Genomic DNA, 57,671 nt, shown 5'->3' on the forward strand with positions numbered 1-57,671 from the left:
TAAAATTGATGAAGCAATAAGAAAGTTAAACTTACCAAATTATAAGGCAGCACTAAGGATTATCCCACGTGAACTGGGAATTGCTTCTAATACTTTTCATAATTACAGGAAGCTAAAAGTTACGGATAAGGCAGATATTCCTTACGAAATGGTAAGAAAACTTGAGATTATGTTTCATATGAAAATAGGGGAGCTGGCCAACTCAAAAATTTGTTGTCAGGACTTAAGCGTGTTGATAATGGAATATAATAGCTCTGAGTCTGTTAGCGCCTAGCGAATAGTACTGGATACATGCTATTTACAGACGCTTTACCGGTCTAATTATTTATCTGAAAAATGAGTAGATTTGCTTTTGAATATGTGGAAATAATAAAGAATGTGGAAAAAAACAAAAATCGCTTTTATTTCTAAAATAAAATTCCTAATATTGCAGTCCGATTTTAAACAACAAAAAATCGGCTTAATAGCTTAAAATCATGGATTTAGTAAAATTTGTTGAAGAGCAGGTAATCGCAAAAAATGAGTTTCCTGCATTCAAATCAGGAGATACAGTGAGTGTTCACTATAAAATTCGCGAAGGTAATAAAGAACGTATTCAAATTTACCAAGGTGTAGTATTACAGCGTAATAGCGTTGGTGCTAATGAAACGTTTACCGTTCGTAAAATGTCTAATGGTGTTGGTGTTGAACGTATCTTCCCGATAAATTCTCCAAACATCGCTAAAGTTGAAGTTAACAGTCACGGTAAAGTTCGCAGATCGAAATTATTCTATCTACGTGAGTTAACTGGTAAAGCAGCTCGTATCAAATCTAAAAGAGTTTAATTTCTTTAGAAAAAGCATATTAACCTTCCCGATTGTATCGGGGAGGTTTTTTTGTTTGCCCCGAAACCACTCTGTTCCGAGTAAATTATTACGATTTATCATTATTTTAGTGATGTATCGTAAATGCACAGTTGCTTTTATCTAAGTTTGCTGTAACTAACTTATCGGATTTAACTAAATGCCTCATTATACCCGCTAAAGGTATAACGATGTTGTCAGTTTAATTCTGGAACTAACTGGAACATTGATGAAAGAACTATTAAAAAAATTTGAGGATAAACGACCTGAGATTGTTTTTGAGTGGAAAGACAAGGAATCTGAAGCCGAAGGCTGGGTAGTTATTAATTCACTACGCGGCGGTGCTGCGGGTGGAGGTACCCGAATGCGTAAGGGGCTAGACAAGAGAGAGGTTGAGTCTTTAGCAAAAACAATGGAGGTGAAATTTACCGTTTCGGGCCCACCTATAGGCGGAGCTAAGTCCGGAATTAATTTCGATCCTGCAGATCCAAGAAAAGCGCAGGTTCTTGAAAGGTGGTATAAGGCTGTAATGCCTTTGCTAAAAAGCTATTATGGCACCGGAGGCGATTTAAATATTGATGAAATTCATGAGGTTATCCCTATAACTGAAGATTATGGCTTATGGCATCCGCAGGAAGGGGTGATCAATGGGCATTATCAGGCTAGAGAGAATGAGCGCATTCATCAAATTGGTCAGTTACGCTATGGCGTTTCAAAGGTTCTTGAGGACTTGAACTACACTCCGGATATTAAAAGAAAATATAAGGTAGCTGATATGATTACAGGTTACGGTGTAGCAGAATCAATTGGCCATTTTTATAAGATCTGGGGAGGTGAGCTGGCAGGGAAAAAAGCAATTATTCAGGGTTGGGGTAATGTTGCTGCTTCGGCAGGATATTATCTGGCTCAAAATGGCGTAAAAATTGTTGGAATAATTGATCGTGTTGGTGGACTGATTAACACTAATGGCTTTACTGCCGAGGAAGTTATTGGTCTGTTTAACAACAGAACAGGCAATACGCTGATAGCTCCTTCGTTGTTGTCTTTTGAAGATGCCAATAAGGAGATATGGGACATCGGGGCAGAAATATTTGTTCCCGCTGCAGCCTCGCGTTTGGTAAAGCAAGAGGAGGTAGATCAGTTGATAATTGGTGGGCTTGAAGTGATTGCCTGTGGTGCAAACGTACCTTTTGCGGATAAGGAAATTTTCTTTGGCAGCATTATGGAACATGCGGATAATCACGTTGCTGTGATTCCTGATTTTATTTCTAATTGCGGTATGGCCAGAGTATTCGCATATTTAATGCAAAGAAATGTTGAAATGAGTGATGATGCTATTTTTTCCGATGCATCTGAAGTAATATATAAAGCAATGAAGGCTGTTTATAAGCACGATACAGCTAAAACCGGCTTGTCTAGAACGGCCTTTGAAATCGCACTAAAACAATTGGTATAAACTATGGATATTAATATTTTCGATCAGGTATTTTGGGGGAACACAGTAAAGCAATACTGTCTTTTTGGAGGGTTCATTTTATTGGGCCTGATTTTTAAAAGACTGGTATCTCGTCTGTTTAGTCTTTTGATTTTTACAGCATTTAAAAAATTTGCTGAAAATATTAAAGACGACACATTTGTATCGCTGCTTTTAAAGCCTATCGAATCTTTCATTACGTTTTGTACATTTTACCTTGCCGTAAATCAATTAAAATATCCTTTAGATGTTATCGTATGGCACAAGGCGAAATCTAAGCTTGAGGTGACTATAGGGGACTGTATCGATAAGATATTTTTGTTCTTCATCATTCTATCTATATTCTGGATTATTTTAAGGATAATCGACTTTATAGCGCATGTTTTAAAGTATAAGGCATCGTTAACCAATAACAAGGCTGATGATCAGTTAATTCCATTTTTAAAAGAGCTAACAAAAACTTTAATCTGCTTTTTAGGCTTCTTTGTGCTGTTGGGTTTTGTTTTTGAAATCAACGTGCTAACATTAATTACGGGATTAGGCATTGGAGGTATAGCTATAGCCCTGGCAGCTAAAGAGAGTTTAGAGAATTTAATAGGCTCTTTTACGATATTTCTGGATAAGCCCTTCACTGTAGGGGATGTGGTTAAGGTTGATGGAGTTGAGGGAACGATAGAAAAGGTTGGCTTTAGGAGCACCTGGCTGATAAGTCCGGATAAGACAACAATTGTTATCCCGAACAGGGCAATGATTGATGGAGTACTGGAAAATGTTACTTTAAGGAATTACCGACGGGTAAACTTTCAGATAGGACTAACCTATGAAACGAAGAGTGAAGACGTAAAAAACATTGTAAATGCCATTAATGAATATTTAAATGGAAATGCCAATACAAAAGACGGGTATGCGACCTTTGATAATTTCGGCGATTTTGCATTACATGTACAGGTTGTGTATTTGGTGATAAATATGGAGCACAGCCAGTACGTTAAGGTAAAAGAAGAAATTAACTTTAAGCTGATTGAAATAGTAGAGCGGTATAAATCTGAGTTCGCTTACCCAACACAACGGTCGGTATCGGATGCTCCTGCTATTGAAAATAAGGGATAAAAGAGGGTTCTGGTCGTCATCTCGACGATAGGAGAGATGACGGGGTTCCCGGCTAACTATGAGGATACCAAATTCTTTAAGAAAGTTCAGCCAAAACGGTAATACCGCCTTTTACGACCTGATCGAGCTCAAGATTAACTTTGGTGCCAATTGGTAAAAATATATCTACTCTTGAACCAAATTTAATAAAGCCGAATTGTTCAGACTGCTCAACATTATCCCCCTCTTTAACATACCAAACAATGCGTCGGGCAAGTGCGCCTGCAATTTGTCTGAATAATACCGGAGTGCCATTTTTGTGTTCTACGACAACGGTTGTACGTTCGTTTTCTGTTGATGATTTCGGGTTCCATGCAGCAAGGTATTTGCCCGGATGGTATTTGAAGAATTTAACTACCCCAGAAATAGGGTTTCTGTTGATATGTACATTTACAGGCGACATAAATATGGATACCTGTAATCTTTTGTCTTTAAAATACTCGCCTTCCTGAGTTTCTTCGATCACTACAACTTTACCGTCGGCAGGGCAAATTACCAGATTATCACCCGTTGTAAAGTTACGGCTGGGGTTTCTGAAGAACTGTAGTACGGTAATAAACAGTGCAAAAGAAAAAATATAAATGAACCACCTTAACCAGGTAATGTCTGCAAATTTATAGTCAACAACTGCATTAATTATAAAGATGAAGAGTAGTGAAACAGCTATAGTGGTATATCCTTCTTTGTGTATGGTCATTCTTGTAGAAATATGTTTGGTGCAAAATTGGGAAAAAAATATCGGATTACGGTAAAAGAGGAGCAACAGTTTTGGCTCTGTAGATATCAGTAAGGTTTCTTCCGAGACCATTATAGTCTAGTCCGTAGCCCACAACAAATTCATTACTGAGTTCGAAGCCTACATATTCCAGTTCTTCAATTGGGCTTTTTAGGGCAGCTGGTTTTAATAAAAGGGAACAAACTTTAACAGATGCAGGGTTTTGTTTATATACTTCAGCAAGTATATAACTGAGGGTAAGTCCGGTATCAACAATGTCTTCAATCAGAATAACATCTCTATCCTTTAGGTCGTTAGGCAAACCAAAGGTCTCCCTGATGTTACCACTGCTTTCTGTGCCCTCATAAGACGAGACTTTGATAAACCCGACTTCGCAGGATATGGTAATCTCTTTTAAAAGATCGGCCATAAACAAAAAACTTCCGTTCAAAACGCCAATAAATATAGGGCAACGATTCTCGTAATCTACATTTATTTGGATGCCGATTAAGCGGGTTCGCTTAGCGATATTGTCATTTTGAATTAAGATTTCGAATTCTTTATCTTCTATTTGAATTTTGTTCATAGTTACGAGATTAACCAATAAGAGGGCGGCTGTTAGTTTTCTTTTTTCTGCTTTTCGAGCTCCTCTTCCAGGGCTTTTTCTTTTCTTCGCTGCTCTCTTTTTTCTTCTCTTAGTTGTTTCCGGGTTTTCTTCACTGTATCAACAGTTATATTCGGTTTTGAAATAGAATCTTTCTTTGCTTCTCCGCCAAATAACCGGTCAAACAGATTTTTAGAGGCATCATGTGTTTCTATTGCAGGTAGAGGGTCATCATTGTCAAAAGCATTTGTATCAATGGTGGTGGTGTCTGGCAATAAATATTGTCGTAGTCCTTCTCTTAGATGTACGTTATAGAAGCCATAACCGCTGGTATCAGGAGGAGTTAACCCTCTTTTGGCCATAATGTTCCCGATGTATTTAAAGTACGGATACATATAGTCTTTGAGGCCACCATCACCTCTGAACTTATATAAGGCTATTTTAGGTCGGGGAACTATATTTGCAAGGAATATGCCTTCTCCAATATTTAGGTCTGACGGTCTTTTTCCAAAATAATGTCTTGTAGCTTCACCGATACCGTAAACATTCTGCCCCATTTCAATAATGTTAAAATAGACTTCTAGCATTCTGTTTTTAGTAATAAGGTGGTTGTTTTCTATAAGCCAAACAATTAATATTTCCTCTGCTTTGCGGGCAAGGGTTTTTTGTCGACTTAAAAAAATGTTCTTAACCAATTGCATCGAAATGGTACTGCCACCACGAACAAACCTTTTCTCTTTAAAGTTTACTGCAAAAGATTTGCGAATCGATTCCTGAACGAACCCTTTATGTGTAAAGAAAGAAGGGTCTTCGGAGGTTAATATTGCATTTTTAAAGTTGCTCGAGACCTCTGAAAGCGGGGTGTAATTAGGATTGGAAGGGCCTATCATGATATCCCGCATCGGCTTTCCGCGCTCGTATGGTGTGTATATAAAGTCTTTATTAATTTTCTGCAGATTAGTTTTACCTAATTTTAAGATCTTAAAGTTTGCAGGTGTTAATCCCGAGTAAAACTTAACACTATCAGGCAAAGAGCTGTCAAGATAAAAGTCAAGATCGTACTTAAGCTTCCCGCTCACTTTTAATCCTTCCAGCGATTCGAATAGTCCATGCGGAAAAGAGTTGAAAAGCTCCTGGGCATCTTGCTCCGGAGCACGAACTTTTACCTCATAGATCTTGTTAGGAGATAGTGTATATTTTAAGTATGGGTGTATCGTCGCATTTTTTAAAAGAATTGTTGAAGAGCTATCCAGTGCAAGGTAGTTTTCTCCGATAAGCATATCGGCATTAATCTTTGCATCGGGGACAACGATATCATTGGACGCAATTTTTGGATGATTGATAAGTAAGTTCTTTACCGACCATGAGCCTTCTATTTTGAAAGCATCGCCACTATAGTCTGCATTTTTCATCTCTGTTCTGACGGTGTCAAAGCTAAACTTAGCGTGCAGTTTATCATTAAGATATTGAAGCTGAACAGGACCTTTGTCTGCAAACAGCATCACATCGAGCTGTTTTTTCCCCGGCTTTAATTTCCCGTTTATATGCCAGGTTGCGTCTTTATCATTTACAAGTATTGTAGAGGTTAGGTCGCCATCGTCTATTGTTGCGGTGGTGGTTAAGAACTTTAAATGGGCGGTGTCGTTATCATTAACGGCTAACATCAGGTTTTTAACCTCCATGTTGTCCGGTATTTTATAAAGAAACTGATTAAGTAGGTTGTGGGCTAAATCACCAAGATCTACCTTAGATTTTTTCTCTGTACTATCTTTCTTTTTACGTTTTAGAATGAAGTCGAGATTGCTAAGTGAATCTTTAAATACAATATTTATTTTGCCGGTATTTAGGGTAACTTCAGATAATTTTACATTGCCAACAATTAAGGGAAACAGTTTTACACCTACAGTTAGATCATTGATGGTGGTTAAGGTATCTCTATCTTTAGGTACAATTGTAATATTGGTCATGTGAACGGTACTAAGACCACTAAAGCCAGCCGTTCCAATTTTAATATTCAGATTAAAGTCTTTGTCGGCCTTGGCAATTGCTTTGGCCATCATTGTCTTTAGTAAAGCTTCTCTTTTGTTGTAAGCAATGGCACCAACCGTAATGCAAACCACTAGAAAACAGCCTAAAACCCACGCTCCTATCTTTATGTATTTTTTAGGGATATTAATTTTTGGAAGATGCATGCTGTAGAATAAAATTTTTATTGCTAAACGTTAAATACAAATGTTTATTTCGTGTTAAAATTACACTAAAAACGCTAAAGTCAATTAAAATTATTCACCCATTTGCAATAATGTAACGAAGAGCCATGAATGCTTGGGGAGTTTTAGTTAAATTTGTAACAATGATTATTAGCCAAGAACAAGTCCTTGCTGCCTTGAGAAATGTTGAAGACCCTGACCTTAAGAAAGATCTGGTGACTTTGAACATGATCAAAGACTTAAAAATAGAAGATAAGAACGTAAGTTTTACCTTAGAACTGACCACTCCTGCATGTCCTATGAAGGATATGCTTAAGAATGCCTGCCTTAACTCGATTAAACATTTTGTTAGCCAGGAGGCAGAGGTGACTATCAATATTACTTCGAGGGTAACCAAGCCAATGGATAGCACCCAGTTAAAAGACATTAGAAATATCATTCTGGTTTCATCTGGAAAAGGTGGTGTAGGGAAATCGACTGTTGCAAGTAACCTGGCCGTGTCTTTAGCTGCTGATGGAGCAAAGGTTGGCCTGATAGATGCGGATATTTACGGGCCATCTGTGCCTACAATGTTCGATCTGGTTGGTGCAAAGCCAAGTGCGAGGGAAACGCAAGACGGTAAAACGCTGATCTTGCCAATTGAAAAGTATGGTATAAAATTACTGTCGCTAGGTTTTTTTGCAGATCCTGATCAGCCAGTGCCATGGCGCGGACCGATGGCTTCGAATGCAGTAAAGCAGTTGTTTAATGATGCCGATTGGGGTGAGCTTGATTACCTGATCGTAGATCTTCCTCCGGGTACCGGAGATATCCACATCACCATTACGCAAAGCTTTCCAATTACCGGGGCTGTAATCGTTACCACTCCTCAGCAGGTGGCTTTAGCTGATACCAGAAAAGGGTTAGCTATGTTTAAAATGCCGGGCATCAATATTCCTGTTTTAGGAGTTGTCGAAAATATGGCTTATTTTACACCTGAAGAATTGCCAGAGAATAAGTATTATATTTTTGGTAAAGATGGAGGTAAAGAATTGGCAAAATCTTTTGATGTGCCGTTTTTAGGTGAAATTCCAATTGTACAAAGTATTGCAGAAGCAGGAGATAATGGAGCGCCTATAGCCTTAAATACAGAGAGTGTGCTTTCTGGAGCATTCGCAGAAATAGCAGGAAAAGTAGCGCAGCAGGTAGCTATAAATAATGCACAAACTGCTAATTGCTAAAAATTTACTATTTTTATACTTTAATAAAATATAACCAATGAATTTAACAGAACAAGTAGAGCAGGCACTAGAGACCATTCGTCCGTATTTAATAGCGGATGGTGGAGACGTTGCGATTGAAGAGATTACGCCGGAGAATGTAGTTAAATTAAAATTATTAGGTAACTGCGGATCCTGCAAAATGAGCTTTATGACAATGAAAGCGGGCATTGAACAAGCAATTATGAAGGCAGTACCACAAATTACTTCAGTAGTAGCTATAAATTTAGCTGAGCCAGTATAAACGATTTAACACTATTTAACTAGCCGTTTTACCAAATACAGCTAATTTTGTAACATGAAGTATTCGTTCACCTTAATATTGCTTCTTTTCGTTTCCTCGGTATTTGCACAGCAAATAACTACGGATAAGAAATTGATCCAATTTTCCGGAATTATTACCGATGTGGATAGTAATACTGTTGTGCCTTACGTTACGGTTACAAATTTATCAAACAAGGAGCAGCGTTATGCGGCCAATTATAAGGGCTTCTTTTCTTTTATCGCCCATCCCGGAGATACGATTTTGTATACTGCAGTAGGTTATAAAGATTTGCTTTTAGCTGTTCCCTCTGTAATTAATGATACTAAGTACACGGCTATGATTAAGCTGAAAGCTGAGATCATCAACCTTCCTACCGTTCGGGTTTATCCCTGGGCAACTGTGGAGGAATTTACGAGAGACTTTATGTCTATGAAGATAGCAGACGATGATTATGCTATCGCTGCTAAAAACCTTTCACAAGAAAGCCTGTCTGGTTTAATGCAAACCCTTCCAAGAGATGGTGGAGAAATTCAGAGCACGAATTTCAGGACAAATCATGAAAGGTCGCTAAACAAGAACATGGTTCAAACGAATCCTTTGCTTAATCCATTTGCATGGGGTAAACTAATGCAGTCTATCTTTAAGGGAGATAAGAGTAGAAGCGCCGATAATTAGCGCTTTTTACCTTTGTGTTGATTAGGGAAACGCATCTTATAATCGGCCTTTATATTGCCTTTAGAAATTGCATCTAACTTACTTTGAAGCATTCTTTTACGCAATAATCCTAATTTATCTGTAAATAAAGTGCCTTCTATATGGTCGTATTCGTGTTGAATAACACGAGCAGGCATACCTGTAAATTCTTCGGTATGAAGCTCCCAGTTCTCATCATAATATTCAATAAGAACATTTGGTTTACGGGTCACATCTTCTCTGATGTCAGGAATACTTAAGCATCCTTCATTAAAAGCCCATGGTTCTCCGGTTTCTTCCAGAATTTCAGCATTGATAAATACCTTTTTAAAACGGTTTTTATCTTTTTCATCGGCGCCAGTATCCACAATAAACAGGCGTATTGGTAACCCAATCTGAGGGGCTGCCAAGCCAACACCGCTTGCATTATACATGGTGTCGAACATATTGGTGATTAGCTGTGCCAAATCCGGGTATGTCTCATCAATTGGAGCGCATACTTTTTTCAAAACCGGATCTCCGTATGCTACAATGGGTAACTTCATTCTGCAAAAATACAAATATTACCCTAAAGGATAAAAAGTTAGCGCACTAAGATTACTTTCATCTAATATTTCATTGGTAATATTACCAATATCTGTTGTTGATACTGCCTGTATCTTGCTGAAAACGGTTTCGAGATCATCTATTTTATCGTAGTCGATAAGGCTTTTGGCCATAGAAATAATGAGTCCGATTCGGTTTTCTTCGCCCAGGGCAATCTGTCCGATGAATTTATTCTTAGCTTTTTGGAGTTGTACTTCGCTGAAGTGATTATCGCGAAGCTTTTTCAGTTCTTTAAAAATAAGCGCACTTGCCTTATTTACTTTTTCCTTATCAGTGCCAAAATAAAGGGTAAAAATACCTGTATCACTTAATGGACTATAGCCAGATTCAATGGTATAGGCAATTCCATACTTTTCTCTGATTTGAAGGTTCAGGATAGAGCTCATTCCATTGCCCCCAAGAAGGTTGTTTAATAATAACAGACCTGTTTTATAAGGGTGATGTAAAGAGTAAGCCTGAGAGCCTAGCATTGCATGGGCTTGCTGGATTGGCTTATTGAATGTTTTAGTAACAACAGGAGCCTTTAATGGGGTTTCTCTGGTTGATGTATGCAGGTTAGCCGGGATTTCCGAATAGTGTTTTGCGCCAACTTTTACAACCTTATTTAAAGAATAATTGCCCAATACCGCAATTACCATCTTATCTGTATGATAGTTTTCTTTTATAAACTGATGAATGTCTTTCTGAGTGATTTTGCTTACGCTTTCTGTTGTCCCCAGTATATTGCGTCCAAGTGCGTGTCCCGAAAATACCAAATCCTCAAAATCGTCATAAATAGCTTCTTCAGGCTGATCGAGGTAGGAGGCTATTTCATCCAGTATCACACTTTTCTCTTTATCCATTTCATCTTCAGGAAATGTAGAATGAAAAACGATATCGTTAAAAAGCTCCAGGGTTCTGTCCAGATAGGGGTTTAGAAATGAAGCATGGATGCATGTATACTCTTTTGTGGTATAGGCATTTAAGTCTGCGCCAACACTTTCAAGTCTATTTAATATTTGATTTGTACTGCGCTTTTCGGTACGCTTAAAAATCAGGTGCTCAATAAAATGGGCCAGTCCTGCATTTTCATCGTTCTCATCTCTGGAGCCACTATTAATAATAATACAGGCATGAGATATTGCTGATGCAGATGGTACATGAAGTATGCGGATGCCATTAGGCAAGGTGTGAACGTTGTATTCCATTAATTGTGCAAAGATACAGAGAAATATATCATGCGATTATAATTTTTCTGTGTCCGGATAGTTCAGGTTTAGGACCTCAATAATAGCCTGTTTGTTTGGCCTTGCTGATAACAGGAGCATAAAGAAAACCACTCCGGCAATCAGAAACACAATGTTGCCACTTACCAGAAACCCAACAATATTTAACAGTGCCGGAAGTTCGAATAGAGCTGTGCGCATTAAAAAAGCCACTTGATATTTATTGATCTTGTCATCTGCAGAAAGTCCATGAAGATTAGATAATTGCTTTTTGAACAGGAACTGCCCTAATGCAATTGAAACAAGACCAATCAAAGGGAATAGCGGGAAGAATATATCATTCTGATTCAAATCAGCATCCAGGTAAAGACGATCTTTAACGGTTAGATACGAGGTGGCTGCCATTAAAACGATGGCCAGGCAGAATGCAAGATGTATGGTTTGCATTGCTTTTAATTTGGAAGAGTTCATTCTTAAAGCATTAAGTTAGCTCAAGATAACGATTTCTTTAGAAATTACCACTGGCGCCACCACCTCCAAAGTCTCCACCACCAAATCTGGTATTTTCGCCCTGAGGCTGGGTGCCAGAGAAAGTTTCAGATACAATGAGTGATTCTACTTTTAGCTTGTCCATAAAATTCCCGTCTTCTAAATCTTCATAGGTAAAGCCGTGTTTAGGTGTTTTAAGGTATTTCATTACCATATAACAAATCCCCAACAGGATGATCCCGACAATGCTAAGCGCACCTTCAATTGGCATGAGATGGTAGTAGTTTCTGAAAGTAAATGCTGCTGCCGCTACTAGGATCAGGCCTGTTCGTAATATGATTACGTCTTTGTTTTTTATTCCAAGCCCTAAATAAATAAAAGGGATAAGGATAGTCCATGCCCAGAAGAAAAATCCAAAGGGAACAGGAGCCGGTTCTGCGCTATTGTATATGCCTTCGCTAGCAGGGCTAAGCGATTGTACCACGTAATAATTTCCTGCCAGATATAAAACAAGCAAACTTACAATTTGAACTACATATAAACAGCTGGTGTAATAGAGGCTAGCTTTTTTTCCGATACTCCGTTTGGATAAAAAATAAATTCCTGAACAGACGATCATCATTAAAAAGGGCATGGTTGCCATTCCCCATGAAAAAAGGTCTTTCCAAACGAAAAAGATAGTGGCAATAAGCGCTAAAAGGCCTATTGCTGTCATTAACATATCTGTAAAGCGGACAGCATAGAATAGTGCTAATAAACATAAAAAGAATGAAATTCGTGAATAAGGGAAATTATTGCTTACATCTGCTTGTAGTATAATAAATGCAGTTAAAACCAGTCCTCCTGAAATCCACATTAAGGCATCATCAACTCCTGATTTAAAATGATTGCTTTTTCTTACCATTAGCTCGAGAGCGATGTAAGTAAGAATCCCCACAAAAAAAGAAAAGCCCCATTTGTCAATAACATTCGTGTCGCTTACCATAAGCATCAGTAATCCAATGGAAAAGGAAACAATGATGCAGGTTAGAATAAACAGACCTATTCTGATAAAAATATTAGGAGAATAAAATCCTACAGGATGTTTATCCTCTATTTCCTTTTGCTCGTTAATACTTATTGCTTCTGCTTTACGGGCCTTTTGTGCTTCTTCTCTAATTAATAAATTAGCCAGCCAAATGTTGTTATAAATAATCATACGGCTTTAATTTTCTTGTTGAGGTTAATTAATAGAAATATAATACCAATTGCAGAGGCAATAAAATACATAAACGAAAGGGTGATTGATGCATCATCTTTCATCGCGAAAAGCCCCCTTACTACGAGGGTGCTAATGGCTATATAAGTATAGATAACAACCAGTAACAAGAAGTAGAAAGACTGATGTTTCATGGCATCTTTATAAATGTAGAAGGCCAGTGCAAACAGGGCAACCATGAATAGAAATGAAAAGGCCGAATCATAATAAAAGAAGTAGCCTGCTAATAGCGATATAAAGGAAAGGTGTACACCGAAATGTTGGTAAGTAAACCTGAAGTGCTTTTTAAAGTTAAAATAGACGCTCAGGTAAGCAGCAAGAAGTAGTAATAATCCTAGAAACAGATAAGTATATATAACGGTCTGACTATTAAAATCAGCGTTTAACAGCAATTGCTTTGGGGTTACAGATACGCCCATCCAAATGGCTAGATTGGTAATTCCCATGGCTAAAATACCCAGATGATCAAACTCATAGGCAATATAAAACAATGCAACCATCGGGATGAAAGTTGCCATTCCGTAGTTGGTGCCAAATACGGTATATTGGAATTGCAAATAACCAACAAATGATAAAAAGCTAAGGCAGCCCAGAAGGAGGATATAATCAAAAAATGAGTTCGGAGATTTTATCAATTCTTTGCTAAAGGGCTTCTTATTTTTTAAGCAATAAAAAAAACATCCGCCACTGATGGCAGCAATGATCAATAAAATGACCTGATGGCCAATTGTATCTATGTTTTTATAGATGAGAATACCCAGGCCGGAACTTAACAGCATAACACCTAGGTAAAGTAAAGTTTTTACCTCCCAATGCAAGGAAAACAATGTAGTTCGGGAGGCGTTTTTGACCTTTTCGAATGATTCTTCGGAAATACTTCCTTCTTCAAAAAGCTTTTTAAAAAGTTCAATGTTCATTGGTTGAGATGTTGATCATAGGATACTCAAGTATACAAAAAAGATGTCGTGTAAATGTTACTTACTGTCAATTTGACAACAAAAAGTAATTTGGAACATCCATTGATAGTGAGCCTATGTACTTAAAAATGAGTTAACATATGAGCATAGAAGAAAAAGGAACGATATCCATTCACACGGAGAACATTTTCCCAATCATCAAGAAATTCCTGTATTCCGATAACGAGATCTTTTTAAGAGAACTTGTTTCAAATGCCGTTGATGCGGTACAAAAAATTAAACGCTTAGCAGCCCTTGGTCAGTATAGCGGAGAGCTGGGTAACCCTTTAGTAGAGGTTGCTGTTGACAAAGAAAAGAAGACCATTACCATTACCGATAATGGTTTGGGGATGACTGCCGAAGAGATCAAAAAATACATCAATCAGGTCGCGTTTTCGGGAGCAAGTGAGTTTGTAGAGAAATTTAAAGACGCCAAAGATGCTAATGAGATCATTGGTAAGTTTGGTTTAGGCTTTTATTCGGCCTTTATGGTATCTGATTTGGTAGAGATCCAAACACTTTCTTATCAGGAAGGCGCAGAGCCGGCAAGATGGGTTTGCGATGGCAGTACCGAGTTTGAAATTACTGCAGGCAGCAAAACAACACGCGGCACTGAAATTATCCTCCACATAAATGCAGAGTCTGAGGAGTTTTTAGACAATCACAAAATAGAAGAGATTCTTGATAAGTATGGTAAATTTTTACCTGTACCCATTAAGTTTGGAACAAAAACAGTTCAGGAGCCAGATGGTGAAGATGAAGAAGGAAAACCAAAAACTATAGGAGTTGAGGTTGATAATATTATCAATACAACTAATCCGATCTGGACTAAGGCACCTGCAGATTTGTCAGACCAAGACTATCTTGCATTTTACAAGCAATTATATCCATTCTCTGAAGATCCATTGTTCTGGATCCATTTGAATGTAGATTATCCTTTTAACTTAACCGGAGTATTGTACTTCCCTAAAGTGAAAAATGATTTTGATATGCAGCGCAATAAGATCAAGTTGTTTTCGCGCCAGGTATTTATTACCGATGAGGTAAAAGATATTGTGCCGGAGTTCTTGATGTTATTACATGGTGTTATTGACTCACCTGATATTCCTTTGAACGTTTCAAGAAGCTTTTTACAGGCAGATAGTAATGTTAAAAAAATCAACAGCTATATCACTAAAAAAGTTGCTGATAAACTTCAGGAGCTGTTTAACAAAGACCGTAAAGGATATGAAGAAAAGTGGGGAGATATTGGTCTGTTCGTAAAATACGGAATGGTAAGTGAAGAGAAATTTAATGACAAAGCAAAAGATTTTGCATTACTTACAAACACCAAGAACGAAAACTTTACGCTTGATGAATACCGTGAAAAAGTTAAAGATTTCCAAACTGATAAAAACGGACAGGTAGTTTATATCTACTCAAACGACCCTTCAAAACAAGATAGCTTTATTCAATCGGCCAACAAAAAGGATTACGATGTGTTGTTGATGAATTCTGCTATTGATAATCACTTTGTTAGTCACCTGGAGCAAAAGCTTGAAAAAACTGCTTTAAAGCGTGTAGATTCGAGCGTAGCTGATAAATTAATTGAAAAAGGCGATGCTATTGAGTCTGTGCTTACTGAGGAACAAAGTAAAACGGTGTCGAGCATTTTTGAAAAAGCAATAACGAAACCAGGCATGCACGTAGAGGTGGTGGGCTTAAATCCGGATGAATTACCTGTTACGGTAACTATGGATGAGTTTATGCGTCGTATGAAGGACATGGCACAAATGGGTGGCGGAATGGGCTTCTATGGCAATATGCCCGACAGTTATAAGGTTGCTATTAACGGAAACCATAAATTGATTGGAAAGATTCTTAAAACAGATAACGAGGAAGAACAGAGCCTGCTTGCTAAACAAGCGGTGGATTTAGCTTTGCTTGCTCAGGGAATGTTAACAGGAGCAGAATTAACAGCTTTTGTAAGCAGAAGCGTTGAGCTGATCTAGGCTTTTAAATCTATAATGTATTTATATCCCGCCATGAATTTTTCATAGCGGGATATTTATTTTTAAGGCTGGTGTAGCGTTTTGACGGTCAGAGTCGTTTTAGTGAAAAAAAGTGTTAATGGCCATTAACCATTTATTTTATTAATCGTAAAAAACAACCCTTAAAAAGATAGTACATTATGGAAATTTCAAACAAATTTAAAGCGATATCGAAAACACTTATTGCTGCGGTTACCATCTCAGCAGTATTGGTGTCTTGTTCAAAGGATAAGATAGACTATACACCACAACCGATATCTGCTATGGATGTTATCCATGCTTCTCCAACTACTGAAAAATTAGATTTTTATATTGGAGATACCAAGGTAAACAACGATGATTTTGCTTACACCAACAGAATTGACTATAAGCAAATTTATTCAGGAGAGAGAGACGTAAAAATCACCAAAAAAGGATCTTCTACCAGCGTTTTAACAGAAAAATTAAAATTAGCCGATCAAAAGGCATATTCACTTTTCATTATCGATTCATTTGATAAAGTAAAGTTCTTGTTGGTTAAAGATTCTGTTACCATGCCAGGTGCCGGTAAAGCGAAACTTCGTTTCATAAACCTTAGCCCTGACGCTCCTGCATTAAGTTTATCGATAGTTGGAAAAGATGTGCCAGTAGCTACTAATAAACAATTTAAAGAATATAGTAACTTTGAAAGTGTTGATGCTGGTGATAAAGTATCATTCAAAGTTAAAGACGCTGCCGGTGCTGATGTTGCAACGTTGGCTGATCAAAAAATTGAGAACGGAAAAGTTTATACCATTTGGGTAAAAGGACTTAAGGCAGCTACAACAGAAGAAATGAAGGTTGGAGCAGCTATTTTTACTCACTAACAATAAGATTTAATAAGCCGGCCTGCAATTTAAGTCGGCTTAAATTAAATTTATTTGGTTTGCTGTACGCTATATGATATGATTATAAGAAGAATTCTTAATTGTGCTGAAGAAGAATGCTCGGGCTTGAGGATATTATAGCGGGGTGTTTGAAGAATGACAACAAGAGTAAAGAGATGATCTATAAATCATTCTATGGCTATTTAATGGGCGTTGTTTTGCGTTATGTTAACGATAGAAATGACTCGGAAGAGCTTGTAAATGACAGTTTTATAAAGATTTTTAAAGGAATAACGCAATTTAGTTTTCCAAAAGATAACACCGAATTACAAAAGGCCTTTAAGGGCTGGATAGCAAGAATTTCATCAAGAACAGCAATAGATTTTTTAAGAACAAAAAGGACATACTTGTATGTTGATGATATTAGTGAGGATCAGCAACCGCTTACACAAGTCAATGCTGTGTCGCAATTAAATGTGCAAGACATTTTAAAGCTGCTTAATCAATTGCCGGAAACACACCGGCTTATTTTTAATATGTATGAAATTGAAGGTTTTTCGCACGATGAGATATCGAAAATGTTGAACATTCCAGAGAGCTCAAGCAGGGTATACCTTACACGAGCCAAGAATAAGTTGAGGGACCTGTATTCTAAAACATTAATTAATTCATATGCAACCAATTGAACATATGAAAGGATCTGAAGATGAGTTAATAGCTCATATAAAGGAAAGTCTGACAGGGCATGAGGAGGAGTATGTTCCGGGCTCATGGGAAAACTTCAATCAAATTGAAGGGAAAAGGAATGCAAAAGTATTATGGTTGTGGCGCTTAAGCAGCGCGGCGGCAGTAATACTTATTGCCGGTGCAGCAATTATACTTTTCACCAACAAAACAACAGATGTATTGCCTGTACAAAACGTACAACATAAGCAAAAGGAAACACCTGCCCCTTCTGTAAAAATTGAAGAGAACATTGTACAAGAAGCAGATTTGCCGATAGTGGAGAAGGAACATGAGCAATTAGCTGCGGTAAGAGAAAGCAATAATATATCTGTTTATACCGCTGCTCAAGAACCTTTAAATACCCTTTCGGCCTCCTCTACAGAAGCAATTGCTGAAAAATCCAATCCCGTTGTTGTGCCTTCGGTTCGCGTTCCAGATACTAAGCAAGAGATTGTTAAAACAGAAACGAAACCAATAGCAACGGAAAATAAAACCACTCTTTTCCAGGAGTTTCTAAACAATGAAACCAAAAAGAATCAGGGAGAAGTGCTGGCAAAATCATCGGCTCCCCGAAAAGAAGACAAATGGGAAATGGGACTTGTTGTTTCGCCATCATTTGGAAATACAAAAAAACTCAACATGGGTTATGGGGTAAGTATGGGATATGCTTTATCAGACAAAATCTCCTTAAACTCCGGCGTATCATATAGCGAAATGGCCGCATCAAGAAGCCTGCCTGCTCCTGTAAGTACCGCTATTGCTGGCGAAAGTAAAAATTTAGAATCAATAGAGGCTAAGGTAACCGGTATAGATATTCCGCTTGAACTGAAGTACCGTTTAAGTAAAAACCTGTATGCCAATGTTGGAGTATCTGCATTTGCCGTAATTAATCAGAAACAGAGCAACAGTTACATTCAGGAAAAATTGGTAGAGCGTGCTGTAAGTTCTGGTGGTGATGGATTGGCGGAGCTTAAGACATTTGCCGTAAATGAAAGGGTAGTAGAACCAGCACAGGATTCTGAAATTAAAGATGGAAGGTATATCGGATTCTATAATTTTTCATTTGGCTATAAACAAAAGATATCTAAAAATAAAGCCGTATCAATAGAACCTTTTATGAAAGTTCCAATGAAAGAGGTTTCTAAAGAGAATTTGCGATTAATAGGCACAGGCGTAAGACTTAAGCTGGATTTTTAGCGTTTATTTTTAAACGCGTAACTTTGCCTGGCTATGAAAGAGATGATGACGAAGAAAAATATTGTTAATGCGGTCTTTATAGCATTGTTTCTGGTGATTTTATTTGTTCCTTCGGCCAAGGCATTTCTAATGCAGGGCTTAATGGAAATCGGGTTGTTCAAACCTAAAACAGCACCAATAGCAAAGGGAACACCTCCGGCAGATTTGTCGGGAATTAAGTTCGAAGACAAGACCGGGAAGGTTACAGACCTCGGCTCATTAAAGGGCAAAGTAATTTTTATTAATTTCTGGGCTACCTGGTGCCCTCCGTGCCTGGCAGAAATGCCATCTATCAACAAGCTTTATGAACAATACAAGAATGATAAGGATGTTGTATTTATAATGGTAGATGCTGACAGCGACTTAGCTAAAGCTCAACAGTATATGGACAAGAGAAGTTATCAAATGCCGGTTTATTCTGTAGCAAGCAATATTCCGGAAAATCTTTTTAAAGGAGCATTGCCTACAACAATTGTTTTTGATAAGCAAGGTAGGCTATCTTATAATGAGTCTGGGGCAGCCAACTATTCAAGTTCAAAATTCATTGAATTCATTGAACAATTAAAGGGCCTTAAGATTTAACATTTTTTAACTCGATTATTGACATTTGGATTGTAAAACTATAAACAAATCAATAAAAATATTAAGTAATTTTGCTTTTAGTTAAACCTTTATATTATGAAAAGGACTTTGATGATTATTGCAGGCTTAATAGCCGGAGTTACATATAGCTATGGACAACAAGCCAGCCTGGTTCAGGATCAAAACCCCAGATACGAAGTGGCAAGAGCTAAATACATGAACATGTCCGACTCTTTAACCAGAGATCAGGGAACTACTGTTCAAAATACCTATAAAGCATACGATTGGTACGAAGCAAGAGAAGAACGTCGTAAACTTCGTCGTGAGCGCAATTACGAGAGCAGCTTATACAGCTATCCCTATTATGGGAACTCTTATTACTACCCATCGTTAAATTTCGGATGGGGCCGCCGTTATAACAGCCATTGGGGCTATTACGGAACGGGCTGGGGATGGTAACTAAAAATACAACATTTACATACAATCATATTTAATAAAATGCAGTTAAAAAAAATATTAACCCTTGCTGCCATTGCAGTTTCTGGTATAATGATCTCTTCATGCTCCAGACAAGTAACAAGAATTAACACTACAGATACTGTTGATGTTAGCGGAAACTGGAACAATACAGATTCGAGAATGGTTGCTCAGGAAATGACCCAAAGTGTTTTGGGAGCCAAATGGCTGTCTACACATCTTGAAGCTAAAGCAGGTAAAAAACCTGTAGTGGTTGTTGGTCTTGTTCAAAACAAAAGTCATGAACATATAGACGCAGAAACATTTGTGAAAGATGTTGAACAGGCATTTGTTCAAAGTGAGCGTGTTCGTTTAGTGCAAGGGGGTAAGAAAAGAGAAGAGCTGCGTGCAGAGAAAGCCGACCAACAAGATAATGCTTCTGTTTCTACCATGAAGAAATTCGGATTGGAAAATGGCGCCGACTATATTTTGCAAGGGTCAATCAATTCTATTGTGGATTCACATAAACGCAAAAAAGTAGTTTATTATCAGGTAAACCTGGAGCTTACAGACATACAGACCAATGAGGTTGTATGGATAGGCGACAAGAAAATTGCTAAATACGTTAAGAACTAGCAGGATGCTGATCCGGCTAAAATAACAGTATGACAAATAATAGTAAGAATAAGCTTAAGGCATCAGTTCTTTTAGGATTGATGCTTTTTCTTTTTAGCTGTGCCTCTTATAATGAGAAAATCGCAGGTTATTATAAACAAATCGCGACTGGAAATTACAATGAGGCAGTTAAGGAGCTTGATAAGAACCGCTTACTTCAGAAACCGCGGAATAAGCTGCTGTTTTTAATGGAGAAAGGGAAATCGAGCCACTTGATTGGTGATTATGAAAATAGCAACCGTTACTTTAATGAGGCCGACCAGCTATTGGAAAATGGAATTGGCGGTGCTATGGATGCGGTGGTGGGTACTCTTGTAAATCCCATGACACAGGCTTATAAAGGAGAAGACTTTGAAAAGTTTATGATCCATTATTATAAAGCGCTTAATTACCTGTATCTGCATAAAACCGAAGACGCCATAGTTGAGGCCCGAAGAATTACTTTGCAATCGCAGGAACAAGGCGACAAGTTTAATGATAAAGAGAGCAGGTATTCTAAGGACGCATTTTCATTAATGCTTCAAGGCCTTATTTATGAAAGCGATGGAGACGTTAACAATGCTTTTATAGCCTACCGAAATGCTGCGGAGGTTTATTTGAAAAGCCCCGACAAAACGTATTACGGCACAACCCTGCCTAAAGAGCTTCAGTTGGATGTACTTAGAATGGCGGATGCAAATGGTTTTAAGGCTGAATTAATCCGGTTTGAGGAACTGTTTAACTTAAAATATCAACCAGAGCCATCATCAGAAGGAGGAACGCTTATTCTCTTTTGGGAAAATGGATTGGCACCTGTTAAGCAACAGGAAGAGTTTATTTTTTCCCTTATCAGAGGATCTAATGGAGATTTGGTATTTACCAATGTAGCAGGCACCTTGTTTATTCCCTATAATACGGCCTATGGAAGTGGTGACATTAATTTAAACTCAGTTAATAGCCTTAGGGCTACATATCCTAAATACGTTGCTCAGCAGCCTTATTTTACAAGCGCGACTATTACTGACGGGCAGTCGACCATAAACTTTGAAAAGGCAGAAGATATTAATCAGCTTGCGGTTAAAACACTTGATCAACGTTTTGCAAAGGAGATGGGGAAAGTGCTTACCCGTTTGGCGGTAAAGAAAAGTGCAGAATATGTACTTAAAGCCAGTGCTAAGGGAAATGGAAAGGACGGCAAAGACAATTCTTTACTTGAGGGGTTGGGTTTTGGAATGCAGTTGTATAGTTTGCTTTCGGAGAAAGCAGATACCCGAAACTGGCAAACCTTGCCTAGTGAGATCAGATATGCAAGAATCCCTTTAAAAAAAGGAGATAATACCATTACGCTTGATTTAAAAGGGGCTAATGGCAATAATGAAACAAAAACAATTAACATAACCGGAACCGGAAAAATGCAGTTTTATAACTACTCAACCCTGCGTTAATAGTACATCCGGAAATAAAAAGAACAAAACTATGCAACAGCCCTTCGACATTAGCATTGGAGATGTAGATTATGCCGTATTTCCAGAAGGAAATGATACTTATGTGATCTTTAAAGACGGCAAAGAATACGTGCACATACAAAAAGACACCGACTTACAGTGGTTAAAGCTTGATCCGGAAACAGCTATTCCTGTTTTTGAAATAGATGAAGAAATCAACAACATCGGCAGAGAGATTATGGCTTACGTTCCTGAAGAGGAAGACGAAGAAGATCTGGAAGATGATCTTGATTAACCAGCCCAACGGTCGCGGTCAAGGCTTCGGTAATGTATTGCTTCTGCCAGGTGCTCTAATTCAACATCCTGGCATCCTGCCAGATCTGCAATAGTTCTGGACACTTTTAGGATACGATCATAAGCCCGGGCGGATAGCCCCAGCTTTTCCATTGCCTGCTTTATCAATACTTGTCCGGCATTATTTATCTTGCAATTGCTGCTTCCCTTGAATTATCCGAGGGCAGCAAGCCTTTAAATCCGATCTTTTACCTCGGCTTTTTAAACCAGCCGATTGAATAGCGCTTAGCGCTTTCAGCCCATCTTAAACTTTCTTTAATGGCATTGTCGGGCAAATCAACAATATGATGCCTGTTCCTGGCTTCGATACTTACTTCTATGGTAGTGGTTAAAGCATTAACCCCGAAAATAGCGCTTCCAAACGTCTTGGTGAGCATAATTTTGCATACAATATTGTACTGCTAAACGATACTGATTTAGACATTAAGTGGCTGAAATTTGTGAAATTTATTGAAATTACATTTTGCCCTGAGGCATCTTTGGCATATTCCTCATCATTTTTGCAGCTGCGGCCGGGTTAGAGAATTGCTTCATCACCTTACGCATATCTTCAAATTGTTTGATCAGTTTGGTTACCTCTTCGATTTTTGTTCCCGAACCTTTGGCAATACGTAAGCGTCTGCTTTGCTGAATGCTATCAGGGTTTTCGCGTTCGAATTTGGTCATCGACTGAATTACTGCCTCAACGCTTTTGAATGCATCATCTTCAATATCCACGTTCTTCATCATTTTGCCAACACCAGGTATCATGCCCATAAGGTCTTTCATGTTACCCATTTTTTTGATCTGCTGGATCTGATTGTAGAAGTCGTTAAAATCAAACTTGTTTTTACGGATTTTCTTTTGAAGTTCGGCAGCTTCTTTTTCGTCGAACTGCTGTTGTGCACGTTCAACAAGGGAAACTACGTCGCCCATGCCCAGGATCCTTGAGGCCATCCTTTCAGGATAGAATACATCAAGAGCTTCCATTTTCTCGCCTGTACCAATAAATTTGATCGGCTTGTTTACTACAGATTTAATTGATAGTGCAGCACCACCGCGGGTATCACCGTCTAATTTGGTTAATACAACTCCGGTAAAGTCTAATCTATCGTTAAATGCTTTTGCCGTGTTAACCGCATCCTGCCCGGTCATGGCATCAACAACAAACAGGATTTCGTGCGGTTTAGTACTGGCTTTTACGGCGGCGATCTCATCCATCATCTGCTCATCTATTGCTAAACGACCGGCCGTATCTATAATGATTACATTATTATTTTGTTTTTTACCTTCAGCAATACCTTCTAAGGCTATGCCAACGGGATCTTTAGAAGCAATGTTCGAATAAACAGGCACTCCAATCTGCTCACCTAAAATCTGCAACTGATCTACTGCAGCAGGGCGATATACGTCGCCAGCTACCAATAGTGGTTTCTTGCCTTTACTTTTAAGGAAGTTGGCTAATTTACCGGTAAATGTAGTTTTACCAGCACCGTTTAACCCGGCAATAAGTATAATAGTAGGATTGTTCTTTAAATCTAATTCCGTTACCTCGCCACCCATTAAAGCGGTAAGTTCATCGTTCATTACCTTAGTAAGTAACTGGCCTGGCGAAACGGCTGTAAGAACATTTAAGCCTAATGCTTTCTCTTTTACCTCATCGGTAAAGCTTTTAGCTGTTTTATAATTTACGTCGGCGTCTAATAAGGCTTTACGGATTTCTTTCATGGTCTCGGCCACGTTGATCTCTGTAATACTTCCTTGTCCTTTTAAAACCTTAAACGCACGGTCTAACTTATCCTGTAAATTTTCAAACATTTTCTTTAATGCTTAGTGTTCAATTTTTTGTGAATTGCAAAGTTATTAATTTTGCATGATACAGATAACAATATCGGTAATCTTTATGTAGAATATTAACGAGGGAAGGTAAATGCCACACCTAGCGCTAGCGCCTGACTCGCCTGAATCTCCGGATCGGAGTCTTTATCAAATAATCCTACGCCCGTAAGTGTCACATTCATTAATCTGTTTATCTGAGATCTTAACTCTACATCTAAACGATGATCAACGTGTACCAAGGGCCTGTCGTACGGAATAAACATTTGGTATCTGGCTTTCAGATTTACATTCTTAAATATTTGCTTGTCAAAATTACTTACGATCTGAAAAGCGAGCTCGTTCTTGAAGTTTTTGCCGCGTTCCACACCATAATTACCTCCATTATACTGTTGATTGACAGTTGTGTCCAGTTTAAATGTCTGTTTTGCAGTACCTGTACCAATCCTTGTTGAAAAATACCCAACAGGCTTATATTCGAAACCGATTGATTCGGTTAAATATCCTGGGGACATGAATTTAGAAACAAGAGAGGCTTGCTCTTCGTTGTTACCGTCTCTATAATAGGCATAACCTCTATCAAACTGCGACTCAAACGTAACCGACCCAAAGAAATACCAGCTTTTAGATAATCTTAAATCTGCTTTATTATCCCAGAAAATCCTATCCCTTGTTTTCTTTTGCAGCTGGTCTTTGTTTTTGACTTTACCATACTCAAGCATTACCTCACTTATATAACCGTAGCCTTCTTTTCTATATTCAGCACGATAGTTAACAAGCCCGCCAACGGCAAGAGAGTTTACTCCCCCGGCTTTCCAGTTGTTTGAAAAGCTACCCTGATTGACGTTAATCCCAACAGAGGTTCTTATCTTCCAATAGTTGATTTTTTCGGCAATCACTACCGGTGGAATTTTTACAGGTGTATAGTTCAGTATTCCTGTCCTTGATGGTAAAGGACTACGCTTTAGTTTTATCTCCAGGCCTTTGGTTTCAATAGGCACAGTATCAATCTCCTGAGCGATCAGGCTTGACGAGGTGATAAACAGTAACAAGAGGCAGATATTAAAACTCTTCATTACTACAAAGAAAAACAAAAATGTGACTTATTAAAAGTTTATTAATAAACTAATTGCAAAACTTACTCTTATCTATGGTTTTTTACTGACGAAACGAATCCACGCAAATGCTTTTCTATGAGATAAATACGATAGATCAGCATCAAAACAGTATGCTTCTTTTTCAAAAGGGATATTGAAATAAGCTAAATAATGATTTTTATATCTGATCAGATTGATCAGGTACATTAGTAAATACAAAAAATAAAAAGGAAGAATAAGCAACTCAAGCTGTTGTCTAAAATGTATCCGCTCATGATTAATTAATACCTTATCAACCTTTAGCGTCTTGTTTTTTAGAATGATGAAAGGGAAAATAGCCATTGCATTGGCCGGTAGTTTGGATAATATGAGAAAGAAGGGCCTCAAAACTCTTCTACTTTTATTTTAGGGAGTGGTTGTAATCTAAAAGCAGCCGGATTCCGCTTATAGCTGGCATAGCTGTTCCTTAAATATACAACAAAAGCATAATCTGAAGCGGTTAAAACGAATTGATAAGTAGGTCGGTATTGTTGCATAAAATCTTCCATTTCATAGTCGCCTAATTGCAGTACCTTCTTAACATAATCTGGCGTAAACCTATAATCTATAATCGCCTCATGGTAATCCCGCTCAAGTATTTTTTGAAGATGGCGGGCATTTTTACCATCTCTGCTGAGCAGATTGTAAATTGCATCAATACCCAAACCTGCGCCTCCCAATCCAAGATTAAGCAAATCTTTTGCTTTACCCTTGTCCAGCGCATACTTATACTCTTTTAATGTATTGGCGTGCGATTCTTTAGGAGTATATTTTCGGCCGGTAATAGATACCTCACGTAAGTTAATTCCTAGCGATTTCAATTGAAAGTACACTGCTTTCTGACCATTATGAATAAGCGTATCGACTGCATAACCTTGCAATACTGCATACAGCGTGTCGCCTACGGCAGCATTTATAGAAAACTCGCCCTTTGGGGTATTGTAAATCCCTTCGTCTTTGCTGGCGTTGTAGATGTATACTTTAGCCAGGCGAAGTTTGGAATCTTTGTCGACCACAAAGCCTTTTACCGTATTGGTTTGGGCAGTTGCAGTAAGCGCAATGCAATAAAGGAGTAATAACAGGCTAAAAAATCTCATTGAAGATACAAAACTACAAGATAACTATCTGCGCTTAATAAACATTAACATTATTTAACTAACACAAGCTTTTGCCCAATCTTAATGCCCGTGTCTGCAAGGTTGTTCAGTGCTTTTATATCATCCACTGAGATGTTAAAGCGTTTTGATATGTTGTAAAGGGTGTCTCCCTGTTTTACCGTGTAAGGATTCTCCAGGGTTGTTGAGCCAACAGGATCAGGAGTGTTAATTACTACAGCAGGGGTACCTATTTTTAATGTATCAGGAGTTTTAATTACTTGTTTTGAAGGAGGTGTAGCCACAGGGGTGAATTTTTTCTTTTCCTGAGGGATGTTCGCGTTGATTTCTGAGAAAACACGGTCTTCGCGTTTTAGTTTTTCATTCTCAGATTCTGGCAGATCATAAAAATATAACTGATACTTTTCGATAGTATTTATCAGCAGATCCGGATACTTAGGGTTTGTAGCATAGCCAGCTTGTTTTAAACCTACAGCCCAGTTTTTATAATCGTTTTTATCAAGCTCAAAAAGAGCACTGTAACGCTTTCTTCTTAAGAATTCAGAATGATCCCTGTAAGATTCTCTGGCATCTTTATAAACCCGAAAACAGTCATTAGCCTTATCGTCGTCTTTATAATATCCCTTTCCTTTCCATTCAGAAGTACATTTGATGCCAAAGTGGTTGTTCGCATATTTTGCTAAACTGCTATTCCCACTTCCCGATTCAATAATGCCCTGGGCAAGTGTAATACTTGCCGGAATGCCATATTTATTCATCTCTTCAATTGCTACGCCTTTAAATTCATCGATATACATTACTGTAGTACGCGATTTATATTCCGGGTTTGCTTTGTCTGCAGCTTTTTCGATTGCTTTATTGTTGCGACTGTACTTTTTTGTTTTACAGGCAGAAAAAAATAGCACTGCGGAGGCCAGGATGATTATTCTTTTGTTCATTATAGTCTAAGTTTTTGTCCGGGTTTAAGTGCAGCGCCTTTTAACCCATTTTTTTTCATTAGTGAGGCTGCGGTTGTTCCCCTCAATTTTGCTATTTTATTCAGGCTATCGCCTCTTTTAACCGTATATGTTGATCTTGAGGTTTTTGCTGATCTGGATCTGGTGGCAACGACAGGTGCAGGTTGTTCAACATAATCGTCGGGCCGTTCATCGTATTGAGAAAGGTCATTTTTTTTAATGATCCCAATGATCTGTGATGCCCATGTTCTGCTTCTGGCATAGCCACCACGCTGTATACCTCTGGCCCAGTTTCTGTAATCAAACTGGTCATATTTCTCGAAAAGTGAAGTAAAGGACGATCGGCTTTTTAAGAATTCCAGAAAGCTATCATAAGACTTCTGAACAGAAGGATAACCCTTATAGGATGAACGGATTTCGGTATTGCTGTTCGCGCCTTTGATCCCGAAATGATTGTTAAGGTATCGGGCAATTTTACTTGTACCAGATGCTGATTCGTGTATGGCAACAGCAAGAATAACACTGGCAGGTATTTTATGTTCCCGCATCAGTGTTTGAGCATATTCAGCATGCTCTGCAATATATTCTGCTGTGGTTTGGGCGCCTACACTAAATGTTATGGAGATAGCACTAAGCCAAACTAACAGTAATGATTTAAACATACCTTATTTTTTTCTGATGATAAATAACCCATCTCTAACAGGCAAAATGAGTTTTTCTACACGGTCATCTGCCGCAATTTTGTCATTAAATGTAGTGATATTTTTAGTGTCTTTATCCTGATTGGTGTTCAGTACTTTTCCACTCCATAGCACATTATCCACTATAATAAGCCCACCAGGCCTGATTCTGTTGAAAACAAGATCATAGTAAGTGCCATTGTTTTTCTTATCAGCATCAATAAACACAAGGTCGAAGGTTTCTTCCAATGAATTCACAGTTTGGGTTGCATCGCCAAGAATGTATTTTATTTTGTTGTTATAGTCAGATTGAGCAAAGTTATGGCGTACCATGTCTTCGAGCTCCTCATTTATATCCAGTGTATAAATAATCCCTGTCTCTGTTAATCCTTCAGCAAGGCAAAGGGTGGCATAGCCGGTAAAGGTGCCGATTTCTAAAATTCGGTTAGGGCTTACCATTTTACTTAAAAAGCTAAGCACCCGTCCCTGATAATGGCCTGAAAGCATGCGGGGCATCAGCACTTTTAAATTGGTCTCTCTGTCTATTTTTTGCAGCAACTCGCTTTCTGGCTCACAGTAATTAAGCAAAAGCTGTTGCATGTCATCGCTGATTAGGCTCATATAATTTTAATAAATGCAATCTATAAACGGTGCTGTTCCATAAAATATTGCAAAATAATAGTAGCCGAGATGGTATCTACGCGCTCTTTATTTTGCCGGTCTTGTTTTTTTAATCCGCTTTGCATAATTGTTTGATGGGCTAGTTTAGAAGTAAACCGTTCATCAATCCAATGTTGGGGGATATCAGGAAAGGTTCTTTTTAAGGTTCTGGCAAAGCCTTTTACATGCTGAGCAGACTCAGAAGGAGAACCATCCATTTGCTTTGGATCGCCAAAAACAAAGGCTTCTACCTGTTCTGTTAAAAGATATTTTTTCAGATATTCTATAGCGTCTTTGGGGTGTATGGTATCGAGCCCTGTTGCAATAATTTGCAGGGGGTCTGTAACGGCTAGTCCGATACGCTTGGTTCCATAATCAAATGCTAAAATTCTGGGCATGTGGGCAAAGATAATAAAATCCGGGAGGTACCTGAGCTTGGGCTAATGTAGGACAGATTGGGGCTAGATTCGGGATTGCTTCGGGAAACGGGTACTTTTACCCGAAGCAAACTCAAATCTGTCTCGAACTAGCGTCGAACCAGCAACATTGTATGCAGGTATTTTGTCAACTTTAATAGCTGTTATAGCCAAGTCTTAAAATTTTGCTATTTTGCACCAAATGCAGTTTAAGAATATCATAGGTCAGGAAGCTATAAAACAGCAGTTGATACAAACATTTGCTGAGAATAGGATAAGTCATGCGCAGTTGTTTCTTTCGTCAGAAGGAAGTGGTGCTTTGCCTTTGGCAATTGCCTATGCTCAATACATTAACTGTCTTGATAAACAGGCTAATGATAGCTGCGGCGAATGTTCTTCGTGCAGAAAATATGAAAGATATATTCACCCTGACTTACATTTTTCTTACCCGTTTTTTGCTTCTAAAGATGTAAGAACAGCAGTAGATGTTTTAGATGAATGGCGCAGTATGGTGCTTGCCGATCCTTATTTTGACATGGATATTTGGCGATCCAAATTAAGTGCGGAGAATAAACAGGCAAATATTAACATTGCCGAGTGTCATGATATCATCAAAAAATTAAGTTATAAAGCTTTTGAAGCTGAGACGAAAGTACTGATCATGTGGCTGCCCGAATATCTGGATAAAGAAGGAAACTCCTTATTAAAGATTATTGAAGAACCACCGCAAAATACCCTGTTTATTTTAGTTGCAAACAACCAGGAACAGATTCTTTCTACCCTGTTGTCGCGGACGCAGATTGTTAAAATTCCTAAACTGCCACATGCAACTGTTGAAAGTTATTTGATGGATGAATTTGGCTTGTCGGAAAATCAGGCTACAGAATATAGCTTTCTCGCAGATGGGAATTTGATTGAAGCCAAGCAATTGGTGGCCAATACGCAAAATGAAAATGCCGATAAATTTGCCGAATGGTTAAGGATGGGTTACGGCAACAGGGTTTTGGACTTAACCAATTTTGTAGATCAGATTGCGGGCTGGGGAAGAGAAAATCAAAAGAATTTTTTAAAGTACGGGATTAGCTTTTTAAGAGAATGCAGCCTGTTGTTAAGTGGTGCAGAAGAGCTGGTTAAGCTGCCCGGTTCAGCTATGGACACGGCTAAAAGGTTATCGACCCACGTACTTAATCTTAGTATGGCAGATGCCATTATTTCGGAATTGGAAAAGGCGCACTATCATATCGAGAGAAATGCAAATCCTAAAATTCTGTTTTTAGATGTATCTTTACAACTAGTAAAAATAATTAAGTTTAAAACGCTCCCGAAAGGGACTCAATATATATATAGTTAATTATGGGATGTGGAAGTTGTTCTACAGGTGGCGGATGTGCCCCCTCGGGTTGCAAAAGTAATGGCTCTTGCCTTACTGGAGGATGCGGAAAAATGGAAGTTTACGACTGGCTGTCTAATCTTGACATGCCTTCAAATTATATACCTTTTCAAGTAATAGAAGTTAAATTTAAGGGAGCCAGGAAAGAATTTTTCCTGAATAGCGAGAACATCTACCTAGAAATAGGTGAGTTAATTGCTGTTGAGGGCCCTACTGGTGGTTATGATATCGGCCATGTTTCCTTAACGGGAGAATTGGTACGCATGCAAATGAAACGCCGTAAAGCAACTATTGATCAGGTAACCAGAAAAGTTTACAGAAAAGCTACTGAAGCAGACGTTGAAAAATGGAAGATCGCTAAGGCTTTGGAATGGGAAACGATGCATAAAGCACGTACCCTTGCTTTAGATTTACGTCTATCTATGAAAATCAGCGATGTTGATTATCAGGGAGATAAAACTAAGGCTACGTTTTTTTATACCGCGGAGGGTCGTGTTGACTTTAGGGAGCTGATTAAAAAGATGGCCGAAACATTTAGAATCCGGATTGAAATGCGCCAGATTGGAATGCGTCAGGAAGCCGGAAGGTTAGGAGGAATTGGGTCTTGTGGTCGCGAACTTTGCTGTTCTACATGGCTAACCAATTTCAAAACGGTATCAACAGCTGCGGCCAGATATCAGAACCTTTCTTTAAATACTCTAAAGCTTGCAGGGCAATGTGGCAAGTTAAAATGCTGTTTAAATTATGAACTGGATACGTATTTAGATGCTTTAAAAGACATTCCTGATCGTATTGAAAGCCTGCAAACTGAAATTGGCGTTGCCCGTCACCAAAAAACTGACATCTTTAAAAAGATTATGTGGTTCAGTTATCCTAATACAGAGGACTGGATTCCACTAAAAGTTGACCGTGTAAAAGAAATCATGGCAATGAATAAACGTGGGCAAAAACCAATTAACCTTAAAGAAGAGGCCGTTGAATTAACTCCGGTTGCTGTTGTAGAGAAAATACCTGATTACGAAAATGTTGTTGGACAGGATAGTTTAACCCGTTTAGACGATAAGCCTAGAAATAAAGGCAACAAGAACAATAGAAATAATCCTAACAAGGCCAACGAAAATAGAAATAGCGGAAACAGACCTGAAAAGGGACCAAGACCTCCTCAAAATGCTAAACCTGCACAGGGGCCTAAGCCAGCTATACAAGGTGCCAGACCAGAGAAAGGGCCTAAGCCTGCACAGGGAGCAAAGCCGGTTCAGCATCCGAAACAAGGTCAACAGCCTAAACCAGTTAATAAGCCAATAGTTCAAGCTGCCGAAGGTACTATCAATGAACAACCTGGTGCGGCCACTGGTCAGCCATCGGCAAACAGGAATAGAAATAGAAACAATAACCGGAGGAAAAAACAAAAGGAAAAGCCTAAGGATGAATAATTTTAAAGTTTTACTGCTGTCCTCAGTTTTAATCGTTTTCTTTTTTAGCGGATGCGATACCAATACGCTCGTGGACAGCAACATGTCTATGCCTGCACGTAACTGGAGTTATCCAAATAAGGTTAAAACATTAGTTGAAATTACGGATAGCAGTAAGCCTTATAATATCTATTTTAAATTGCGCCTTACAGCCGATTACAGGTATTCAAATATTTTTGTTCTATTTCACATGAGTGGAGCAGGACAAAATAAGCATACCAGACGGTATGAATATAGGTTAGCGCAGCCCGATGGGCAGTGGAATGGTTCTGGTTCAGGTAATCTATTTACTTATACTTTGCCCTTGCTTACTAATTACAAGTTCCCTGCAGCAGGTAAATACCATATGGAAATTGAGCAGAATATGCGCGATAACCCACTTGCTGAGATCAGTGATGCAGGAATAAAGGTTGAACTAAAGTAAAGGAAGCAGTTGTTCTAGTGCCATGCCGCGTGATCCTTTTAGTAAAACAAGACTATTCTTTATGGGATTGTTTTTTAGAAATTCCTGAGCTTCAGCAGGTGTACTTAAGAAATTTCCTTTGTATTTTTCTTTTAATGCGTAAAAGTATTTTCCGATAAAAACAAGTGTTTCTACATTGAGCTGTTCGGCCTGTTTGGCAATAAGATCATGCTGCCCTGCAGATTCTGGACCAAGCTCAAACATATCTCCGATAATTACCGTTTTTTTGTCGGCAGTTAAAAGAGAAACGTTATTTAGGGCAGCGGTCATACTGCTCGGGTTTGCGTTATAAAAATCACAGATCACAGTATTGTTCTCCGTTTTTGTGATTTGTGAGCGATTGTTGTTAGGGTAGTATCCGGAAAGACCTTTGTTTATTGCTGAAGGAGTAACATCGAAAAATGCCCCAATGCATATGGCCGCCAATATGTTTTCGAAATTGTAAGAGCCTGTTAGATTAACAGATGTTTGGTAGCTGGCCCCTTTGTCTGACCATGAAATTTCAATTAATGGATCTGTTTTGATCAGCTTTCCCGATATTGTATCTGTTGATTCTGTGCCGTAATAGATAACCTTATCAAGATCAGCAGCAGTACTCATTTCCAACAGATAGTGGTTATTTCTATTTATAAACGCAAAACCATGATTGTTCTTTAAATATGCATAAAGTTCTGCTTTTCCTTTTTTAACACCTTCAAATCCTCCAAAGCCATCTAAGTGTGCCATGCCTACATTGGTAATTAAACCGTGAGTAGGCTGCGCTATAGTGCACAGAAACTCTATTTCTTTTTGGTGGTTGGCGCCCATTTCTATTACTGCAATCTCGGTGTCAGTTGTTAGTGATAAAATAGAAAGAGGTACACCAATGTGATTGTTTAAGTTTCCTTTGGTGGCAAAGGCATTATATTTTTCTGAAAGAACGGCCTTTATTAGTTCTTTGGTGGTTGTTTTGCCATTACTACCAGTTAAACCTATAACCGGTATATTTAACTGTGAGCGGTGATGTTTGGCAAGATCTTGCAATGTAGTCAGTACATCGGGCACTAAAATGCATTGCTTGCTGGTTTTGTATGAAAGGTTATCTATTATGGCATAGGCAGCACCGTTTGTAAGTGCTTTCTCTGCAAAAGTATTTGCATCAAAATTATCACCCTTTAGGGCAAAAAACAAGCAATCGGGAGTTATATTCCTTGTGTCGGTACATATAACAGGGCGCTTTAGATAATGCTGATAAAGGGATTCGATGGCAGTCATAGATAAAATGAATAATTAATATGGTAAAATTAGTATTTTGGAGTCTTAATTCATCAATATGAGATACTTCTTCCTTTCTTTTTTGTTTTTGCTTGTTGGTTTGAGTGTTGCAGATGCTCAAACAAAGTCTCCGGATGAGTTTTTAGGGTATGCCCTTGGAAGTAAATTTACATCGCACGATAAGGTTGTCGATTATTTTAAGTACATAAGTGGTAAAGAAAAGAACATAAAGATTGTAAGCTATGGCAAAACTTACGAAGGAAGAGAGTTGTTAGTTGCAGTGATATCCTCTAAAGAAAACATAGATGATTTAGAGCAAATCAGGAAATATAATGTAAGTCTGAGTAAGGCAGAATCATTCACAGCACAGAAAGGTAAACAGCCGGCTATATTGTGGTTAAGCTATAATGTACATGGGAACGAGGCCAGCTCTACTGAAACAGCTATGAAAACCATATTTGACCTTGCTGAAGCAAAAACAAGCGACATTAAAGACTGGCTAAAGAATACCGTCATAATTATAGATCCATGCCTTAATCCGGATGGTAGGGAAAGGTATGTGAATTATTTTAACTCGGTTAGCGGACATAAGCCCAATTCTAACCCAATGGCAAGAGAGCATTCTGAGCCTTGGCCCGGTGGTAGGTCGAACCATTATTATTTTGATTTAAACAGAGACTGGGCCTGGCAAACACAAATTGAAACACAGCAACGCCTAAAGTTATATCATGAGTGGATGCCCGAGGTTCATGTGGACTTTCATGAACAAAGTTATAATGAACCCTATTATTTTGCACCTGCGGCCGAACCGATTCATCAGGATGTTACCCCCTGGCAGCGTGAGTTTCAGGTCACTGTTGGGAAAAACAATGCTAAGTATTTTGATGAGAACGGATGGCAGTATTTCACTAAGGAACGCTTTGATCTGCTTTATCCATCGTACGGAGATACGTATCCATTGTACAATGGTGCAGTAGGAATGACTTATGAACAAGGGGGAATTGGGGCCGGACTGTCTGTAGTAACTACTGATGGAGATACGCTTACGCTTAAGGAAAGGATTAGTCACCATTATACTACGGGTATGGCTACTATTGAAACGGTTTCAAAAAATGCCGATAAGCTGGTAAAGGAGTTCAAACTCTATTTTGAAAAAGCGGTTACTAACCCTCCGGGTATTTATAAAACATATATAGTGAAAGCCCAAAACCTGAGTAAAGTTAAAAAGCTTGCTGAGCTCCTAAAAAAGAATGGCATTGCGTATGGGTTTGGATTGGATAAGAACATGCGGGGGTATAATTATGAAACAAAGAAAGTAGAAGGCTTTAAGGTAGATAGGAATGACCTGATTGTAAATCTGCAGCAGCCCAAAGCTGTTTTGGCTAATGTGTTATTTGAACCTCAAACAGCTGTTAATGATTCTAATACCTATGACATTACTGCATGGGCTTTGCCATACGTTTACGGTTTAAAAGCATACGCAAGTAAAGAATCTGTAAAAGGAACTTATCCGGCTTTAGAAGAACCCAAAGAGCAGTCTGAAATAGCAGATAAGCCTTATGCCTGGATTTTTAAGTGGAATTCGATCGAAGATGCGCAGGTGCTTATTGCATTACAGCGGGCAAACATTAAGGTAAGATCGGCTGAACAAGCGTTTACTATTGGTACGAAGGTGTTTCCTGCCGGATCGTTGTTGGTGTACCGAACAGAGAATGAACGGCAGGTAAAGGGGCTTTCGTCTAAGATCGCCAGGATACAAAAAGACCTGAATGCTGTGGCTTATACTTCTGCAAGTGGCTATGTAGATAAGGGAAAGGATTTCGGATCAAATGTTTATCCTATTCTAAATGTACCTAAAGTAGCTATTGTAACAGGTACAGGGATCTCTACTCAAGGTGTTGGTGAGGCATGGCATTTCTTTGAGCAAGAATTGAACTACCCCGTTACCATGATAACGGCTAATAACATAGATAAGTTGGATATTAATAAGATAAATACCTTGATTATGCCAGATGGTAATTACGGGGAAGATATTAACGAGAAATTGGAGAGTTGGATTGAAAACGGTGGGAAAGTAGTTCTGTTTGAAGATGCAATTTCAAGTACGCTGGGGAAAAGACCTTTTAATATTAGGTTGAGAGAGAGTGTAAAAAATGACATAAAGGTTAATGGGGCAAGAAAGTATGGAGAACGCAATCTTGATGATTTGTCGGAAACGATTCCCGGAGCTATTTTTAAAGTTAATCTGGATCAAAGCCACCCAATTTCCGCTGGCTTGGGAGATTATTATTATGCTTTGAAAACGGATGATAAAATCTATGAGCTTTTGAATAAAGATTGGAGTGTAGGTGTCTTAAAATCAAATAGTTATATGTCTGGTGTGGTGGGGAAAGGCGTATTAAAAAAGCTGGATAACGGGATGTTGTTCGGTATTCAATCGGTCTCAAAAGGGACGGTTGTTTATCTTGCGAGTGATATACTTTTCAGGTCGTTCTGGGAAAATGGAAAACAGATGTTTACCAATGCCGTATTTCTGGTTAACTAGATATTATTGAAAATGAGCCTGTTTATGTTGAAATTATAAATCTCCTTAGTTAAATTTTATACTATATAGTGTTAAAATATGTTAAATATTTTGGCAAGATGAGATGTCACTTTGTTTTTTGAACATTTTCCGTGCTTATTGGTTAATATTCAGAATAAAATTTCGTAAAAGCTGTGTTTTTCAATATTCATGATCTGTTTTCTGTGTCATATTTGTGTCATTTAAATTTGGCTATTCTTAAATTATTTATGCTCGCATATCAAATGCGTATATTTAAGCATTATTAACTAACCTAAATTCTAACTTTTTATGAAAAAACTTTTACAAAGTTTGTTCATTTTGGCATTCATAGCAGGCTCTGCTGTGGCACAAAATCGAACAATTACTGGTACGGTTACAGACAAGGAAGACGGCAAGCCGCTTCCGGGAGTAACTGTTGTAGTTAAAGGCACAAAAAATGGTACTCAAACTGGAGGCGATGGTAAATACGCATTGTCTGTACCCTCAGCTTCCGCGGAACTTGTTTTCTCTTACTTGGGCTACGTTTCTCAAACAGTAGCTGCTTCTGGAAACACTGTTGATGTTGTTTTACAATCCGATTCTAAATCCTTAACAGAGGTTGTTGTAACAGCCTTGGGTATTAGCAAAACAAAGAAAACAATCGGTTATTCAGAAACTACAGTTAAATCTGAAGATATTAATAAATCGGCCCCGGTAAGTATGTTGGGTGGTTTGCAGGGTAAAGTTGCAGGGGTAACGATATCAAATACTTCAGGTTCACCAGGTGGTTCAACTAAAATTATCCTAAGAGGTTACACCTCAATAAGCGGGGGTAACCAACCTCTATATGTTATTGATGGGGTTCCTTTGGACAATTCAAGCATTGGATCAGACGAGAGCTATGACTTTGGTAATAATGCCAACGATATTAACCCGAACTCTGTAGAAAGCATGAGTATCCTTAAAGGATCTGCCGCTACAGCGTTATACGGATCAAGAGGATCAAACGGTGTAATTTTGATTACTACTAAAAAAGGTACAGCAGGTAAAATGGTTGTTGATTTTTCGCACGCTACAACCATTACGCAAGTGGCATCGGTATTTAAGCCCCAATCTACTTTTGGTCAGGGATGGGATGGTACATTCATCGAATCTGAAAATGGTAACTGGGGTCCTAAGTATGATGGGCAAATGAGAACCTGGGGTGCAATAGTTGATAACTCTCAACTATTAAAACCGTATTCATTCATTAAAAATAATGTTAGAGATGCGTTAACAAACGGAACAGAGTTTAATAGTAATATTTCCTTAAGTGGGGGAAGTGATAAAACTACCTATTATTTTTCTTATGGAAATGTAATGAGTGACGGTTATCTTCCTTCTGATAATGATTCGTATAAAAGGAATAACTTTAGTGTTAAGGCAGCAACTGTAATTGGCAATTTTAACATAGAAGGATCTGTGAACTATGTTTCTAAAACACAAAAATTTGTTGCACAAGGACAAGGTATATCAGGAATTGGTTCTTCGTTTTATGAAGATATTCTGCAAATTCCGCAGGATATTCCAATTAAAGATCTAAGAGATTATAAAAACAAGTTCTTTAATGTAGACAACTACTTTACTCCTTATGCAGAAAATCCATACTATTCTATATATGAGAATGGTAGTCGTTACAAAAATGACCGTATTTATGGGAATGTTAATTTTGGCTTTACTGTAAATGACTGGCTGAAGTTACAATTCCAACAAGGAGCTGATGTTGATAATGCCGGGGATAGACAATGGCACAACAAAAATGCACCAACTTTGGGTAGTTACAATGATGGTGGAAACGTTGAAGGTGCTAAAAGAGCTGCAGATGTTGGTAGAGTGATAGAAGAGTCTATTAAAACTTTTGAATATGACTCTAAACTTAATGCGATATTCAAAAAAACCTTCTCTGATTTCGATATAGACGGAGTAGTTGGGGTTAACTATAATGACAGAGGTTCGCGTTTTCTTACTACAGCTGTAGAAGATCTGGCCATCCCGGGATTCTTTAGTCTTAGTAATTCGGCAAATAAGCCAACTAGTACAGAAACCGAAAGACACAGACGTTTGTTTGGTGCTTATGCTTCTGCAACCTTGGGGTATAAAAACAACCTTTTCTTAACTTTAGCCGGAAGGAACGACTGGTCATCAACATTGGCAACAGGAAACAATAGTTATTTTTATCCTGCAGCGAGTTTGGCATATGTTGTTTCTGAAGCATTTGATATGAAAAGCACTCCAATAAGCTTCCTTAAACTAAGGGCAAGTTATGGAGAAACAGGTAGTGATACTGATCCATACAGGGTTTTTGATGTTTTAAATGCAACCAACGTTACATTAGGTTTTGGTAACATTAGATTTCCGGTAGCTGGAGTGGCAGGATATTCTATTGCAAATACATTAAATAATGTTAACCTTAAACCAGAGCGTGTAAAAGAGTACGAGTTTGGTGGTGATATCAGGTTCTTATCTGATAGAATTGGCTTAGATGTTGCCTACTTTAATAGATTAAGGGTTGATCAAATTTTACCTGTTCCAATTGATCCTGGAAGTGGTTACTTATTCCAGATCTTGAACTTTGGTAAAGTTAGGGTGAGAGGTATTGAGGCAGCACTGAATATCAAACCGGTTAAAACAACTGATTTTAATTGGGACCTAACCTACACGTTTAGCAGGCAGCGCAATATGGTTATGGAGCTACCGGCAGGTTTGGATAAGGTTATTATTAATAATGCATATGATGCAGATTTAGTGGCAATAAAAGGAAAACCACTTGGTGTTTTTCAAGCTCCCGGCCCAGAATACTCTCCTGATGGAAAGATTGTGGTAGATGGAACCGGATTCCCTGTAGTTGCAGCTACAAATAAAGAATATGGCAATATCCAAAGAGATTACTCTATGGGATTAACAAATATGTTTACCTATAAATCTTTTAGTTTAGGCTTTACGCTCGACTATCAAAAAGGTGGGGTATTTTATTCTGGAACAGCAGATTTGTTAAATTTTGTTGGTGCTGATGTTAAATCAACATTTAACGATCGTCGCCCTTTCATTGTTCCTAACTCAGTACAGAAGATTACTGATGCGAATGGAAACCTGATCAGATATGAGGAAAATACGACTCCAATTACAGAAGGTTTGATTGATGATTACTATTATCCAACAACAAATAAAGCAATGGTATATAGTAACCGTATTCTGGATAAAACATTCCTGAAATTAAGAGAAGCCTCATTAAGCTACACCTTGCCGAAAACTATTGCGGGCAAAATAGGCGCAAACAGAGCTATTTTTACTGTTTTTGGAAGAAACCTACTTACCTGGTTACCTGAGTCGAACAGAACAATTGACCCTGAGGTTTCTAACCAGGGTGTTGATTTGGCCAGTGAGTTCGGTGAATTTAGAACGGCTCCTCCAGTAAGGTTCTTCGGAGCATCCTTAAGAGTTACATTTTAATATTTGAACGATGAAAAAAATTAATATACAATATAAACCACTGATTTTATCAGCACTGATTTTCTTAACGTTTGGATGTAAGAAAACATTGGATGTAAATGTTGATCCTAATAACCCGCCAATAGAGCAAGCCTCTCCAGAGGTATTGTTTCCGTCGGGAATTATGGGGACAGCCGGGATTGTAGGGGGCGAGTTGACAATACTTGGAGGCATATGGTCTCAGTATTGGACTCAATCAAATGCCTCTAATCAATACAAAACAATTGATACTTATAATTTGACCAGAGTCGATCTGAATGGTCCTTATGACAGATTGTTGTCTGGATCACTTGCCGATTTCAATTTGTCTATAAAGCTGGCACAGGAGAGAAGCGATTGGAGATACAATTTAATGGCTACAGTTATGAAAGCCTACACTTATCAGGTATTGGTTGATATTTACGACCAGGTTCCTTATACTGAGGCATTCCAAGGTGCAGCGAACCTACAGCCAAAGTTTGATGATGGCTATAGTATTTATGTTGCTTTATTGGCTGAAATCGATGCAGCCTTGGCTAAAGATTTTTCAGCACCACTAACAACCAGCCAAGCTAAAGGTGATTTTCTATTTAATGGCGACATGGATAGCTGGGTTCAATTTGCGAATACATTGAAATTAAAAATGTATTTAAGAATGGTGAATGCAAAGCCAGCTGAAGCGCAGGCCGGAATCGCGAAACTTTATGCAGATGGTGCCAACTTTTTAACAGTTAATGCCGGTATTGCCGAGTTTGAAGGAACACCTAATAATAGTAATCCATTCTATGAGTATAATATCAGAAGATTAAATACAACTACAAATATCAGAGCTAGTAAAACACTGACTACATGGCTGGTTAAAAATGGAGATCCGAGAGCAGTCACTTACTTTGGAACAGCAACACCAACCGCAATGCATCAAGGTGATTTTGCTGCAACCGCTCAAGAGCAGCCAACATATGCAGCGGCAACAGTTGCAGCTCAAGATGCAACTGACCCCGTTTGGTTTATAAATGCATCAGAATCATATTTTATGCAGGCTGAAGCTTTGGAGCGTTATTTTGGAGGTTCAGGCGCAAAAGCTAAATATGATGCAGGTGTAACTGCAGCGTTTGCTGATGCTTCTCAAAACGGCGCAGCATTTATTGCCCCAGGAGGAAAGTATGTATATAAAAGTGCTGGTTCATTTGAAGATAAGTTAGAGCAAATTATTGTTCAAAAATGGGCTTCTTTGCCAGGTTCTGGACATACGATTGAAGCGTTCTTTGAACAACAAAGAACAGGGTATCCAAAAAATAGTCCGGTTTACTCAACTGACCCGTCTTACGACCCAGAGGATGCTGCAGCTCCTAACCATAGAGGAGAGTGGGTTTATGCTAAGAATGGAGTTACAGGAGGTAGGTTTCCAAAAAGGCTAGTTTTTCCGGCATCTTCGAGAGATAGAAATAAAAACACACCAGCTGAAGTTCCAATCTATACAAAAGTTTGGTGGGGAAAATAGGATATTGATTAATAATTTAGAATAGAATCATGAAAAGATATTTAAATATAATTGCTATAGGAATTTTGGTCATGACGTTTCTGTCATGCAAGGATGATTCCTTTAACTATCCTGAAGGAACAGTTGGAATCTCAAAGGTTACTGTTTATCCTATATTAACAGTAAATGGCGATCAATATATGTTTGTAGCCAAAGGAGGGACTTATACTGAGCCGGGGGTTGTGGCGAAAGTTGGTGAGGATGAAATCGATGTTAAAACAGACGGGCAGGTTAATACTGCTGCCGCAGCTGTTTATACACTTACGTATTCTGCCTCAAACTCAGATGGTTTTTCTGCATCGCAGGCCAGGTATGTTGTTGTGTATGATACCAAAGCAGATGCAGCTGGGAATGATTATTCGGGTAGTTATAAAAGAGCTGGTTTTGCTACTTTTGCCGTGTGGGCGAAAGTGGCTCCAGGAGTTTATTTTATCACAAATCCGGGTGGTGCTGTAGGTAATACAGATAAGGTTGTGGCAATCAATCCAACTGGGTCGACAATACAAATTCCACCGCAAGGTTCACCTATGGGCGCTTTCAGTTCCACGGTTGGAACAATGAATGGAGGGAGTTATTCATGGGCTTTGGCTAATGCAGGTTATGGAACTCAGGTTAGGTCATTTAGTAAACAATAATCAAAATTATAAAACATGAAAAAATACATATATATATTCGCGCTTTTTATAATATCTCTTTCTGCATGTAAGAAGGATGAGGTTATTGGCGGTACTGCCGTTCAGGATATGTCCGGAGAATGGTGGGTTCAACTAGAGGTTGTTGATCAGGAAGGCGAGGTGCTTCAGCCTTATAGTGACGATACATACTATAGTTTGTCTACTTATAATACAGCCGATAATTCAAACACCCAGATGTGGTTTGATGATAATGAAAGTTTTTGGCAGGTTAAGGGTAAAGTGAATGTTAATGTGGCAGATAAAACATTCTCAGGAGATAATGTCGCAAACCAATATTATGAGAGCAATTTTAGTGTTACCAATGGGAAAATACTAAAAGATGCAGCTATTGGTCCTGTTTCAAAAGCAGTTACAGACTCCATTTCTTTTACTGTGACTTATGATGATGATGATGACCATTTAATTTATCACTTTAAAGGATATCACAGAACCAAGTTTCCCGGAGACGACCATTAATCGATATAAAAAGCCCGCCCAATTGGACGGGCTTTTTATTTAAAGAAGAAATAATTTATTAATACATAGGCTTCTCTTTTAACCGCCTGTTTCTTAACTGTAAAATTTTATTGCTTCATTTAGCTTCCTAAAATTGGCCATAGCATAAAGTGCGCCAAAATTATCACTGCATTTCTCTTTAATTCCTGTGTAATATTTGCAACAATTTTTAATTCGTTAAAAGTCGGTATTTTTTGATATATTCGAAATCAAATCAACTTTTACGGATTATATTCGAAATTTTGTTCTCTTTATGGTGTATTTTTTGAATTTTTGATAACATCTCTTTGTGTCATTTTATTGTCATTTATTTTTGTGGGGCACAATAAAAATATGCTTGCATATCAAAATCGCTATATATTAGGCCATTATTAACTAACCTAAATTTATTATTTTATGAAAAAACTTTTACAAAGTTTGTTCATATTGTTGTTCGTTGCAACTTCTGCAATGGCGCAAGACCGAACAATTACTGGTACGGTTACGGATAAGGAAGATGGAAAACCACTTCCAGGAGTAACTGTGTTGATTAAAGGCTCCAAAGTTGGAACCCAAACAGGTGGAGACGGTAAGTATGCTATCTCTGTACCATCAGGTTCTACCGAATTAACTTTCTCCTACCTAGGCTACACTGTCCAAACACTAGCAATCTCTGGGAGTACCGTTAACGCAGTTCTGGAATCAGATTCTAAAGCCTTAACTGAAGTTGTTGTAACTGCCGTTGGTATTGCAAGGCAGGCTAAGTCTCTTGGTTATTCTGTTACAACTTTAAAGGGAGATGAATTAACAAAGGCTAGAGAAACAAACGTAATCAATTCCCTGGCGGGTAAAGTTTCGGGTGTTAGGGTTACTGCTCAATCAGGAACAGTAGGTGGCTCTTCTAAGATCATCATTCGTGGAGCTTCTTCATTTAACTCGGGTAGTACTTCCAACCAACCGATATTTGTAATCGATGGTTTGCCAGTGGATAATAGTTCACAGCAAGTTAATACCATTTCGACTAGTTCGGTTCCTCAGGGTAGCGCTGGATCAGATTACGGAAATAGAGCCGGAGATTTAAACTCTGACGATATCGAGTCAATGACTGTTCTTAAAGGTGCAGCGGCGACAGCACTTTATGGTGCTCGTGCAAAAAACGGAGCGATTGTAATTACGACGAAAAAAGGTAAAAAGGGACAAACTACCATTACGGTAAATTCTTCTACTCGCTTTGATAATGTATTGAAATTACCTAGTTTTCAAAACGAATATGCCCAAGGTGTTCAAGGTGTATATAGCAGCGGGCCAACTGTCAATAGCTCTAGTTTGAATGGATGGGGACCAAAAATCAGTGAAGTACAAGACAAAACTTTTACTAACTACCTTGGTCAACAGATTACATTACAAGCATATCCAGATAACGTAAAGGATTTCTATAATACTGGAAAAACCTATATCAACTCTGTTTCTTTTGACGGTGGCGGCGACTCTGGTGATTATCGCTTTGGTTATACCAATACTACTCAAGACGGTATTATTCCTAATGAAAAGTTGAAAAAGAATGTTGTAAGCTTTAATGCGGGCAGAAATGTTGCGCCAGGGCTTGATGTACGAACAAATGTAAACTACACACGTACTGTAGCAGACGGTCGTCCAGTACAAAGTTCTAACAATCCAAGTGTACTTCAATCAATTGTTTATGGTCTTCCTAGAACGATCGATACAAAGGTGTTAAAAGACAACTATTTCGATCCGGTTACCAAACAACAAATTGCGCTAACACCTACAAGAACTGGTAATAACCCTTATTGGGTAGTTAACAATAACAACTTCTCAAATGTTGTTGATCGTGTATTTGGTAATGCAATAGTAACCTATAAACCTTTGAATTGGTTAACGATTTCAAATAATTTGGGTACTGACTTTTACAACGAATTTAGAAGAGGGGTAACAAGACAAGGAACAATTGGATCTTTGACAGGTGATTTCTATGCAGCAAATATTTACAATAGAATCATTAACAATGACCTGTTGCTTACTGTTGACCAAAAATTAACAGAGGATCTGAGCTTGAAAGTAATTGGTGGATACAATGTCTTTGAAAACTTCTACCGCAGAGACCTTTCAGATGCTCAACAATTAATAGCTGATCAGCTATATAATTATGCAAACGCAGGAAGTGTGGTTACCACAAATACTTCAAATCAGAAACGCATTCAAGGTGTATACGGTGACGTGGGCTTATCTTACAAAGATTATTTGTTTTTAAACGTTACAGGAAGAAATGACTGGTCGTCTACTTTACCTGCGAACAATAGATCATATTTTTATCCGTCTATAAGCTCGAGTTTTGTATTTAGTGAGTTACTTCCAAAGAGCGAATGGTTCAACTATGGTAAATTAAGAGCGAGTTACGCTAACGTAGGTAGTGATACCGATCCTTATCAAGGCGTATTCCAATATTCTCCAATTAGTGCGGCATTTGCTCAATATGGTTACGGTTCTACGTTCCCATTCAATGGAGTACTTGCGTTCAGTAGCCCAGCTACGATTCCGAACCTTAATTTAAAACCACAAAATCAGGCCTCATATGAAGTTGGTGCTGAATTGAGGTTTTTACAAAGTCGTGTTAATTTGGATGTGACTTATTATAATACGAATACTTCTGACCAAATCGTAAGACTTCCATTGCCACAATCGACAGGTTATTCTGCCGCATTATTGAATGCAGGTTCTGTGAAAAACTCTGGTGTAGAGGTTTCGTTGGGATTGATCCCAGTAAAAACACAAGATTTTACTTGGAACATGGATGTTAACTTCTCCAGAAACGTGCAGAAAATCGAATTGCCTTCCAACCTTGCTTCTTATTCACTAGCCAGCGGATGGAGCGGACTTTCAATCAAGGCAGAGTCTGGCAAATCATTTGGTATTTATGGCGTTGCTTGGTTAAGAGATGATGCAGGAAACCTGGTTATTGATGAAGCAACAGGATTGAGGAAAACAGTGAGCGACAAAAGACTAGGTAATATGAGTCCTGATTGGTTAGGTGGAATTAACAATACTTTCTCTTACAAAGGAGCTTCATTGAGCTTCTTGGTAGACATTAGAAAAGGCGGTGTGATCTATTCTAACTCTGTTTCTTCACTAAGAACAAGTGGTTTAGCTAAAGAAACATTGCTAAACAGAGGAAGAGTATTTATTGATAAAGGAGTTGTTGCTTCTGGAAGTACTTTTGTTCCGAATACAACACCGGTAACAAGTATGCAAGATTACTGGGCACAATACACCACTACAAATACTGAAGCAAATATTTTTGATGCTTCTTATGTGAAACTTAGAGAGGTAAGGTTATCATACCAAATTCCAGCTAAGGTTTTCCAAACAAGTGTTAAATTTATTAAAGGAGCTGAGATTGGTGTAGAAGGCAGAAATTTATGGATTATCCATGATAACGTTCCACACATTGATCCCGAGGCTAACTTCTTCGGAACAGAGAGTGTTGCTGAAGGGGTTGAGTTTAACTCAATACCATCAACAAGAACCATTGGTTTCAATATCAGAATTAAGATTTAATGAAAATGAAAAAAATTATATATACGTTTAGTGTCTTAACTATGTTACTGACGCTATCTTCATGCAAGAAATATCTGGATATAAATACAAGTCCAAATACTGCTGAACAGGTTGACCCGAAATTGCTATTCTCTTACGCAACGGTAGCTTATATGAATTTAAGGTCAAGTGGTGATTTGTACATTCCAATAGGATTAGCGGGTCAGTCTTTAAATGCTGGTGGAAACAACCCAACAGGTTGGTCTGGTGGTGACCCTAGTCCTGATATTTATACTTTTTCTGCAAACTTTTTCAATAACACCTGGGTATCTCTGTACGTTAGGGGTGGCGCAAACCTTCAGCAAGCGATAAAGCTTTCAGAAGCTGCATCTCCTGCAAATAATAATGCGGCAGCACAAAGTAAAGTATTGTTGGCGATGATGGTTTATGACATCACTACTACGTTTGGAGATGTTCCATTTACAGAAGCCTGGAAGGCAGAGATTCTATATCCTAAGTTTGACGATCAGAAAACAGTGTTGGAAGGAACACTGGCACTTCTTGATCAGGCATTAGCACAGTTTGATGAGGCAAGCCCATTAAAAATTGGAGCTAATAATGATGGGTATGATCTGCTTTACAAAGGAGATATCGCTAAATGGAAGAAACTAGCTAAATCTTTGAAGCTGCGTACCTTATTAACAATGGTGGATAAAGATCCTTCTAAAGCTGCGGCTATTGGAACATTGGTAAATGACGCTGCACAAGCGATGGTAAATGGTGTAACAGATAATGTTGCCATACCATACCAGGACGTTCCTAATAAGAGAAACCCGAAATATGCAATTAGCCTTCAATACAATGGTGGAAAGAACTTCTTCTTTGCCAGCAAGCCAGTTGTTGATATTATGAATGCTGCTCCATCTGTTGATCCTCGTCTTCCGAAGTTTTTTGATAAGCCTGCAGGGCAAGCAACGTATATTGGTGTTGTACCTGGAGCAGACGCAGTTGATGCTATTAATCCGAGGATTGCTGCTTCTTTGCACTCTCCTGCTGCACCAGAAGTGATGTATACTTATCAAGAGCAGTTATTTGCAGAAGCCGAAGTGTATGCAAGAGGATTGGGAGTTCCAGTAGATTTGGGTAAGGCGAATACGTTATTTAAACAAGGGCTCGCAGAATCATGTAAATTCTTTGGTGTGAGCGCTACCGAGGCGGGTGTATTCTCAACATCTTTTCCAGCGTTTAGCGGACAAGCTAATGCGGTGTTGACAATTCATGAACAACAATGGGTTGATAAAATGGATCGAGGTCTAGATGCCTTTACGCAATGGAGAAGATCTGGAACGGACGGAAGTGAAGTTCCTGTGCTTACACTACCTATAGGTGCACCTGCCGGTCCAATCTTTAGAAGGTTTGAATATCCAATTACGAATGAGATATCTAATAACCCTAATGCGCCGAAAACAACTGTAAGGTATAACGAAAAAATGTGGTTTGATTTATAATAGAAATATGAAAAAGCTTATAATATTACTCTCTCTGACTGCAGTATTTTTCCTGCAGTCATGTGAAAAGAAAGGTCCTGGAGATAACTATGATTTCAGTAATAGCCTTCCTGCTTATGTAGCACTAACTAGTACAGCAACAAAGACTATCAAGGAAGGTGCATCAGGAACATTCACATTTACCTTAAGAACATCAATTCAGCAAACAGTTAAAGTTACCTACAAAGTTGAAGGGGCATTAAATTTGCCTAATCAAACGGTTACAATTGCCAGGGATGCACTGACTTCTGTAGCAACTGTTGCTGTTCCAGTAGGAGTTATTGTAGCTCCAGCAACCACTGCTACTGCTACATTAACTTTAGTTAGTGCTGCAACCGCAGACGGAAATGCGCTGACAATTGGCTCTAAAAATGATGCTAGCAGTCAAAAAGTAACAATTAACATTACGAAATAGAAGTTAAAGTTTTAACATAAGGGTTGTTCAATTAATGAACAACCCTTTTTTACCTACTACCACTGCCCGGTTATCATCCATATGCCCAATAGGGAAATTAAACCATACCGGATACTCATATTCCTTCACTACTTCCCATATTATTTCTTCAGGCGATTGTCCAAAAGGAATTTTCTCTTCAGGCAACTCATTAAAAGCCCCAACAATTAATCCTTTTAGTTTATTCAGTTTTCCTGCCCGCTTCAGCATGTGCATCATGCGATCTATTGCTGCCGGACGTTCCCCTATATCTTCAATAAATAAGATCTTATCCTCATAGTCGACTTCAGAAGCTGAACCAATCGTCATCACCAATAAAGTAAGGTTACCACCTATCAAAATCCCTTGCATATATCCCTCGCGATTCAATGGTGATGGATGGTAATCATACATTATTTCCTCACCAAATAGCGCAGCCTTCAAAGAAGCTAAAGACTCGGGTGTGGCCTCGTTAAACGTATAAGGCATCTGTCCATGGATACTTTGAATGCCATATTGAGCGTAGATGTGACAAAGCAATACTGTGATGTCGCTGAAGCCGACAAGCCATTTGGGATACTCAACAAATGTGCTAAAGTCAAGATCATCTACAATTCGAATACAACCATACCCCCCTCGTCCAGCAATGATTGCTTTCACAGTGGGGTCATCTAAAAAAATTTGAATATCCTCTGTACGCAGAACATCATCACCAGCAAACTGGTGGTGCTCAGCATGAACGGTCTTCCCGATAATTACTTCCAAGCCCCAGGATTCGAAGAGTTGTACCGCTGAGTCTATACCTCTTGGAAGTTTGCTTGCTGGGCAGACAATCGCAATTTTGTCGCCTTTTTTTAAATATGCTGGCTGTTTAATCATTAATAAAACACTTATCTTTGACAAAATAATAAAAATAGTTTTGGATAACAGTAAAATAAAGAGATATACCGTTACGGCTGCGCTGCCCTATACAAACGGACCTGTACATATTGGACATCTTGCCGGCGTTTACCTACCTGCAGATACCTATGTAAGGTATTTGCGCTCGAATAAAAGAGATGTAAAGTTTATTTGCGGATCTGACGAAAATGGAGTTCCGATTACCTTAAAGGCAAAAAAAGAAGGAACTACCCCTCAGGCTATAGTAGATAAATACCACAAAATTATTGGCGATTCCTTTAAAGAACTTGGTGTTTCTTTCGACATTTATCACCGTACATCTTCTTTAATGCATCATCAAACTGCTTCAGATTTCTTTGAAACACTATATAATAAAGGCGTTTTTACGGAAGAAGTAACTGAACAGTACTACGATGAAAAGGCACAGACTTTTTTGGCCGACAGGTACATTACTGGTACTTGTCCTAAATGTGGAAATGAAAATGCCTACGGCGATCAGTGTGAAAATTGCGGAAGTACTTTAAATGCAACGGATCTTATCAATCCTAAATCTACTTTATCTGGAGAGAAACCAGTACGCAAAGAAACAAAGAACTGGTTTTTGCCGCTTGATAAATACGAGGATCAATTAAGAATCTACATTGAAAGCCACAAAGAGTGGAGACCAAATGTATACGGACAATGCCAAAGCTGGCTTAATGCGGGCCTACAGCCTCGTGCGATGACCAGAGATTTGGATTGGGGTATTAAAGTTCCGGTTAAAGGTGCAGAAGGTAAAGTTTTGTACGTATGGTTTGATGCGCCTATTGGCTATATTTCGGCAACAAAAGAGCTATTTGAATATGCTCGTTTGGGTATCTGGAACCCTAAAGCTGAAGAATATTACATTAACCAAAACGAGGTAGAAAATGGCAACTGGGAACAATACTGGAAAGATGATGAAACCAAGCTTGTTCACTTTATAGGTAAAGATAATATCGTATTCCATTGTGTTATTTTCCCCGCAATGTTAATGGCCCACGGCGATTATATATTGGCGGATAATGTACCTGCAAATGAGTTCCTGAATCTGGAAGGTCAAAAAATATCGACCTCTAAAAATTGGGCAGTTTGGCTTGATGAATATTTGGTTGAATTTAAAGATAAGCAGGATGTTTTGCGTTACGTTTTAACTGCTACAGCACCTGAAACAAAAGATAACGACTTTACCTGGAAAGATTTTCAGGCAAGAAATAACAATGAACTGGTTGCCATTTTAGGTAACTTCATTAATAGGGTGGTAGTTTTAACCCATAAGTATTTTGGAGGGAAAGTTCCAATGTGCATGACTAAAACTCCGGAAGATCAGCAAGTGATTGATGATTTGGCTGCGTACCCTGCAAAAATCAGCGCTTCGATTGAAAATTATCGCTTCAGAGAGGCTTTATCGGAGGTAATGAATGTTGCTCGCTTAGGTAATAAATACCTGGCAGAAACGGAGCCCTGGAAGGTAATTAAAACAGATGAAGATCGTGTTCGTACCATCTTAAATATCAGTTTGCAAATTGCTGCTACTATAGAAATTTTGATTGAACCGTTTTTACCATTTACTGCCGATAAATTGCAGAAAATGTTGAACTACGGCGGTCATTTATGGGAAGATGCCGGTAAAATGGGCTTGTTGAAACGCGGACATCAGCTTAATGAGCCTGTGTTACTATTTGATAAAATCGAAGACGAAACTGTACAAGCTCAAATAGATAAACTTAACAAGAGCAAAGCTGATAATGTTGCTGCAACAGCAACAGTTGAGCCTGCTAAGGAAAACATCCAATTTGAACAGTTTACAGCAATTGATATCAGGGTAGCTACAATTGTAGCAGCAGAAAAGGTTGAAAAGACCAAAAAGCTATTAAAGCTAACGCTTGATACAGGTATAGATCAAAGAACGGTTGTTTCTGGCATCGCCGAATATTATAAACCAGAAGAAATAATTGGGAAACAGGTTAGTTTGGTTGTAAACCTTGCCCCTCGTGAAATTAAGGGTATTCTATCTCAGGGAATGATCTTAATGTCTGAAGATTCGGATGGCAAACTGGCTTTTGTATCGCCAGTACAAAATCATAGCAATGGTAGTGTGATTCGATAATCGAATCACACTATTATTTTACATTGAATGACATTTCTCTCCAGCCGTCAGTTGCATCCGGATTTACTGTTCCTGGAATTATAAAGGCTTTTAATATAGCCGCTGGATTAAAGGATTTACTATTAATTCCTAAGTTCCCGGCAAAGGTCTTTGTGTAATAACGAAGCGTAACCGTTATTACACAAAGGCATCCGGCTTGGGTATCAAAACTGAATTCTGTAGCGGGTACAGTAAGCGGTTTGTATTCATATCTTATTTCAATAGATTGTGTTTCCTATTTCCGGCATCTATAATTTTCCATATCAAATAATGCCACCTGAAAAGCTAAAATGCAATTGTTCCCCTCGGTGGGGAACTTAAGGTCTTTTGGGATGTGCATTTCAGGCAAGGCTATTTTAATGGCCTCACCGGTTGTTGTAACCGTGGGTTGGGCAAACAAAAGCCTTCTTACCGGAGAATCTATATTAAACTCAAAACCATTAAGCTTATCAAATACAGCATTTGAAAAATCAAATGTTTGTGATTCACGGATCAAAGCTGAATTCAGTATCAGAGCATTTTCTCCGGTAAATCGCGAGATGGCCATACTATCATGTTCGCCAATAGTTTGCGAAAGGAGCACTCTGATGTCAGATGCCAGGTTACTGGCTTTGCCAAAAATACCTGCCGCTTTTTTAGTCGCAACAGTTTATCTTATCTTTTTCTTGGATTTGCCCTGAACTATTTGTGTTTTGCCGACTTTTTTAAAAACAGAGTCGCCAACTAGCCCCCTAGTGTATTTACCGTCAAGTCTTCCCATCGTTTGGTGGTTTAAAATTAAACGCGCAGAATAGTTCGGTTACGGAAAAATAAAATTAGAATTTACTGATAATGAGTGGTATATCCAAGTTTTTATTGGCAAAACATGGACTGGACATGGACTTACCATGGACTCAACATGGACTAACTAGAATAGAAGCTAGGTTTAGGCTACTAAATTTTTACAAAATGCACTTTTCTTTGTCCTTTTTGATAAAAAGGCTGACCGGGAGAAGGATGTTGACTGCCAAAAAGTACATTTGATTTATCAGATTCTCTATTTCTTCCGCACCCTTAACCAATAATTTTGAAGATTAGGGCATTTGCTAACCAAATATTAAAGATAATCAATTATGGGATTGCGGGGTGGAACTGATAAACTATTCTTATTATGAAAAATTATCTCAAAATAATTGAAATAAATGAATACTCAAAAACGCCGAAGTATCTTCAGATTTTCGATTCTATACTGAATGCTATTAAAACCAGCGAGATAGATGTTAATGATGTACTGCCCTCCATTAACTATTTAAGTGAAAGCCTTGAGGTTGGAAGAAATACAATTGAACGGGCTTATTTGGGCTTAAAGAAGTTTGGAGTTGTAGATTCCGTGCCAGGGAAAGGCTATTTTGTATCGAATGCTGAATTTGAGCAACCTTTCAAAATTTTGCTCCTCTTTAATAAACTAAGCGACCATAAGAAAATCATATATGATGCCTTTACTGCTAAACTAGGACATGATGTATCCATAGATTTTTATGTTTACAATAACAATTTTAGTCAGTTCAGAAAAATTCTTGAAAATAAGCCAGATCGTTATAACAAGGTTGTGATTATTCCGCATTTCTTTAATGAACATGACAAAGCTTACGCATTGATAAACAGCTTGCCAAAAGAGAAACTGGTATTGGTTGACAAGCTTATCCCGGAAATATCGGGTGATTTCTGTACGGTATACGAGGATTTCGAAAATGATATATCTTATGCACTTGAAGAACTTAAAGTAAGATTGAGTAACTATCATACTATTAAAATTATTTTTCCTTCTAAAAGTTACTATTCCACAAAGATCTTAACCGGCTTTACTGATTTTTGCCTGAAGTATGCTTTTAACTATGAGGTATTATCAGATTTGAAAAGTGAGACATTTGTACCGGGAACGGCATATATTAATTTGAGGGAAGACCATTTGGTTGAACTTGTAGAAAAAATAGTGAATAATGAACTCAAAATTGGTTCTGAGATAGGGGTCATATCTTATAACGAGACACCGATAAAGAAGCTAATCCTCTCAGGAATTACAACCATATCGACCAATTTTGCAATGATGGGTGAAGCCGCAGCAAACATGGTTCTTGATAATTTAAAGGGGCATTTGGCAATTCCTTTTAAAGTTACGGCAAGGAATTCATTGTGAAACAGATAGATGGATGCTAGCGTAGGTGTATCTGCATCAGACAGAACAGGTTGCGGATGATGCTTGCAAAAACTATTATTGTATTAACCAAATACAAACCAAACAGTATGCGTCCTCTCATTCTTATTAAAATGCAGTATCGTTTTCTGTTTTATTTACAGAGAGGCAGGTACTTATGAAATAGAACTTATACATCCATTTATGTCAACTATCCATACTTCTTTATTGGCCTAAAGAAGTATTGAATAGCCAACAGTCAAATGTCACAATTCTTTTAGTGCAGCACGGAACCACGGAAGCAACCTAGAGATCCGTTAGCTGCGAATATTTACATTTAAACAGAGTAAAGGTATGAAAAAAACGCTTGTTCTCATAGCTCTCTCAATGGTGTGCAATTTTGTTTTTGCACTGAAATTGAGAGAAATAGAGACTTTAAATGAAATTGCCGCCCCGCGCATCGTCACGGGAACTGTTTTAGACGAAACAGGAGTGGGAATTCCGAATGTTACAATCACCGTTGAGGGTTCTAAACCTAAACGTGCCGCAATGACCAGCCCCGACGGTAAGTACAGCATACAGGTAAACAGTGATTTGGAAGTGCTGATTTTTTCTTTTGTTGGATACGCTACACAGAAAATTACAATTGGTGATAAAAATACAGTCAATGTTAAACTATTACCCGATGATAAAAATGCGCTTGAAGAAGTTGCAGTAGTTGCTTTTGGCACTCAGAAGAAAAACGATTTAGTAGGCTCAGTTGTGTCTGTTAAGGTATCAGACCTTAAAATTCCATCAAGCAATTTAACAACGGCTCTGGCGGGTCGTATTCCAGGTATGATTGCATTTCAGCGTGGTGCTGAACCAGGTAAAGACAATGCAAATTTCTTTATACGCGGTGTTACTACGTTTGGGTATAAAAATGATCCCCTGATATTAATTGATAACATGGAGGTTGGTACAACTGAACTCGCCCGTTTACAGACCGATGATATTGCCAGTTTTTCTGTGATGAAAGATGCAACTTCAACGGCATTATATGGTGCCCGTGGAGCAAATGGGGTAATTTTGATTACCACAAAGCAGGGGGCAGTTGGTAAGGCACAAATTTCATTTCGATTAGAAAATTCGCTCTCAGCCTCGGTAAAGGATATTGAACTTGCAGACCCTGTTACCTACATGAAGCAGGCTAACGAAGCCGTATTAACGCGCAATCCTTTAGGACAAGTATTGTATAGCGACGAAAAAATTGCTAATACCGGAGTAGGCTTAAACCCGAATATTTATCCGGCAAATGATTGGAGGGCTTTGGTTTTTAAAGACTATACCACCAATCAACGCGCTAATCTAAATGTGAGCGGAGGTGGCGAAGTTGCAAGGTATTTTGTTTCCGGATCCTTAAGTAAGGATAATGGATTATTAAAAGTAGATCAACGGAATAATTTCAATAACAATATAGATTTAACAAGTTATTCGCTTCGATCTAACGTAAATATAAACCTGACCAAAACAACTGAAATGGTGGTTCGTTTAAGTGGTAATTTTGACGAATATACGGGCCCTATAGATGGTGGTGCCGAAATGTACCAAAAGGTAATGCGTTCCAACCCGGTACTCTTCCCCCAATATTATCCTGTCGATGAGCAGCACCAATTTGTAAAACACATCATGTTTGGTAACTCTGACATAGGCGGTGGTGGATATACAAATCCATACGCAGACTTGGTTAGGGGCTACAAGGATTCTTCAAGATCATTGATGCTGGCACAATTAGAACTTAAGCAAGATCTTTCTTTTTTAACTCAAGGGCTTAATGCACAGGTGATGATGAATACTAACCGCACCACATTTTTCGATGTAACCAGGGCTTATAATCCTTATTTCTATAAGCTTATAGGTTATGATCCTGTAGATAATACATATGCAATAGACGCTATGAATGAAGATACTGGGACAGAATATTTAAATTATGCTCCAGGAAATAGAGTTCTGAATTCTGTATTTTACGGACAAGGGCAGATAAATTACAGTCGTAGTTTCGCAAAGCATGGGTTTAGTGCCCTGATTGTTGCTATGTTGCAGAACAATTTAAGTGCAAATGGTAGTGACCTTCAACAATCTCTTCCTTCCAGAAATATGGGTGTTTCGGGCAGGGCAACGTACAATTATGATAGTCGTTATTATCTGGAGTATAACTTTGGTTATAACGGATCAGAAAGATTTGCTGCTAAACAGCGTTACGGTTATTTCCCGTCTGTAGGTGTTGCTTGGACGCTTTCTAATGAGAAGTTTTTCGGGAAAATTAAACCCATCGTAAATAATTTAAGATTAAGAGCAACCTATGGGTTAATTGGAAATGATGCGATTGGCTCACCTTCAGATCGGTTCTTTTACCTTTCTAATGTAGACATGAATGCAAGCATTAGAGGGGCCACTTTTGGGAATGGACTTGGTGCCGGTAGTTATTTAAATGGAGTAAATATTTCCAGATATGCCAATGAAGATATTACCTGGGAGAAATCAACTAAATCCAATTTAGCGTTGGAAATAGGACTTTTTGACAAATTAAAAATCACTGCCGAGGTTTATTCAGAAAAGCGTAAAAATATACTAATGAGCCGAGCGGCAATTCCTGTTACCATGGGCTTAACGGCTGATATAAGAGCCAATGTTGGTGAAGCTTCAGGAAAAGGAACGGATATTTCCTTTGAATATAATCAACACGTAGGGCAGGATTTTTGGATTGCAGCAACCGGAAATTTTACCTATGCAAGAAGTAAATTTACCGTTTATGAAGAACCAGTTTATAATGAAAAATACCGTAGCCGCATTGGCCACCCTATTTTCCAGGATTATGGATTGATTGCAGAACGTCTGTTTGTTGATGATGTAGAAGCAGCAAACTCTCCAAAACAAAATTTCGGACCTTACGGCGGTGGAGACATTAAATATACGGATGTAAATGGCGATGGTCAGATTACAGGCGCGGATATGGTACCTATTGGCAACCCTAGATTACCGGAAGTAGTTTATGGCTTTGGTTTTTCTTCGGGGTATAAAAGTTTTGATTTTTCTGCCTTCTTTCAGGGATTATCAAATGAGTCATTCTGGATTGACTCGCGTGCCACATCTCCTTTCAATAATGAGACCCAACTCTTAAAAGCTTATGCTGATAGTCACTGGTCTGAAGATTCACGTGATATACATGCGCTTTGGCCGAGATTAAGTCCCACAATTAATGACAACAACAATCAAAGAAGTACCTGGTTTATGCGTGATGGCGCATTTCTACGACTTAAACAAGTTGAAATTGGCTATAAGATACCTAACAGTATCCAAAAAAGATTACATACATCAAGTTTTAGACTTTATTTGAATGCAACCAACTTGTTTAATATCAGCAAGTTCAATTTATGGGATGTAGAAATGGGTGGCGATGGTTTAGGTTATCCTATACAACGTGTATTTAACGTAGGTCTAAATATTTCACTGAAGTAAATCATACAAATTATGAGAAAATATATTATACTCGGAGCCAGTTTTCTGGTCTTTTTAGCCGGGCTTAGTTCCTGCAAAAAATTTCTGGATGTTGTGCCTGATAACGTAGCTACCATTGATAATGCATTTACCTTACGTACACAGGCGAAGAAGTTTTTATACACTTGCTACTCCTTTATGCCGAAAAATGGCCAGTTGGGAGATGATCCGGCAATGGTTGGCGGCGATGAGCTCTGGGAAATACCCGAAAGAGGTGCTTATTTAGACATGGCCAAAGGATTTCAAAGTAAAGTAGGTCCATTGGGCGACAGGTGGCAGCAAATGTATCAGGGAATAAGAGATTGCAACATCTTTCTTGAAAACATTGGAAAGGTGCCAGACATGGAACCAGAAGAGAAGATTAGCTGGATTTCAGAGGTGAAATTTCTTAAGGCATACTATCACTTCTGTTTAGTTAGAATGTATGGGCCAATTCCCTTAATTAAAAATAATTTACCCATCTCTGCGGATGTTAATGAGGTAAAAGTTTTCCGCGATCCCGTGGATTCCTGCTTCAATTACATTGCAACCTTGCTTAACGAGGCAGCGCCTGGTCTTCCATTAACCATAATCAGTCCGGCAACAGAAGCAGGGCGTATTACCTTGCCAATTGCATTGTCTTTAAGGGCAAAAGTATTGGTTACTGCAGCTAGCCCGTTATTTAACGGAAATACAGACCAGTCGGCTTTAAAAAACTCGAATGGAACGCAATTATTTAATACTACGTATTCTAAAGCTAAATGGGATACTGCGGTTGTTGCCTGTAAAAGAGCAATAGATGTGTGTGCATCAGCAGGGATGAAATTGTATATTTATAATCCATCCTTTCAGCAATTTATCGTTAGCGATACCATCAAAACCCAATTAAGTATTAATGGTGCTGTTACAGAAAAATGGAATAGCGAGGTCATTTGGGCAAATACACAATCGGACACCTATAATTTACAAAGGTTAATATCTAGCTGGTGGGATCCCAGATATCTTGATGGTGTGATCACCAGAGGTGAGCTGTCGCCACCTTTAAAAATTGCAGAAATGTTCTATTCCTCCAATGGTGTTCCGATTAACGAAGACAAAACTTATGATTACACAGGCCGCTATAATTTACGGGTTTCGGGAGATGCAGATAGGCTATATGTACATAAGGGCTATACTACGGTAGGCTTACATTTTAACAGGGAGCCACGTTTT

At 38.4% G+C, this 57,671-nt stretch carries 51 protein-coding genes and 1 pseudogene (2 of these 52 running past the window's edge); 31 read left to right on the top strand and 21 right to left on the bottom strand.

The genetic code is table 11. The features are described from left to right. The 4 genes from HQN86_RS18510 to HQN86_RS18525 form a co-directional block, all read left to right on the top strand. Positions 1-274 carry the 3' portion of a hypothetical protein gene (locus HQN86_RS18510; protein WP_172662365.1) on the top strand. It extends 20 nt beyond the left edge of the window, so 274 of the gene's 294 nt are visible here — the last part of the coding sequence; its start codon lies beyond the left edge, outside the window; the stop codon is at positions 272-274. Between the two features lie 202 nt (positions 275-476). Next, positions 477-824, top strand: coding sequence for a 50S ribosomal protein L19 (gene rplS / locus HQN86_RS18515; protein WP_048908108.1), 348 nt, complete (start codon positions 477-479; stop codon positions 822-824). A 247-nt stretch (positions 825-1,071) separates the two neighbouring features. Beyond that, the gene (locus tag HQN86_RS18520; RefSeq protein WP_172662366.1) at positions 1,072-2,298 is read left to right on the top strand and encodes a Glu/Leu/Phe/Val dehydrogenase dimerization domain-containing protein; all 1,227 of its coding nucleotides are present in this window, start codon (positions 1,072-1,074) and stop codon (positions 2,296-2,298) included. Between the two features lie 3 nt (positions 2,299-2,301). After that, positions 2,302-3,426 (top strand): mechanosensitive ion channel family protein, encoded by a 1,125-nt coding sequence (locus HQN86_RS18525; RefSeq protein WP_172662367.1) that lies wholly within the window; start codon positions 2,302-2,304, stop codon positions 3,424-3,426. A gap of 76 nt (positions 3,427-3,502) precedes the next feature. On the opposite strand, the gene HQN86_RS18530 is transcribed toward HQN86_RS18525, so the two are convergent. From HQN86_RS18530 to HQN86_RS18540, 3 genes are read right to left on the bottom strand one after another with little or no spacing between them, the layout of a single operon-like run. Beyond that, complete coding sequence (locus HQN86_RS18530) at positions 3,503-4,162, bottom strand: phosphatidylserine decarboxylase family protein (protein WP_172662368.1); 660 nt, start codon at positions 4,160-4,162, stop codon at positions 3,503-3,505. A 46-nt stretch (positions 4,163-4,208) separates the two neighbouring features. Further along, a complete protein-coding gene (hpt, locus tag HQN86_RS18535; protein WP_172662369.1) occupies positions 4,209-4,766 on the bottom strand; it encodes a hypoxanthine phosphoribosyltransferase in 558 nt (185 codons plus the stop codon). A gap of 32 nt (positions 4,767-4,798) precedes the next feature. Continuing rightward, positions 4,799-6,976 (bottom strand): transglycosylase domain-containing protein, encoded by a 2,178-nt coding sequence (locus HQN86_RS18540; RefSeq protein WP_172662370.1) that lies wholly within the window; start codon positions 6,974-6,976, stop codon positions 4,799-4,801. A 161-nt stretch (positions 6,977-7,137) separates the two neighbouring features. Here HQN86_RS18540 and HQN86_RS18545 point away from each other — a divergent pair, with 161 nt between their 5' ends. From HQN86_RS18545 to HQN86_RS18555, 3 genes are read left to right on the top strand one after another with little or no spacing between them, the layout of a single operon-like run. Further along, a complete protein-coding gene (locus HQN86_RS18545) occupies positions 7,138-8,214 on the top strand; it encodes an Mrp/NBP35 family ATP-binding protein (protein WP_172662371.1) in 1,077 nt (358 codons plus the stop codon). Positions 8,215-8,251: 37 nt separating this feature from the next. Beyond that, positions 8,252-8,497 carry a NifU family protein gene (locus HQN86_RS18550; RefSeq protein WP_048908103.1) on the top strand — a complete coding sequence of 82 codons (246 nt, stop codon included), beginning with the start codon at positions 8,252-8,254 and terminating at the stop codon, positions 8,495-8,497. Between the two features lie 54 nt (positions 8,498-8,551). Beyond that, positions 8,552-9,193, top strand: coding sequence for a peptidase associated/transthyretin-like domain-containing protein (locus HQN86_RS18555; protein WP_172662372.1), 642 nt, complete (start codon positions 8,552-8,554; stop codon positions 9,191-9,193). Here HQN86_RS18555 and def read toward each other — a convergent pair. Genes def through HQN86_RS18580 form a run of 5 tightly spaced genes read right to left on the bottom strand, consistent with a single transcriptional unit; the run spans position 9,190 to position 13,686 of the window. Further along, positions 9,190-9,756: a peptide deformylase gene (gene def / locus HQN86_RS18560; protein WP_048908101.1), complete on the bottom strand. Its 567-nt coding sequence runs from the start codon at positions 9,754-9,756 to the stop codon at positions 9,190-9,192. The genes HQN86_RS18555 and def overlap by 4 nt on opposite strands. 18 nt (positions 9,757-9,774) lie before the next feature. Further along, entirely contained in the window at positions 9,775-11,004 is a 1,230-nt protein-coding gene (locus HQN86_RS18565) for a M16 family metallopeptidase (RefSeq protein ID WP_172662373.1), read from the bottom strand. 36 nt (positions 11,005-11,040) lie between these two features. Continuing rightward, the gene (locus HQN86_RS18570; protein WP_172662374.1) at positions 11,041-11,493 is read right to left on the bottom strand and encodes a hypothetical protein; all 453 of its coding nucleotides are present in this window, start codon (positions 11,491-11,493) and stop codon (positions 11,041-11,043) included. A gap of 37 nt (positions 11,494-11,530) precedes the next feature. After that, positions 11,531-12,709: a hypothetical protein gene (locus HQN86_RS18575; RefSeq protein WP_172662375.1), complete on the bottom strand. Its 1,179-nt coding sequence runs from the start codon at positions 12,707-12,709 to the stop codon at positions 11,531-11,533. After that, positions 12,706-13,686, bottom strand: coding sequence for a DUF2157 domain-containing protein (locus tag HQN86_RS18580; RefSeq protein WP_172662376.1), 981 nt, complete (start codon positions 13,684-13,686; stop codon positions 12,706-12,708). Before HQN86_RS18580 ends, HQN86_RS18575 begins: the two co-directional genes overlap by 4 nt. A 140-nt stretch (positions 13,687-13,826) precedes the next feature. Between HQN86_RS18580 and htpG the strand changes: the two genes are divergently transcribed. The 9 genes from htpG (at position 13,827) to HQN86_RS18625 (ending at position 21,994) form a co-directional block, all read left to right on the top strand. Then, positions 13,827-15,716, top strand: a complete 1,890-nt coding sequence (htpG, locus tag HQN86_RS18585; RefSeq protein WP_216854444.1) for a molecular chaperone HtpG — start codon at positions 13,827-13,829, stop codon at positions 15,714-15,716. Positions 15,717-15,895: 179 nt separating this feature from the next. After that, positions 15,896-16,600 carry a DUF4397 domain-containing protein gene (locus HQN86_RS18590; protein ID WP_172662377.1) on the top strand — a complete coding sequence of 235 codons (705 nt, stop codon included), beginning with the start codon at positions 15,896-15,898 and terminating at the stop codon, positions 16,598-16,600. Positions 16,601-16,749: 149 nt separating this feature from the next. Then, positions 16,750-17,286 (top strand): RNA polymerase sigma factor, encoded by a 537-nt coding sequence (locus HQN86_RS18595; protein WP_235207316.1) that lies wholly within the window; start codon positions 16,750-16,752, stop codon positions 17,284-17,286. Continuing rightward, the gene (locus HQN86_RS18600; protein ID WP_172662378.1) at positions 17,273-18,523 is read left to right on the top strand and encodes a porin family protein; all 1,251 of its coding nucleotides are present in this window, start codon (positions 17,273-17,275) and stop codon (positions 18,521-18,523) included. Before HQN86_RS18595 ends, HQN86_RS18600 begins: the two co-directional genes overlap by 14 nt. A gap of 33 nt (positions 18,524-18,556) precedes the next feature. After that, positions 18,557-19,144: a TlpA family protein disulfide reductase gene (locus HQN86_RS18605; RefSeq protein WP_172662379.1), complete on the top strand. Its 588-nt coding sequence runs from the start codon at positions 18,557-18,559 to the stop codon at positions 19,142-19,144. 96 nt (positions 19,145-19,240) lie between these two features. Continuing rightward, positions 19,241-19,603: a hypothetical protein gene (locus tag HQN86_RS18610; RefSeq protein WP_172662380.1), complete on the top strand. Its 363-nt coding sequence runs from the start codon at positions 19,241-19,243 to the stop codon at positions 19,601-19,603. Positions 19,604-19,642: 39 nt separating this feature from the next. Next, the gene (locus tag HQN86_RS18615) at positions 19,643-20,236 is read left to right on the top strand and encodes a penicillin-binding protein activator LpoB (protein WP_172662381.1); all 594 of its coding nucleotides are present in this window, start codon (positions 19,643-19,645) and stop codon (positions 20,234-20,236) included. Positions 20,237-20,265: 29 nt separating this feature from the next. Then, positions 20,266-21,699, top strand: coding sequence for a COG3014 family protein (locus tag HQN86_RS18620; protein ID WP_172662382.1), 1,434 nt, complete (start codon positions 20,266-20,268; stop codon positions 21,697-21,699). Between the two features lie 31 nt (positions 21,700-21,730). After that, positions 21,731-21,994: a hypothetical protein gene (locus tag HQN86_RS18625; protein WP_172662383.1), complete on the top strand. Its 264-nt coding sequence runs from the start codon at positions 21,731-21,733 to the stop codon at positions 21,992-21,994. On the opposite strand, the pseudogene HQN86_RS18630 reads toward HQN86_RS18625, so the two are convergent. The 10 genes and pseudogenes from HQN86_RS18630 to ruvX form a co-directional block, all read right to left on the bottom strand. Beyond that, positions 21,991-22,188 (bottom strand): annotated as a pseudogene (locus tag HQN86_RS18630) (magnesium chelatase subunit ChlI family protein); the annotation flags it as partial. The gene HQN86_RS18625 and the pseudogene HQN86_RS18630 sit on opposite strands and share 4 nt — an antisense overlap. Positions 22,189-22,241: 53 nt before the next feature. After that, on the bottom strand, positions 22,242-22,430 hold the full coding sequence (locus HQN86_RS18635; protein WP_172662384.1) for a hypothetical protein: 189 nt from the start codon (positions 22,428-22,430) through the stop codon (positions 22,242-22,244). Between the two features lie 79 nt (positions 22,431-22,509). Next, positions 22,510-23,850 carry a signal recognition particle protein gene (ffh, locus tag HQN86_RS18640; protein ID WP_172662385.1) on the bottom strand — a complete coding sequence of 447 codons (1,341 nt, stop codon included), beginning with the start codon at positions 23,848-23,850 and terminating at the stop codon, positions 22,510-22,512. 95 nt (positions 23,851-23,945) lie between these two features. Then, positions 23,946-24,944, bottom strand: a complete 999-nt coding sequence (locus tag HQN86_RS18645; protein ID WP_172662386.1) for a DUF3078 domain-containing protein — start codon at positions 24,942-24,944, stop codon at positions 23,946-23,948. 72 nt (positions 24,945-25,016) lie between these two features. Beyond that, positions 25,017-25,307: a hypothetical protein gene (locus HQN86_RS18650; RefSeq protein ID WP_172662387.1), complete on the bottom strand. Its 291-nt coding sequence runs from the start codon at positions 25,305-25,307 to the stop codon at positions 25,017-25,019. A gap of 41 nt (positions 25,308-25,348) precedes the next feature. Further along, complete coding sequence (locus tag HQN86_RS18655; protein ID WP_172662388.1) at positions 25,349-26,101, bottom strand: hypothetical protein; 753 nt, start codon at positions 26,099-26,101, stop codon at positions 25,349-25,351. Positions 26,102-26,151: 50 nt separating this feature from the next. Then, positions 26,152-27,057 (bottom strand): glucosaminidase domain-containing protein, encoded by a 906-nt coding sequence (locus HQN86_RS18660; protein ID WP_172662389.1) that lies wholly within the window; start codon positions 27,055-27,057, stop codon positions 26,152-26,154. Continuing rightward, positions 27,057-27,737 carry a glucosaminidase domain-containing protein gene (locus HQN86_RS18665; RefSeq protein ID WP_172662390.1) on the bottom strand — a complete coding sequence of 227 codons (681 nt, stop codon included), beginning with the start codon at positions 27,735-27,737 and terminating at the stop codon, positions 27,057-27,059. Before HQN86_RS18665 ends, HQN86_RS18660 begins: the two co-directional genes overlap by 1 nt. Before the next feature lie 3 nt (positions 27,738-27,740). Beyond that, positions 27,741-28,376, bottom strand: a complete 636-nt coding sequence (locus tag HQN86_RS18670) for an O-methyltransferase (RefSeq protein WP_172662391.1) — start codon at positions 28,374-28,376, stop codon at positions 27,741-27,743. A 20-nt stretch (positions 28,377-28,396) separates the two neighbouring features. Then, positions 28,397-28,813, bottom strand: a complete 417-nt coding sequence (gene ruvX, locus HQN86_RS18675; protein ID WP_172662392.1) for a Holliday junction resolvase RuvX — start codon at positions 28,811-28,813, stop codon at positions 28,397-28,399. Positions 28,814-29,033: 220 nt separating this feature from the next. Here ruvX and HQN86_RS18680 point away from each other — a divergent pair, with 220 nt between their 5' ends. The 3 genes from HQN86_RS18680 to HQN86_RS18690 are packed head-to-tail and all read left to right on the top strand — an operon-like array spanning position 29,034 to position 32,117. Then, a complete protein-coding gene (locus HQN86_RS18680; protein WP_172662393.1) occupies positions 29,034-30,182 on the top strand; it encodes a DNA polymerase III subunit in 1,149 nt (382 codons plus the stop codon). A 2-nt stretch (positions 30,183-30,184) separates the two neighbouring features. Further along, the gene (ricT, locus tag HQN86_RS18685; protein WP_172662394.1) at positions 30,185-31,654 is read left to right on the top strand and encodes a PSP1 domain-containing protein; all 1,470 of its coding nucleotides are present in this window, start codon (positions 30,185-30,187) and stop codon (positions 31,652-31,654) included. Then, the gene (locus tag HQN86_RS18690) at positions 31,647-32,117 is read left to right on the top strand and encodes a gliding motility lipoprotein GldH (protein WP_172662395.1); all 471 of its coding nucleotides are present in this window, start codon (positions 31,647-31,649) and stop codon (positions 32,115-32,117) included. The genes ricT and HQN86_RS18690 overlap by 8 nt, the downstream gene beginning before the upstream one ends. Here HQN86_RS18690 and HQN86_RS18695 read toward each other — a convergent pair. Then, the gene (locus tag HQN86_RS18695) at positions 32,109-33,410 is read right to left on the bottom strand and encodes a UDP-N-acetylmuramoyl-tripeptide--D-alanyl-D-alanine ligase (protein ID WP_172662396.1); all 1,302 of its coding nucleotides are present in this window, start codon (positions 33,408-33,410) and stop codon (positions 32,109-32,111) included. The genes HQN86_RS18690 and HQN86_RS18695 overlap by 9 nt on opposite strands. Positions 33,411-33,468: 58 nt before the next feature. On the opposite strand from HQN86_RS18695, the gene HQN86_RS18700 reads away from it, so the two are divergent. From HQN86_RS18700 to HQN86_RS18735, 8 genes are all read left to right on the top strand, one after another. Next, a complete protein-coding gene (locus HQN86_RS18700) occupies positions 33,469-35,955 on the top strand; it encodes a M14 family metallopeptidase (protein ID WP_172662397.1) in 2,487 nt (828 codons plus the stop codon). Positions 35,956-36,264: 309 nt separating this feature from the next. Continuing rightward, the gene (locus HQN86_RS18705) at positions 36,265-39,444 is read left to right on the top strand and encodes a SusC/RagA family TonB-linked outer membrane protein (protein ID WP_172662398.1); all 3,180 of its coding nucleotides are present in this window, start codon (positions 36,265-36,267) and stop codon (positions 39,442-39,444) included. Between the two features lie 10 nt (positions 39,445-39,454). Beyond that, entirely contained in the window at positions 39,455-40,963 is a 1,509-nt protein-coding gene (locus HQN86_RS18710; protein ID WP_172662399.1) for a SusD/RagB family nutrient-binding outer membrane lipoprotein, read from the top strand. Between the two features lie 29 nt (positions 40,964-40,992). Then, the gene (locus HQN86_RS18715; RefSeq protein ID WP_172662400.1) at positions 40,993-41,637 is read left to right on the top strand and encodes a DUF5011 domain-containing protein; all 645 of its coding nucleotides are present in this window, start codon (positions 40,993-40,995) and stop codon (positions 41,635-41,637) included. Between the two features lie 15 nt (positions 41,638-41,652). Beyond that, positions 41,653-42,153 carry a lipid-binding protein gene (locus tag HQN86_RS18720; protein ID WP_172662401.1) on the top strand — a complete coding sequence of 167 codons (501 nt, stop codon included), beginning with the start codon at positions 41,653-41,655 and terminating at the stop codon, positions 42,151-42,153. A gap of 435 nt (positions 42,154-42,588) precedes the next feature. Continuing rightward, positions 42,589-45,744 carry a SusC/RagA family TonB-linked outer membrane protein gene (locus tag HQN86_RS18725; protein WP_172662402.1) on the top strand — a complete coding sequence of 1,052 codons (3,156 nt, stop codon included), beginning with the start codon at positions 42,589-42,591 and terminating at the stop codon, positions 45,742-45,744. Between the two features lie 5 nt (positions 45,745-45,749). Then, a complete protein-coding gene (locus HQN86_RS18730; protein ID WP_172662403.1) occupies positions 45,750-47,231 on the top strand; it encodes a SusD/RagB family nutrient-binding outer membrane lipoprotein in 1,482 nt (493 codons plus the stop codon). 7 nt (positions 47,232-47,238) lie between these two features. After that, the gene (locus tag HQN86_RS18735; protein WP_172662404.1) at positions 47,239-47,685 is read left to right on the top strand and encodes a hypothetical protein; all 447 of its coding nucleotides are present in this window, start codon (positions 47,239-47,241) and stop codon (positions 47,683-47,685) included. 27 nt (positions 47,686-47,712) lie between these two features. Here the strand turns inward: HQN86_RS18735 and HQN86_RS18740 are convergent, their stop codons facing one another. Continuing rightward, positions 47,713-48,582 (bottom strand): S66 peptidase family protein, encoded by an 870-nt coding sequence (locus HQN86_RS18740; protein WP_172662405.1) that lies wholly within the window; start codon positions 48,580-48,582, stop codon positions 47,713-47,715. Between the two features lie 40 nt (positions 48,583-48,622). Here HQN86_RS18740 and metG point away from each other — a divergent pair, with 40 nt between their 5' ends. Beyond that, entirely contained in the window at positions 48,623-50,731 is a 2,109-nt protein-coding gene (metG, locus tag HQN86_RS18745) for a methionine--tRNA ligase (protein WP_216854446.1), read from the top strand. Between the two features lie 274 nt (positions 50,732-51,005). Here metG and HQN86_RS18750 read toward each other — a convergent pair whose 3' ends face one another. Beyond that, positions 51,006-51,317 carry a hypothetical protein gene (locus HQN86_RS18750; RefSeq protein WP_172662406.1) on the bottom strand — a complete coding sequence of 104 codons (312 nt, stop codon included), beginning with the start codon at positions 51,315-51,317 and terminating at the stop codon, positions 51,006-51,008. Positions 51,318-51,920: 603 nt separating this feature from the next. On the opposite strand from HQN86_RS18750, the gene HQN86_RS18755 reads away from it, so the two are divergent. From HQN86_RS18755 to HQN86_RS18765, 3 genes are all read left to right on the top strand, one after another. Further along, positions 51,921-52,946, top strand: a complete 1,026-nt coding sequence (locus tag HQN86_RS18755; protein ID WP_172662407.1) for a GntR family transcriptional regulator — start codon at positions 51,921-51,923, stop codon at positions 52,944-52,946. 351 nt (positions 52,947-53,297) lie between these two features. After that, positions 53,298-56,441, top strand: coding sequence for a SusC/RagA family TonB-linked outer membrane protein (locus HQN86_RS18760; protein WP_172662408.1), 3,144 nt, complete (start codon positions 53,298-53,300; stop codon positions 56,439-56,441). Between the two features lie 12 nt (positions 56,442-56,453). Beyond that, positions 56,454-57,671: the 5' portion of a RagB/SusD family nutrient uptake outer membrane protein gene (locus HQN86_RS18765; RefSeq protein ID WP_172662409.1), read on the top strand. Its footprint extends 669 nt past the window's final position; the window shows 1,218 of its 1,887 coding nt (coding positions 1-1,218); it begins with the start codon at positions 56,454-56,456; its stop codon lies off the right edge, out of view.

Source organism: Pedobacter panaciterrae (assembly GCF_013204795.1).
In the GTDB taxonomy this organism is placed as follows: Bacteria; Bacteroidota; Bacteroidia; order Sphingobacteriales; family Sphingobacteriaceae; genus Pedobacter; species Pedobacter panaciterrae.

What these genes read in the sequence shown, in the direction of transcription:
- HQN86_RS18540 (WP_172662370.1), bottom strand. Translation starts at nt 6,976, where the DNA reads ATGCATCTTCCAAAAATTAATATCCCTAAAAAATACATAAAGATAGGA.
- HQN86_RS18565 (WP_172662373.1), bottom strand. Translation starts at nt 11,004, where the DNA reads ATGGAATACAACGTTCACACCTTGCCTAATGGCATCCGCATACTTCAT.
- HQN86_RS18710 (WP_172662399.1), top strand. Translation starts at nt 39,455, where the DNA reads ATGAAAAAAATTAATATACAATATAAACCACTGATTTTATCAGCACTG.
- HQN86_RS18655 (WP_172662388.1), bottom strand. Translation starts at nt 26,101, where the DNA reads ATGAGATTTTTTAGCCTGTTATTACTCCTTTATTGCATTGCGCTTACT.
- HQN86_RS18740 (WP_172662405.1), bottom strand. Translation starts at nt 48,582, where the DNA reads ATGATTAAACAGCCAGCATATTTAAAAAAAGGCGACAAAATTGCGATT.
- HQN86_RS18680 (WP_172662393.1), top strand. Translation starts at nt 29,034, where the DNA reads ATGCAGTTTAAGAATATCATAGGTCAGGAAGCTATAAAACAGCAGTTG.
- HQN86_RS18580 (WP_172662376.1), bottom strand. Translation starts at nt 13,686, where the DNA reads ATGAACATTGAACTTTTTAAAAAGCTTTTTGAAGAAGGAAGTATTTCC.
- HQN86_RS18725 (WP_172662402.1), top strand. Translation starts at nt 42,589, where the DNA reads ATGAAAAAACTTTTACAAAGTTTGTTCATATTGTTGTTCGTTGCAACT.
- ricT (WP_172662394.1), top strand. Translation starts at nt 30,185, where the DNA reads ATGGGATGTGGAAGTTGTTCTACAGGTGGCGGATGTGCCCCCTCGGGT.
- HQN86_RS18550 (WP_048908103.1), top strand. Translation starts at nt 8,252, where the DNA reads ATGAATTTAACAGAACAAGTAGAGCAGGCACTAGAGACCATTCGTCCG.
- HQN86_RS18715 (WP_172662400.1), top strand. Translation starts at nt 40,993, where the DNA reads ATGAAAAGATATTTAAATATAATTGCTATAGGAATTTTGGTCATGACG.
- ffh (WP_172662385.1), bottom strand. Translation starts at nt 23,850, where the DNA reads ATGTTTGAAAATTTACAGGATAAGTTAGACCGTGCGTTTAAGGTTTTA.
- HQN86_RS18615 (WP_172662381.1), top strand. Translation starts at nt 19,643, where the DNA reads ATGCAGTTAAAAAAAATATTAACCCTTGCTGCCATTGCAGTTTCTGGT.
- rplS (WP_048908108.1), top strand. Translation starts at nt 477, where the DNA reads ATGGATTTAGTAAAATTTGTTGAAGAGCAGGTAATCGCAAAAAATGAG.
- HQN86_RS18520 (WP_172662366.1), top strand. Translation starts at nt 1,072, where the DNA reads ATGAAAGAACTATTAAAAAAATTTGAGGATAAACGACCTGAGATTGTT.
- hpt (WP_172662369.1), bottom strand. Translation starts at nt 4,766, where the DNA reads ATGAACAAAATTCAAATAGAAGATAAAGAATTCGAAATCTTAATTCAA.
- ruvX (WP_172662392.1), bottom strand. Translation starts at nt 28,813, where the DNA reads ATGCCCAGAATTTTAGCATTTGATTATGGAACCAAGCGTATCGGACTA.
- HQN86_RS18575 (WP_172662375.1), bottom strand. Translation starts at nt 12,709, where the DNA reads ATGATTATTTATAACAACATTTGGCTGGCTAATTTATTAATTAGAGAA.
- HQN86_RS18635 (WP_172662384.1), bottom strand. Translation starts at nt 22,430, where the DNA reads ATGCTCACCAAGACGTTTGGAAGCGCTATTTTCGGGGTTAATGCTTTA.
- HQN86_RS18730 (WP_172662403.1), top strand. Translation starts at nt 45,750, where the DNA reads ATGAAAAAAATTATATATACGTTTAGTGTCTTAACTATGTTACTGACG.
- HQN86_RS18670 (WP_172662391.1), bottom strand. Translation starts at nt 28,376, where the DNA reads ATGAGCCTAATCAGCGATGACATGCAACAGCTTTTGCTTAATTACTGT.
- HQN86_RS18590 (WP_172662377.1), top strand. Translation starts at nt 15,896, where the DNA reads ATGGAAATTTCAAACAAATTTAAAGCGATATCGAAAACACTTATTGCT.
- HQN86_RS18625 (WP_172662383.1), top strand. Translation starts at nt 21,731, where the DNA reads ATGCAACAGCCCTTCGACATTAGCATTGGAGATGTAGATTATGCCGTA.
- HQN86_RS18755 (WP_172662407.1), top strand. Translation starts at nt 51,921, where the DNA reads ATGAAAAATTATCTCAAAATAATTGAAATAAATGAATACTCAAAAACG.
- HQN86_RS18695 (WP_172662396.1), bottom strand. Translation starts at nt 33,410, where the DNA reads ATGACTGCCATCGAATCCCTTTATCAGCATTATCTAAAGCGCCCTGTT.
- HQN86_RS18570 (WP_172662374.1), bottom strand. Translation starts at nt 11,493, where the DNA reads ATGAACTCTTCCAAATTAAAAGCAATGCAAACCATACATCTTGCATTC.
- HQN86_RS18555 (WP_172662372.1), top strand. Translation starts at nt 8,552, where the DNA reads ATGAAGTATTCGTTCACCTTAATATTGCTTCTTTTCGTTTCCTCGGTA.
- HQN86_RS18690 (WP_172662395.1), top strand. Translation starts at nt 31,647, where the DNA reads ATGAATAATTTTAAAGTTTTACTGCTGTCCTCAGTTTTAATCGTTTTC.
- HQN86_RS18645 (WP_172662386.1), bottom strand. Translation starts at nt 24,944, where the DNA reads ATGAAGAGTTTTAATATCTGCCTCTTGTTACTGTTTATCACCTCGTCA.
- HQN86_RS18760 (WP_172662408.1), top strand. Translation starts at nt 53,298, where the DNA reads ATGAAAAAAACGCTTGTTCTCATAGCTCTCTCAATGGTGTGCAATTTT.
- HQN86_RS18610 (WP_172662380.1), top strand. Translation starts at nt 19,241, where the DNA reads ATGAAAAGGACTTTGATGATTATTGCAGGCTTAATAGCCGGAGTTACA.
- HQN86_RS18620 (WP_172662382.1), top strand. Translation starts at nt 20,266, where the DNA reads ATGACAAATAATAGTAAGAATAAGCTTAAGGCATCAGTTCTTTTAGGA.
- htpG (WP_216854444.1), top strand. Translation starts at nt 13,827, where the DNA reads ATGAGCATAGAAGAAAAAGGAACGATATCCATTCACACGGAGAACATT.
- HQN86_RS18705 (WP_172662398.1), top strand. Translation starts at nt 36,265, where the DNA reads ATGAAAAAACTTTTACAAAGTTTGTTCATTTTGGCATTCATAGCAGGC.
- def (WP_048908101.1), bottom strand. Translation starts at nt 9,756, where the DNA reads ATGAAGTTACCCATTGTAGCATACGGAGATCCGGTTTTGAAAAAAGTA.
- HQN86_RS18665 (WP_172662390.1), bottom strand. Translation starts at nt 27,737, where the DNA reads ATGTTTAAATCATTACTGTTAGTTTGGCTTAGTGCTATCTCCATAACA.
- HQN86_RS18605 (WP_172662379.1), top strand. Translation starts at nt 18,557, where the DNA reads ATGAAAGAGATGATGACGAAGAAAAATATTGTTAATGCGGTCTTTATA.
- HQN86_RS18545 (WP_172662371.1), top strand. Translation starts at nt 7,138, where the DNA reads ATGATTATTAGCCAAGAACAAGTCCTTGCTGCCTTGAGAAATGTTGAA.
- HQN86_RS18660 (WP_172662389.1), bottom strand. Translation starts at nt 27,057, where the DNA reads ATGAACAAAAGAATAATCATCCTGGCCTCCGCAGTGCTATTTTTTTCT.
- HQN86_RS18735 (WP_172662404.1), top strand. Translation starts at nt 47,239, where the DNA reads ATGAAAAAGCTTATAATATTACTCTCTCTGACTGCAGTATTTTTCCTG.
- HQN86_RS18720 (WP_172662401.1), top strand. Translation starts at nt 41,653, where the DNA reads ATGAAAAAATACATATATATATTCGCGCTTTTTATAATATCTCTTTCT.
- HQN86_RS18525 (WP_172662367.1), top strand. Translation starts at nt 2,302, where the DNA reads ATGGATATTAATATTTTCGATCAGGTATTTTGGGGGAACACAGTAAAG.
- HQN86_RS18600 (WP_172662378.1), top strand. Translation starts at nt 17,273, where the DNA reads ATGCAACCAATTGAACATATGAAAGGATCTGAAGATGAGTTAATAGCT.
- HQN86_RS18530 (WP_172662368.1), bottom strand. Translation starts at nt 4,162, where the DNA reads ATGACCATACACAAAGAAGGATATACCACTATAGCTGTTTCACTACTC.
- HQN86_RS18700 (WP_172662397.1), top strand. Translation starts at nt 33,469, where the DNA reads ATGAGATACTTCTTCCTTTCTTTTTTGTTTTTGCTTGTTGGTTTGAGT.
- HQN86_RS18750 (WP_172662406.1), bottom strand. Translation starts at nt 51,317, where the DNA reads ATGGCCATCTCGCGATTTACCGGAGAAAATGCTCTGATACTGAATTCA.
- HQN86_RS18650 (WP_172662387.1), bottom strand. Translation starts at nt 25,307, where the DNA reads ATGGCTATTTTCCCTTTCATCATTCTAAAAAACAAGACGCTAAAGGTT.